Here is a 55,723-nt window from a genome sequence, read left to right as displayed (position 1 = left end):
CTCCGCGTCGGCCGGTAACTCCGGCCCCGCGGCGTCCACCGTCAACCATGCCTCGCCCTGGCTCACCACCGTGGCTGCCTCGACCTTCCCCAGCGACCTGCTCGGAACGGTCAAGGTCTCCGACGGTTCGCTGTACCGCGGCGCCTCCATCATGAAGACCGAAGTGGCTGGCAAACCCACTGTCATTGCCGCGGCAGCTGCCGCCGCCGGAGCCACCAACGCCAACCTGTGCGCACCGGGATCACTGGATCCGGCGAAGGTGGCCGGCAAGGTGGTGGTCTGCGACCGCGGGGTGGTGGACCGGACCGCCAAGAGCCAGGAAGTCCTGGACAAGGGCGGGGTGGGCATGATCCTGGTGAACCTCACCAGCAGCTCGGAGGATGCCGACAACCACGCGGTGCCCACGGTGCACGTCAACGCCCCCAAGAGCCTGGAGCTGAAATCCAAGCTGGAGTCCAACCCCGCCCTGACCGTCAGCCTGGTCAAGGGCGACCTGACCGGGCTGCCTCCGGCCCCGGCACCCCAGATCGCGGGATTCTCGTCCCGCGGGCCCACCCTCGCTTCAGGCGGTGACCTGCTCAAGCCGGACATCGCGGCACCGGGCGTCAACGTCCTCGCCGGTGTTTCCACCATCGGCAACGACGGCGACCAGTTCGGATTCATGTCCGGCACGTCCATGGCGGCACCCCACATCGCCGGCTTCGGCGCCCTGGTGCTGGCGAAGCAGACGTCGTGGACCCCCGCCATGGTGAAGTCCGCGATGATGACCACCGCCTACCCGCTGGTGAACGCGGACGGCTCCGCCAACACCGATCCCTTCCAGGGCGGCGCGGGCCACATCGATTCCAGCCGCGTGCTCGATCCAGGACTGGTGTACAACTCCGGCAGCCAGGACTGGTTCGCCTTCCTCAACGGCCAGGGTGCGGAAACCGGTGCTCCACAGGCGGGATCCATCGCCGCCCGCGACCTCAACCTGCCCTCGATCGCGCTGGGCAGCCTGGTGGGAGAAATCCAAGTGAAGCGGAAACTCACCGCGTTGGTGCCGGGCACCTACCGCTCAGAGGTGAACATGCCGGGCTTCAACGTGCAGGTGGAACCAAAGGTCCTGAGCTTCGGCAGCGCAGGCCAGACCCGCGACGTGACCCTCACCATCCGGAACGCCAGTGCCCCGATGGGCAAGTTCAGCACCGGAACACTGACCTGGAAGGGGCCGAGGACGGTGTCCTCGCCCATCGCCGTCCGGCCCGTTGATGCCCAGATCGCCCCGGCGTTCTCCTTCAGTTCACCGGGCGGGACCGGCAGCGGTTCCATGGAGCTCGTATCAGGCTCGGACAGCCCCATCGCCGTCGGCGTGGAGGGCCTGGCCCCGCTGAGCCAGACGGCCGTCACCAAGACACCGGGCGCCTACGCCGCCACCAACGACGAGCACAACGCACTGCTCCAGGTACAGGTGCCGGCCGGCGCCTCCTTTGCCCGGCTGGGCATCCAGGCCCAAACGGACGACGTCGACTGGGACATGGTGGTCTACGCGCCGGACGGCTCGGGCGGGCTGACGGCCACCCAGGTGGCGACGGCCTCTGCCAGCGAGTTCCTGGACATCGACTCGCCACGGCCCGGGACATATTACGTGGTGGCCAACCTGTACTCCACGCCGGACAATGGGCCGGCCACTGCCTCCGTCCAGGCGGTAACGTTCGCCGGGGATGCCGGAAACCTCACGGTGGATCCAAACCCCATCGTGGCTCCGAACGGAACTGCCACGTCGGCAACCCTGTCCTGGACAGGCCTTTCTGAAGGGTCGTACCTCTCGCGGCTGAGCCTGGGCGGCAACGGCATCAGGACCTGGGTGAACGTACAGGTGGGATCCGGTTCCGCCGCGGCCCCGGCGGGCGCCCCGCAGGTTGGACTGGCGCAGGCGGTCCCCGGCAGCTGACATCAAATGAGCTGGGGGGAAGGTCCCGGGAGGCCATCGGCCGCCCGGGACCTTTTTCGTCCCTGCTTCGTGCCTGGAACCGGTGACTATGGCCACCTGTGGGCCGCCGTACTGCTGCGTGCACAGCTTCGGAGGACCCGGCACCGGGAAAAAGATGGCTTCGCCGAACTGTTCCACGGCAGCGAGGGCCGCTTCCGGATCCGGCACGGTGGTGCCGTCAGCGGGGTGGCCATCCCTGGCCACCAAGCGGAAGACGTATTCGGGCGAGTCAGCATCCGCCCGGATGCTGACGGTCAGGTCGATCACGAGCGCTGCCCGGCCGTGGCCGCCTCGAGTTCCAGCGCCAGCCTCTCCCGGAGCGCCGCCGCCTCCGCAGCAAACGTCCGCTGGTGCTCCACGTAGGCAGCCTTGCCCTGCGGGGTCTCGATCGGAATCGCGGGATATCCCCATTCCGCGAGGTCGTAGGGCGAGGCCTGCATGTCCATGGCCCGGATGCGCCAGGACAGCTCGAAACAGTCCATCACCAGCTCGCTGGGCAGGGCCGGCAGGAGCTTGTACGCCCACTTGTAGAGGTCCATGTTGGCGTGCAGGCAGCCCGGCTGCTCCAGGTGGCGCTGGGTTTCCCGGGTGGGCGTGTACTCATTCAGGGGGAGGGCGTCCGGGGTGTAGAAACGGAAGGCGTCAAAGTGGGTGCAGCGGATCCTGTTGTCCTCCACCACCTTGTCGGTGCCGGCCGGCCCCAGCCGGAGCTGCAGGTATTCATGGCGGAGATCGAACTTGTCCTGGCGGTACACCATCGCCCATTCGTGCAGGCCGAAACAGCCGAACTGCGCCGGCCGGGCGGCGGTACCGCGGAGGATGACGCCCGCGAAGGCCACCGCGTCCTGGCGGTCGGCGAGGAAGGCGGCCCGGTCAAAGGTGACCGCAATGGTTCCCGCCGGCAGCCGCAGCAAAGCGAGCTCGCCGTCGTCGAGCGTCCTGTAGTGCTTCCAGCCGCGGCGCAGCGCCGCCTGCGCTCCGGTCAGGACCGCCCCGGCGCCGGGGTGCCAGCGCTTCAGCTGGCCGGGCTTTTGGGTGTAGTAGGTGAAGAGGAAGTCTTCCACGGGGTGCTTTTGCCCCGCGGACCGGCGGGCCAGGTAGGGATCGGCGTAACGGCTGACACGCTGCAGGTGGGTTTCCTCCCTGCTCCGTCCGGTGTCCGCCGCCAGGAGGCTAAGACGCACCACCGGCGGTGCCCAATACGTCCTTGGCGGCCTCCCAGGCGCTGATTTCGCACCCGTTGGTCCGGGCAAAGGCGGCATCCACTGCCACTGCGTCCACCACGCCGGTCACCGTCGCCTTTTGCGGGCCGCCGTATTGCTGGGTACAGGCCTGGGCGGTTCCCTGCGTGGACGGGGCGAGGATGGCGGGGTTCGCCTTTAAGGCCGCGCAGGCTGCGGCGGCGCTGGGGTGGCTGCTTTCCGCGGCAGGCGTTCCGGACGTGCAGACCAGTGTGTAGTCGAGCTCAGCTGCGCCCTCCGACGGCACAACGGTAATGGCCAGTTCGGCGTTTCCCTGGCCGGGTCCGGGCGACGGGCGGGATGTCGCGGGGGCGGGGGCCGGCACCGAGGTTTCCGCGTCGGCGGACGGGGTGCCTGACGCCGAGGGCGTGCCGGCGGGGGAAGGGCTGGCCGGTGCGGGGTCCGACGGCGAGCCTTGCGGGGTGCCGGAACAGCCGGCAAGCAGGGAGGCACCAACTGCCAGGACTGCTGCGAACAGCCGCACCTTGCGCATCAGGCCACCTCTCCTTGGTCCAACAATTCTAGCCATTTGCAGGTTCGGGGCCACACCCGGGCGGGTTCAGCCGGCGGCAGGCTGCTGGGAAGAGCGGGTTTCGGAGGTGGCAGCGATCAGCCCCACCATGGACGCGTGCAGTTCGGCGACCTGCTCGCGGGTGAGCCCAAGCCGCTCCATCATGGTCCCGGGCACCTGGAGGGCCTGCTGCCTGAGCGCGGCGCCTTCGGCGGTCAGTTCGACGGCGAGGGCACGCTCGTTCCCGTCCATGCGGCGCCGGGTAATCAGCCCGGAGGCTTCCAGCCGGCGGAGGAGGGGAGAGATGGTGGCAGGTTCCTGGGCGAGCGCGTCGCTGATGTTCCGCACTGTTCGGGGGCTTCTTTCCCAGAGGCAGAGCATCACGAGGTACTGCGGATGGGTCAGGTTGAGTTTCTCCAGTACAGGCTTGTAGGCCCCGACGACGCTGCGTGCAGCCACCGTCAGGGCGAAGCAGAGCTGGTGCTCGAGCAGCAGGTCCTCATCCTGGGCCAGGTCCGCGCTGGTGGTCATTGATCCTCCAATCGTTAGGGCACTAATAGTTAGTGTACATTTTTGAGCAGGAATACAGTGAGTGGAAGGAACCGCTTCATGGACAGGGCCAGGTCACGGGAAAAGGGCAACGCCTCCCAGCGCTTCATGCGTGCCACGGGGAAGCTGAGGGCAGTCTTCGGTCCCGCAAACCGATCCTCCCTGGCGCATGACATGACGGAGGAGAACCGCAGGCTGCTGGCCCAGCGCCAGGCCGAAACCCAGCAATGGGAGACCGTCACCCGGCCGGATGGCAGCACGTATGTCGTGCCGAAGAACCCGGACGACCGGTCCCTGCGCTGACATCCGGGCGCGGCCCGCGACGCCGCGCCGCTGCCCAGGCCCTGTCTTCGCGGCACCCTGCCGGCGCCTTTTTCGCGTGGCGGGTTTAAACTAGGGGCACTGGCTCCCCGCCGGAGGCAGCGGCGCTTTCACCCGAGGATCGGGAAGGGGGTGGAAAACAGTGGCACATGTCCTCAGTGGTTTCATGAGCCTGACTGACAGGCTCCGTTTCTTCTTCGGTCCGGCTACCCGGCTGGACGCCGACACGCCCGTCGTGCACAAACACGACGAATTTGAGCAGGCCTCCGAAGAGGATCTCGCGCACTTCGTGGTGGAAACCGACTCAACCGGCCACCACTACGCGGTGCGCCGCGAAGACTTGGAGAACGAAGGCTGACTGCACCATTCATCCGGGCCGCTTAGACACACAAAAGCCGGGCCGTCCTCTTCGAAAGGACGGCCCGGCTTTTTGCTGGCTTGGCTAGCGGCCGGTGCCGCCGTAAACGGTGGCTTCGCTCTCGCTGTCCAGCCCGAACGCCTTGTGGATCACCCGGACCGCCTCGTCGAGCAGATCGGCGTGGGTGACCACCGAGATGCGGATCTCCGAGGTGGAGATCATGTTGATGTTGATGCCGGCGTCCGACAGGGCCTTGAAGAACGTGGCGGACACGCCGGGGTGGGAGCGCATGCCGGCGCCGATCAGGGACAGCTTGCCGATCTGCTCGTTGTACTCGATGGTCTCGAAGCCGATCTGGTCCTGGGCGGCGTGGAGCGCAGCCAGGGCATCGGCACCCTCGACGATCGGCAGGGTGAAGGAGATGTCGGTCTTGCCCGTGCCGTGCGTGGATACGTTCTGGACGATCATGTCGATGTTGGAGTGCGCGTCGGCAATGACCTGGAAAATCGCGGCGGCCTTGCCGGGAATGTCGGGGACGCCGACCACGGTGACCTTGGCTTCTGAACGGTCGTGGGCAACGCCGGAGATGATTGGCTGCTCCAAGGCAACTCCCTCTTGAGTGGTGATCTTGTCTTCGGCGCTGGGGATGACCCAGGTGCCTTCGTGCTGGCTGAATGAGGAACGGACGTGCAGCGGGACACCGAACCGGCGGGCGTATTCCACGCAGCGCAGGTGCAGGATCTTGGCGCCGGACGCTGCGAGCTCCAGCATCTCCTCGCTGGAGATGGTGTCGATTTTCTGGGCCGACGGCACGACGCGGGGATCGGCGGTGAAGATGCCGTCAACGTCCGTGTAGATTTCGCAGACGTCGGCTTCCAGGGCTGCTGCCAACGCCACCGCCGTAGTGTCGGAGCCGCCGCGGCCCAGGGTGGTGATTTCGTTGGTGGCACGGGTCATGCCCTGGAAACCCGCGACGATGGCAATGTTGCCCTTGTCCAGTGCGGTACGGATACGGTGCGGGTCGACGTCGATGATCCGGGCCTTGCCGTGGATTCCATCGGTGATCATGCCGGCCTGGGATCCGGTGAAGGACTGGGCGGACGCGCCGAGCTTGTTGATGGCCATGGCCAGCAAAGCCATGGAGATGCGCTCGCCGGCGGACAGCAGCATGTCCATTTCACGGGCGGGGGCGGAGTCGGTGACCTGCGCGGCGAGGTCCAGCAGCTCATCAGTTGTGTCGCCCATGGCCGAGACCACCACCACGACCTCGTTGCCGGCCTGCTGGGCATCCACGACGCGCTTGGCAACCCGCTTGATCCCGTCCGCGTCTGCCACGGACGAGCCACCGAATTTCTGCACGATGAGCTGTTTGGTCACGGCTTTGCCAGCGGGCGGCACCTGCGGCTGTGTTGCGTTGTGCACTTCGGTGGTGGGCGTACTCATGCGCGTACCTTCATTGGATCAATTGGAGTTCTGGAGGCTTGGCAGCCTGACGCCGGGCCGGCGCGACTTCCTCCCGACAGTTTATCGCCGCACAAAGAGCGGCGATAAATTGTGACCGCATGCCGGTCCCCACAGCCGGTCCGCGGCGCACCGGGACAGGACACTGACGGACCTCCCGCTGCCGGGGGCCACCTGGACACCGGCTGTTGTGATGGTCTGGACATGCTTCCGCCGCTGATCCACCATGGGACTGGCCTGGCATTACGCAGCCGCGGCGCGTAATGCCAGGCGGAGATTCTCCCGGGAAGGCGGTGCAGCGCGTGGCTGATGACCAGCAGCTGCCAACTGACCCGGTGCCGGGTCCCGCCGTCGAAAGGATCGGATCCTGGCTGGACGGTCAGCCTTCCGGCCAGGATGACGACGACGGGGCCCGCCAGGAGGGTCCCGGGACTCCGGCGGTACTGCGGACAGTCGCAGCGGACTTGTGGGCGAATGTCCGGTCGCTGCGCTTTTGGCTGGTGACGGTGGGTCCCGCCTGTGCCTTGTGGGTAATCGCGCTGATCCTCGTGTGGCTGCCTGGAAGCGGGAGTGATCCGTCCGGGTGGCTGCCCGCGCCCCTGCTCACCTTCATGGTGGCGCTCGTGCTGCTGCCGCCTGCGGCGGCGCTTGTGGCGGTGCACTGGGGCATGGACTGCTACAGGGCGCGCCTGCGCCCGGACCTTCCACCCGGAAACCAGGAGTCCGGGCCTGGTGTTGCGGTTCCGGTTTTGGCCGCAATCATGCGGAGCCTGGTGTTTGTGGTCCTCGTCCTGCTGGGGCTGCTGGCGCAGGCGGCGGCTGCCGGACAGCCTGCCGTTCTGGCGGCGGTGTCGGCTGCTGTAGCCGCGGCGGAAGCCGTCGTCTTTGGCGCAATGGGGGCGGCGGCCGCCGCGCTCGTGCGGAACGCCGGCGCCGCCAAGGTCCTTGGCTGGATTCTGGCGCTGTTCCTGGTGGTCGGCAACGTCGCAATGGCTGCGCTGGTGGCCCCGGCCCTCCGCTCGGAAGAGTCCGTAACCGTGGCCATCAACGTGCAGCGTGCACCTGACGGCACGCTCGTGGCCTATGAGTGCTCACCCGTCCCGGCAGGCGTGCAGGAGGTGCACCGGACCGAGCAGCTGTGGTGGCTGGTTGGCTCGAACCCCGCCGTGGTTTTCATCATGCTGGCCGGCGCGGAAGACGGCGGGAAGGAGGCCTTCGGCTGGGTGTCTGCCCAACTGCAGGAAGCAGCCGACGGCAGCCAGGTCCCGTGTGTCAACGGTGAGCCGCGGAGCAGGGACGCGGTGCGCATGCCGGTGGCCGCCGCAGGGCTTTTAGTCCAGGCGTGCGTGGCAGTGGCCCTGGTGGCCGGGGCGGCGGTGGTGTCCCGCCGCAGGAACTCCCGCCTGGTGCAGTCGGGGCAGTCCGGATAACCGGGACAGCCCGGGACGGGCGGTGGGGAGTGGTCCGAGGGTCAGCCCAAGGCGTTCCGGCGCCCCTCGAAGGCGCGGCCCAGCGTGACCTCGTCCGCGTACTCGAGGTCCCCGCCTACCGGCAGGCCGGACGCCAGGCGGGTCACGGTGATCCCGATCGTCTTCAGCATGCGGGCCAGGTAGGTGGCGGTTGCTTCGCCTTCCAGGTTGGGGTCGGTGGCGATGATGACTTCCTGGATTTCGCCGTCGTTGAGCCTGGTGAGAAGTTCGCGGATCCGCAACTGCTCAGGGCCCACGCCGGCGATGGGATTGATGGCACCGCCGAGCACATGGTAGCGGCCGCGGAACGAGCGGGTGCGTTCCACGGCGAGGACGTCCTTGGACTCCTCCACCACGCAGATGACAGACGGGTCGCGGCGGGGATCCCGGCAGATGTTGCACTTTTCCTGTTCGGTGACGTTGCCGCAAACGGTGCAGAACTTGACCCGTTCCTTCACCGTGGTGATCGCATCCACCAGCCGCTTCATGTCCTGGGGGTCCGCTTCAAGGATGTGGAATGCCAGCCGCTGCGCGGACTTTGGGCCCACCCCTGGAAGGCGTCCGAGCTCATCGATCAGCTCCTGGACCGCACCTTCGTACACGTTTCCCTCTTAACTTGGTATGGATTGCGGGCAAAACCGGTTGTTCAGCGGTGGGCACGCGGGTGCTGGCCCGGGCCGGGTCAGTAGCGTGGCGGGACCGGGCTTCCGTCCAGGGACCGTTCCTCGATCAGTTTTCCGCCGAGGATGCGTTCCACCGCGGCCCGCCCGAATACCCCTGATTCCTCAATAGTTTCGTCGTCGGCGCTCGGTATGTCCTGGACGTACGCCGTTGCTGTGGCAGCAACATTCGAGGGTGCCTTGGCGCGGCCGGCTGCCGCCTCGGGACTGTTGGACAAGCGCTGGTACAGGCTCTGGCGCGTCTCGGTCCGCGCGGCTGCCGGCGCGCCGCCGGAAGCCTGCGGGCGGACGGGTGCAGGGGCGGGTGCAGCGGCCGGGGCGGAGCCGGCGGAGGCCATGGCAAATTCGGGCGCCGGCGCGTTTTGGACGGACGACGCCACCGGCGTGTTGACTGGAATGGACGGTGGCACCTGCGCGGTGGCCGGCTCGTACCGGGGAACCGGCACGGGTGCGTCCTCGGACGGTGGGGCCGCGGGAGTTGAAGCGGCCGCCACATTGCTTTTGTCACCGACCACCCACACCCCGGGGGCCTGCTCGACGGCCTTGGTCCAGGGATCGTGCGCCGTGGCGGCGGACGGCGTAGGACCCCCGGCAGCAGGTGATTGTGGGGCAGCCTCCCGGCCGCCCGGACGGGCCGAAGGTTCCCAGTCCATGGGAGGTTCCTCGTCCATCGGGGGAGCGTCCTCGTCCCGTGGCGGTCCCCAGTCGTCGTCCGAGTAGGAGTAGTCTCCGCCGGCGTCGGGGTACGACGCGGCGGCCGGTTGCGGCTGGCGGCCATCCCGGGCGGGTGCCGCATTGCTGGACACCGCATTGCCGGACACCGTATTGCCGGGCACCGCTTTGTTGGACCCCGTGGGGGTGGAGGCCGCGGTGGTGGGGGCCGCGCCGGATTGCTGCGGCGCCAGGGTTTCGCCGCTGGGAGCGGTGCCTCCGGCCTGCTGACCGAAGCCCTGGGCGCCAACGGCGGGGCCTGCCTCGCGGGAGGGCGTGCTGGCGGCGGTCCGCGCCTCGGGGACCGTGGCCTCAGGGGCCGTGGTCCGGGCCGGGGCGGCCGGACTGTCCGTAATGGAGGGAGCAGGTGCCAGTCCCCACGCAATATCAGCTGAAGTGGCGGGAGCCACCGGGCTGGCGGGGACTTTTGGGTTTGGCTCAGAGCTCGATTGGCTGGGGCCTGTCGACTGGCCAGAGCTGTTCGGTTGGCCAGCGCCGCCCGCCACCGCGTTGATCTGGCAGTCAATGCCCACCGTCTTGTGGATCGCCTGCCGCAGGTTCTCGGAGTGGTCCGCGCGGCCGAAGGCGCCGGCAAGCCCCTGCGTGGTGAAGGACAGCGTCAGGACGCTGCCGTCGTACGAGTTGACCTGGGCATTGGGCTCAACCAGGGCCCACGTGCTGCGCTTGATCTTGGAGAGCGTCTGCAGGACGTCGGGCCACGCCCGGCGCAGTACTTCGACGTCGCCCATGGCCGAAGGTGCGGCCGGAGCGGAGCCCGCAGGTTGCGTCTGCTGTCCGTCCTGCGGCGGCCGGCTGGAAGACACCGGCCCTCCCTGGGTTGGCTGGACCGGGACCGGGGTTCCCCCGGAGGGAGCCTTGCCGGCCTGTGCGCCGTCGGCCTGGGTCCTCGGGGCCTGCTGCTCGCTGGCCTGTGTACCACCGGCCTGTGTCCCACTGTCTTGTGGCCCACTCGCCTGGGGCGCGGCCGGTGTGACAGGCTGCGCGGCAGGGGCAGCCGGCCGCTCCGGTGCCGCGGTGGTTCGTGCCGCGGCAGCTTCATCAACCGGCCAGTCCGTGGTGCTGACGCGGGGCGGGGTGAGCGGGACCCGTGGACCACCGGCGGCAGCGCCCTGGGCGTTCTGGGCCTCCCGGGGAACCGCGGATGCTTCCGGGCGGGGCGTTGCGGCGGGTGTTTCAATGGCGGGTGTTTCTGCGGCGGCAGCTGCGGGCTGGCCGGCCCGTGCCGATTCCTGCCCAGGCTGGGGTGCCGGGGCCTGCACTGCCGGAGCGGGAGCGCCGACGTCGTTGCCGGCATAGTTGAGCCGCCGCTCAACGCGGTCGATCCGCGCAGCCATGCCGCGCTCGTTCTGTTCCGAGCTGGGGAGCAGGATCCGGGCGCACAGCAGTTCGAGGTGCAGCCGGGGCGAGGTGGCACCCGTCATTTCGGTGAGGGCCGTGTTGGTGACGTCCGCCGCCCGGGAAAGCTCCGCTGCCCCCAAGTTGTGGGCCTGGTTCTGCAGGCGCGCGATCTGGTCCGCGGGCATTCCGCGCAGGATGGCGTGGGCGCTTTCAGGCATGGCCTGGACGATGATCAGGTCGCGGAACCGCTCCAGCAGGTCCTCAACGAACCGGCGGGGATCATGGCCCGTCTGGATGACACGGTCCACGGCCCGAAAGACCGTGGCGGCATCGGAAGCGGCAATGGCTTCCACCACGTCATCCAGCAGTGAAGCGTGGGTGTAGCCGAGCAGCGCGACGGCGAGTTCGTAGTCCAGCCCATTAGGGCCGGCACCGGCCATGAGCTGGTCCAGCACTGACAGCGAGTCGCGGACGGAACCGCCGCCGGCCCGGATGACCAGCGACAGCACTCCGGGGGCCACGGGCACGTTTTCCTGCTGGCACAGCAGTTCGAGGTACGCCATCAGCGGCTCCGGCGGCACCAGCCGGAACGGGTAGTGGTGCGTGCGCGAACGGATGGTCCCGATGACCTTGTCCGGCTCGGTGGTGGCGAAGATGAACTTGATGTGCTCCGGCGGTTCCTCCACGATCTTCAGCAGGGCGTTGAACCCGGCTGAGGTGACCATGTGGGCCTCGTCAATGATGAAGATCTTGTAGCGGTCCCGGACGGGGGCGAAGGTGGCGCGTTCGCGAAGATCCCGTGCGTCGTCGACACCGCCGTGGCTGGCGGCGTCGATCTCGATAACGTCCAGTGAACCTGAACCGCCGCGGGCCAACTCCACGCAGCTGGGGCAGGTGCCGCAAGGGGTATCGGTGGGACCCTGGGCGCAGTTGAGGCAGCGTGCCAGGATGCGGGCGGACGTGGTCTTCCCGCAGCCCCTGGGGCCGGAGAAGAGGTAGGCGTGGTTAACGCGGTTCTTCCGCAAAGCCGTCATCAGCGGCTCAGTGACGTGCTCCTGTCCGATAACGTCGGCGAACGAGTCGGGACGGTATCTGCGGTACAGGGCGGTAGTAACTGTCACAGAGAAAACCCTACCAATCCGGGCTGACATCATGCCGCCCTGTGGGGGAATAGTAAAGACCCCCCATGCACCCGCCAGAGCCCGTCTACCCTTGCTACCTTCCGGTCCTGGGGGAGTTCAACAGGATGACGCCACATGAGGGGCCGTCAGATACTTTACCCGAACATGTGGCGCGACTCGAATCGGGCGCCCTCACCGCCACCCGTCCACGCGCCACGTCATGAACGCAGGTTCTTCATAGGGGTGCGCGGCCCGCAGCGCGGCGACGACGGCGGCCAGCACCTGTCCTTCAACCACGCACTCGATGCGGTCTTCGGCAACCGCTTCGGGCGTCCCTGGCCGCCCGAGGTAGGGGCGGGAGCCCTGCTGCGGGGTGAACCTGCCCGTCCCGGCTACGACAAAGGAGCAGTGCGAGTAGTTGCCCAGGCGGCCGGCGCCGGCGTCGCCGATGGCATCCAAAACCTTCCCCGTATGGGACGCGGGGACATAAACCACCAGTGCGTGGAGCTCAGCCATGGACCTATCGTGCACGATGAGGACGACGGGCGCGCCGGTTTCCATTGCTTATCCCGGCTGTACGCACGATCATGGGAACGTACACCGATTGGGGCAATCTCAAGATTGTGAGCTGTGTGGCCTGGCTTCGCGGTGCCGGACCGGGCAGTTCAACGGCGTATCCGTGGGGAATGGGCGCGTTGGGGGCGTCCATTTCCGCTTTAATGCAGCCCACCTGCGCATGGCATGGCGGGCGCATTCCGGCGTTGGGATGGCCCGCAGTCCGGCCAATTGGGCGTTGCGGAAAAGTTCAGGTAGTCTAGTACCTGCTTTTGATTCAGAAGCAGTTGGAGAATTCGCCTAGCGGCCTATGGCGCACGCCTGGAACGCGTGTTGGGTTAACGCCCTCGGGGGTTCAAATCCCCCATTCTCCGCCGGTCAGGAACCCGGCTCCGGTACGTCCGGAGCCGGGTTCTTTTCGTTGGGCAATACCGCCGATGCAGTGGGCGGGCGAGGCCCGCCCAACCGCCGCAACCGTTCCCTCGCCGCTTGCTCGCTGGGACTCCTGCTGCCCAGTGCAACGCGGACGACGCCGAGCACCGCCTTGGTTGCCAGCCTCACCGGGAGCGGGAACGGGCCGAGCCGTGTAACGGCGAGTCCGAGCATGGCGCGGTACCTCGGCTCCAGGCTGTAGACCGCGCCGGCGAACAGCACCTTGTAGCCCGGCCGCAGCAGGGGATGCAAGGGCGGATCGCGGATGAACCGTACCGTCTCCGCCACTCTTTCGTCGGCCCGAAGCTCGCCGAGCCCATACCAGCGGTCCAGCTCAGTGCGCATTTCCGCTTCCGTTTGGGGCGGATCCTCCACCCCCATCAGCTTGCCCGCCTGTGCCCACTCGCGGACGTAGGCGTCGGGGCCGCCGGGAATGGGGCCGCCCCAGATCTTGTGGGCAGTGAGGAAAGCATCCGTGAAGGCGATGTGGATCCAGCGGGCCAGTCCGGGATCGTTGGCGCTGTAGGGGCGCAGGGCGCCGGTGTTGTCCCGGTAACTTCCCTGGACGTGCACATGCAGGTGGCGGACGCGCTCCGAGGCATCCTCGGCGGCGGTCCTGGAGCCGTAAGTGACGGTGAAGATCCAACGGATGGTGTTGGCCAGGCGGCGGAGGGGGTCTTCACGAAAATTGGAATGCTCGTGCACCCCGGCCAGGGCCCCCGGGTGCAGCGACTGCATCAGCAAGGTGCGGATGCCGGCCACGATGGGCGACATGGAACCATGGACCGCCCACACCGCGGACCCGGGCAGGTGATACCCGGCGTCATTGCCATCGGCCAACCGCAGGGACCATTCCGGAGGCGCGTCTGCTTTGCCTGAAAAGGTCTTCTTCAGTTCGTCCTGCCAGATGCGAAGGACATTGCGCATGACCCATTGTGTCCCATTTTTCCGGGGCTGGCAGCGGTCGCTGCCAAGTCCAGCCGGCCTCGACCCCCTAACGCCCGATAAAAAACCCGCATTGTGCGGCAGCAGGGTTCCCAGCGTTTGTGCGCCTGTGGTCCCATGGGACGTACCGTCGAGACAACGTGCGGTCAGCCACCTGGTGGAGTCATCAATTGGGCAAGCATTGGAGGCCCGGCAGCGGCAAGCCGGCGCACGGTTCCTTGCCGCTTGCTGCGCGGGCAGTGGCCGCGGCAGGCGTCGTGGCAGCCTCGGTCGCCGCGGTCAACCTCGCAACCAGCGTCCCAGAACCGGGCCAGCCGGCAGGCTCCCTTGCCCAGGCCGGGGCCGGCGAAGCCCGGGGCGGCGCCGCAACAACCCAACCGTCCGCCCCGCCCGCCGGGAGCGGAGGGCGCCCCACGGACGCTGCTCCGACGGGGGTGGACCAGGTGGGCGCAGGAACGCTGGCGCCGCCTGTCCTGTCCGACTCACACGCGATCGTTTCATTTCCCCACCCGGCCGTCGGCAGCTTCGGGGATGGCGGATCCGGTGGACTGACCATTGGACCGGCAGGGGTTGGCAGGCCTCCCGCCGGGTTCCTCATGGCGCCGTTGCAGGTCCTCTTCCCGAGTTCGCCGTTCGGTTTCCGGATCAGCCCGCTGAGCGGGATTGCGGGGGACTTCCACCTCGGCCAGGATTATGCGGCGCCCTGCGGGACCACCGTTTACGCCGCTGATTCCGGCGTCGTGAGGGCGGCAGGCTGGCATCCGTGGGGCGGCGGCAACCGGGTGGAGATTGATCACGGCGATGGCCTTGTCACTACCTACAACCACCTGGAATCGATCGGCGTCCGCACCGGTGACAGGGTGCAGGTTGGGCAGGCCATCGCCCGCGTGGGAACCACCGGCTGGTCCACCGGCTGCCACCTGCATTTCGAAACCATCGTCAAAGGCCGCTACGTGAACCCGCTGGGCTGGCATTTCCTGACACTGCGGGCCCTGGGACAGTTGCTCCCGGCCCAGCTCGTGGCTTACGGGCCTGGCGGGACGCCCTTCCCGGACGGCAGGGTCAGCTGGACCATTCCGTTGCCGATGCTGCCGGATGTTGGATCCATGGCAGCGGGAGCCCGGGTCGGAGGCTCGACGTCGGAGGGAATCGGGGCTGTAGGCGCCGCGTCGCCGTCGCCGTCCCCGGGCGCCGCGTCGCCTTCGCCGTCGCCGACCACAAGCGACCCGACGCCGTCGCCAGCCACAAGCGACCCGACGCCCTCGCCAGCCACAAGCGACCCGACGCCCTCGCCCACTGAGCCCTCGCCGTCGCCCACGCCGACGACGGAGGAGCCTGCCCCGGTAACGACCGAGCCGGTACCCACTACGGACCCGTCGCCGTTGCCGACTGAGGAGCCTGCCCCGGTAACGACGGAGCCGGAACCGACGGCCGACCCCCTGCCGACGGAGCAGCCCGCACCTATCGAATCCGCGACACCCATTGAAACGGTGGCCCCCGTCGAAACCGCTACCCCCATCGAGGCGGCGCCCAGCCCGGAATCATCCAGCCCAGAAACTTCCACCCTGGACCCGTACGGTGAGCCCACGGCGACGAACTCTCCATATGAAGAACCTTCCGGAGACGCGACGCTCACCCCTCTACCCGATCCCACTACTGCTCAATGACGGCACGGATACGGAATTCGGCCGGTTCGAGGGAAAGGTGGTCCTGGTGGTCAACGTGGCTTCCAACTGCGGGTTCACACCGCAGTATGCGGCGCTGGAGTCCCTTTACGGCAGGTTCCGTGACCGTGGCTTCGAGGTCCTGGGCATGCCTTGCAACCAGTTTGCGGGGCAGGAGCCGGGCACGGACCGCGACATCGCCGAGTTCTGCGAACGCAACTACGGCGTCACGTTCCCGCTGACCGCCAAGGCGGATGTACGGGGCAGGAACCAGCACCCGCTGTACGCCGAGCTCACGAAATACCGGACCGGCCTGCTGCCCGGCCTCGTGAAGTGGAACTTCGAGAAGTTCCTGGTGAACCGCGACGGCGATGTGGTGGGACGGTTTGCCCCGGGCGTTGAGCCCGACTCGCCCCGGATCCTGGCCGCGATCAACGAATGGCTGGGGTGATAAGAGCGGAATATCCGAATGCAATATGAAAATGCGCAGTTTTACGAAGTTTTTCCACATCAGCTACGGCGATTTACCCCGTGTTTGCCAAATGTCTGATTGGATAAAGATTACTGAAGGGTAGAAGGGAAGAACGGCTTCCCACCGACCACAGAGGCAGCAATGGAGCACATCGAGGCCGAACATCCCCGGCCACGCCATTTCCTACTCCACCTGAGCGACCCCCACCTGTTGGGAGGTCCAGAACCCCTTTACGGAAGCGTCGATAGCGAAGCGCGGCTCATCCAGCTCTTTGATGAAGTGAAGGCGTCCGGCGCGCGTCCGGAAGCTGTGATCTTCACCGGAGACCTCGCGGACAAGGGCGACGCCGAAGCCTACGTGAAGCTGCGGGCCATCGTGGAGCCCGCGTGCCGGGACATGGGTGCAGAGGTCATCTGGGCCATGGGCAACCACGACGACCGCGCCAACTTCCGGATGGGACTGCTCGACCAGCCGGGGACCGCCGAGCCCGTGGACCACAGCTACTTCATCAACGGGCTGCGGGTTATCACGCTGGACACCACTGTTCCCGGTTTCCACCACGGCGAGCTGAGCCCGGCACAGCTGGACTGGCTGGCCCGGCAGCTGGAAACGCCCGCCCCGGACGGGACCATCCTGGCTCTCCACCACCCGCCGGTCCCCTCCGTGCTGGACCTTTCGGTGCTGGTTGAACTGCGCGACCAGGCGTCGCTGGCGGCCGTGGTGCGCAACTCGGACGTACGCACCATCCTGGCCGGCCACCTGCACTACTCCACCACCGCAATGTTTGCCGGTGTCCCCGTCTCGGTCGCCTCGGCTTCCTGCTACACCCAGGACCTGAACGTTCCGGTGGGCGGCACCCGCGGGCAGGACGGCGGCCAGGCGTTCAACCTGGTGCACGTGTACGAGCACACGATTGTGCACTCCGTGGTTCCGCTCGGCAGCTCACCCACGGTTGGCGAATACGTGTCACCGGAGGAGACTGCGGCGCGCCTGGAAGCGGCCGGGGTCCGGATTCCCGAGACCACCCAGCAGCGCGTGGGCGCCCGGCTCGGCGTGCCCACCAGGCGCTAAGCGCCCGGAAACCGCCGCTGCCCGGAAACCGCCGCTGCCCCGGAAACCGCCGCACCCCGCGGACACACCCCACCCGGGGCGTGTCCGCTACTTTTCCCAGGGCGCCTTGATGGGGAAGTACTTCTCCAGGAAGTTGGTCACCACTTCGGCGCGCTCGTCTGCGCTGACTTCCGGGAAGCTGCCGTCGTTGAGGCAGAAGAAGTCCATGTTGCGCTTGGCCAGCAGCTTGGGGAGGTACTTCAGACCGGCCCGCATGGTGGTGTCCACGTAGCGGACTTTCGCGGCTGTCTGCGTGACGGCCCGCCCGGTGAGCAGCGCGTAGTAGTGGTAGAACGAGTTGGTGACGGAGATGTTGTCCGCCGCCCGGAACCGGCTGGCGGCCGTCTTGCGGAATTCCTCCGGAAACTCCTCTTCCATCTGGGTTACCAGGCTGCGCCGCAGGGGAGCGGCCGTGTGCTCCAGGTGGCGGGTGGTGATCCGGCCGAACCGGTTCCACAGGAGCTTGCGGTTCACCCGGGCAGCGTTTTCGAAACCGCTGCGTTCGGCGTCGTTCTCGCCCAGGCCGATCCTGGTCTCCGCCTCGATGAACTTGGTGATGCCGCCGGGAGTGAAGAACATGTCCGGGCCGACGGGCCGGCCGAAGAACATGTCGTCGTTGGAGTACAGGAAATGCTCGGACAGGCCCTCGATGTGGTGCAGCTGGCATTCCACGGCCTGGGAGTTGTGCGTAGGCAGCACCGACGGGTCGGAGAAGAATTCCCCGCTGCGGACGATGGTGACGGACGGGTGCTCCGCCAGCCACGCCGGCGCGGGGGAGTCCGTGGCGATGAAGATGCGGCGGATCCACGGGGCGAACATGTACACGGACCGGAGCGCGTACTTGAGTTCGTTGATCTGCCGGAACCGGGCTTCGTGGTCGTCGCCCTCGCCCAGGACATGCCCTTGTTGCTGGGCGCGGCGGGCGGCAATGTATTCGGGGGAGCTTCCGTCCACCCAGGAAAACACCAGGTCAATGTCGAAGCTGATGTCGCTGGCGTGGTCGGCGAACATGTTCTCGATGGTGGGCCACGTGTGGCCGTAGCGTTCCACGGTGCCGCGGACCGCATCCTGGCGCAGCAGGGTCCGGCGGGTCAGGGAATTTTCGATCGGCAGGATCAGCTGTTCGCCTTCGAAGGACCACAGCTCGATCTGGACGCCGGCTGAGGCGCCGAACTCAAAGCCACCCACGGGTTCCACGCGGGGCCGGTACAGGCGGAAGATGCGTGCCTGCCGGTTGGGGGAAAGTTCGCCGTCGGCCACCAGGACGGACGTCTTCTTCTTGGCGTCCACCGTCATGGAGTAGAAGGGCTCGTCCCGGCAGGCGTCCACCAGGGCGGCACGGAGCTTCTTGCGGTCCTTCCAGTCCAGGGCGATGACCGGCCGGTCGTTGTTGCCGCGCACCAGCAGGTAGGCCAGTTCCGCATTCACCAGTACGTTGCGCACGAACAACAGGTCTTCCACCATGGCCTGGTAGGGGGTCCTGGTGTCATTGATCAGGGCGTAGCGGCCTTTATGCCGCACCACATCGGGGCGGTGCTTGAGGCGCTGCTCAGCCGCCGCCGAGGTGATCTCGGAATGGAATTGTTCCTCTACGGACGCTTGGCCGCCGTAGTAGACCTCGTCCTGGACCGGTGCTTCTGTAATGGGATTCTCCGTGCTGGTGGAAGTGGGCGTTCTTACCTGCATGATAGTCCTGCCCGGATAACGGAAGGTTTCGGGCGGTGGTCAAGCCGCCTCCACGTGGCGGCGCCACAGGAAGCGCACGACGGCGGGCTGCCGGGCTTAGATGCCCAGCGCCTCCCGCCAGCCGCGCAGGAAGGCCCCTCCGGCGTCGTCATGGATGACCGTGGCGTCCAGCCCCAGGTCCGCTGCCGTCAGCACCTGGTACGGCTTGGTGGGCACGCCGTCCGCGGGGCGGACGTCCACGTGCTTCACCGGGTGGTCGTTGTGGTGCAGCCAGTCGGCCATCGCGTAGTCGGTGCGGGAATCGCCCACGGTCCGCCACGCCTGCGGCGTGATGCCTTGGGCTGCCAGCAGCTCCACCGCCCGGCTGGCGCCGAGGTCCTTGCCTAGCCGCACCGACTCGATGTCCGTGGAAATGATGGTGGGGTCCACGCGGTAGTCCACCTCGTCGTCGGAATTCGGTGCATGGTGGTCCAGCCGGACGACGCCCAGTCCGTGGCGGCCCATCAGTGCCATGGCGTCGGCGTCGAACAGCTTCTGCTCGGCCAGGTACTCCGCGCTGGGCACGTCGATGTGCTGCTCCACGGACACCATGGCCCGCTTGGTCTCGTCGAAGAACATGTGCGCCGCGTAGTCCTCCGCCACCAGGCGGCGGACGTCGTCGCCGTACGCGGCCGGCACGGCCAGCTCCCGGTCCACGTGGACATGGCCGGGGCCGGCAGCGGTGTAGCTGAACCACACGGCGCCCTTTTCGCAAACGGCGTGGATGACCGTCCCTGACGGGATTCCCGCCGCGATCATCGGCTCCATGACCTGTTCCCGGATGAAGGCATCCGAGCGGCCGGTGTTGAAGACGACGGGAATGCCGGCCGCGGCGAGGGCCACCAGGTCCGCGATGATGTCCGGTTTCACGTCCCGGGTCACGGGGCTTGCCACCGGCCCGTCCACATCCAGCAGGAGCGCCAGCGGCGGCGTCGACGGCAGGCGGGTTCCGGGCGCGGGCACGGCGGGGGACTCGGAGGCTGTCATGGGTCCATTCTGTCAGCAGTGCCCGCATTGGCAGGCTCCGGCACAGCGAAAGCCGCCCAGATGACGCATGGTCACTGTTTGGCTACAACCTCCGGCCGGTCCGCGCTGATACTTTCCCTGCGGCGCCCCGGTGCCTACTGTGGCAGGGTGATATTCAAAGCTGTGGGCGAGGGCCGCCCTTACCCCGACCATGGTTACAACACCCCGAAGCAGTGGGCGTCGCTTCCGCCGCGCCCGGTCCGGCTGGATGAACTGGTCACCACCAAGCGGACCCTGGACCTGGAGGCATTGCTGGCCGAGGACTCCACGTTCTTCGGGGACCTGTTCCCGCACGTGGTGCAGTACCGGGGCACGATGTACCTGGAGGACGGGCTGCACCGTGCGGTCCGCACCGCACTGCACCAGCGCACTGCCATCCACGCGCGCGTCCTGGTGCTCGATGGCTAGGCGGAGGCCGGTGGATCCGGGCATCCTGCACGGCCACCACGTGGTCAGCGGGCCGGAGCTGCGGGCAGCCATGGAGGCCGCCCGGGATGCCGATGAGACAGGCCGGGTGCGCCGGCGCGTGCTGCACGGCGTGGTCCTGGTGCTCCTGATCGGCCTGATCGCCGCAGCCATCATCCTCGCGCTCGCCATCATCAACGGGCGGTTGAAGATCCCGGCCGCGGAACCGGCTCCCGCGCCGGTCTCTTCCTGCCCCGCGTCAATGTTCGACTACACACCGAACGACAAGATCAACCTCAACGTCTACAACTCCACCAACCGGCCGGGCCTGGCCCGGACCGTGGCGGACGAGCTGCTGGCGAGGAAGTTCGCGGTGGGAGCGGTATCCAACATCAATGCCGGCTACCGGGGCGCTGCGGCAGTGGTGTCCGGGGCCGCCGGGCAGGCAGCCGCCTTCAGCGTGCAGCGGAACATCCCCGGCTCGGACTACTTCCAGGACGGCCGGACGGACGCCAGCGTGGACCTCATCCTCGCCCACGATTACAGGACGCTTGTCCCGCCGGAGCTGGTGGACCAGACACCCGGCAAGCTCAGTTGCCCCCGGGAAAGCCGGCGGACCGCGGACGGCGACAAGTGGCCGGTCATGCCGTCGGCAGCCCCCACGCCCTGACGGCTCAGCCGGCCGCCGGGGAAAGGGGACCCACCCGGACGGGCCGCCCCCCGCCGTCGAACCTGGCGCCCGCGCCAAGCTGGATGAACCGCACCGTGCGCGCCACGCGGGCTTCAAGCTCGGCGGGTTCGTCGCTGCCCCGGGCGGCGCTTGAGGACAGCGTGCCGAGGATCAGCTGCGACTGCTGCCCGACGTCCGCAACGGGCAGGTAGCCCTGCTCCATGCCGTCGCGCAGGATGTCCTGCAGCAGGACGCTGAGTTCGCCCACATGGTCGGACAGTTTGGCAAAGGACGACGGCGACAGCACCGCCCCCATGGCAGGGCCCGGGGGGAGGTGGCGGCGGCTGAGGTCCACCACCTGGGCGCGGACGTACAGTGCCAGGCGGTCCACCGGATTCTCCAGCCGGCCGAGCGCCTCGCGCAGGTCTGAGAGGAACTTCTCGGTCTCGTCGAGCGCGTAGGAGATCAGCAGCTCTTCGATGTCCGCGTAGTAGTTGTAGACGGCGGTCCGGCCGACGCCCGCGTGCCGGGCCACGTCCGTCATGGTCAGCCCGGGAAGGCCGTGCGAAAACAGCAGCTCACCGAAAGCGGTCAGGATCCGGCGCTGGGTGCCCGCGCGCTGCTCGGCGTTGCTGGCGGCTGTAATCCTCGGCATACAGACACTTTACAGCGATGTGTCAGTAAACCGGGATGGTTAGGGGGAACACCCGTCCGGGCCGCACGCTTCGGCCTCGCCGGAGTTGACCAGGACCAGCGGGTTGGCATCCTGCCAGGCCTGGTTCAGGGCGGCGGTGAAGGTCTGCACGGGCTGCGCGCCGGACAGGCCGAACTTGCGGTCGATGACGAAGAACGGCACGCCGCTGATGCCCAGGGCTCGGGCCTCGCTGAAATCGTGGCGCACGTCAGCGGCATACTTGTCGGTGCTGAAGAGCTCTTCGACTTCGTCCCCGGGGAGGCCCAGGTCGCGGCCCAGGGCGGACAGGTAGTCCCTGCTGCCGATGTCCCTGCCGTGCTCGAAGTGGTCGCTGAGCAGGCGCTCCTTGGCCGCGTCCTGCCGCCCGTGCGCGGCGGCGAGGTGGATCAGGCGGTGCGCCGTGAAGCTGTTGGCCACCACCACCTTGTCGAAGCGGTAGTCCAGGCCTTCGCCCTTGGCCTGCTGCGCCACGTGGCCGAACATCTGCGCCACCTGCTGCGGCGCCAGGCCCTTGCGGGTGCTCAGGTATTCCAGTTCGGTTCCGTCGTAGTGGTCGGGCAGCGTGGGGTCCAGCTGGTAGCTGCGCCACACCACGTCCACAGAGTCCCGGTGCGGGAAGTCCGCCAGGGCCGACTCGAAGCGGCGTTTTCCAATGAAGCACCACGGGCAGGCAACGTCAGACCAGATCTCAATCCTCATGGTTTCCATAACCGGCCCTTCCCGGAAGCCATTCCGCGCAGGTCTATGACATCAGCCACATTGGGTCTTGTGGCGGGAGCGATCCTGGGCAATAGTCGGATCAGAGCTCAAGCAGCGGGCCCTTTCGAAGTGAAAGCATTGCAGCGGGTAAATCCGTGCAATGGGATTCTTGCCCGGCCAGCTGGGGAGCCCGGCCTGTCATCTGGGAGCAGGAATGCGGATAGGACTGGTTGCAGGACCTTGGATTCCAGTACCGCCGGCAACATATGGTGGAACTGAACGTGTGGTGGACACCCTTGCCCGCGGCTTCGCCGCCGCCGGTCATGAGGTCCTCCTGGCGGCGCCGACTGAGAGCACCTGCCCGGTGCGGCTGGTCCCGAAGATGCGGCCGGCCGACTATGACGGGCTCGGCACCACGATCTCGGAGCTCAGCCACGTCACCCGGGCCTACGAGGGGCTGCAGGACGTGGACATCATCCATGACCACACCCTGACAGGCCCGCTCTACCTGCACCGGCCCCCGGAGGTGCCGGTGGTCACCACCATCCACGGCCCCATCCATGAGCAGGCGGCGGACATCTACCGAGCCGTGGCACGCCGTGGTGCGGTCATTGCCATCTCCCGGGACCAGGCGTCGCACGCCCCGGACGTTCCCGTCACGCGGGTAATCCACCACGGCATGGACCTCTCCCGCGTCCCGGTCGGGACCGGCGGCGGCGGGTACCTGTGCTTCGTGGGCCGCTCCTGCCCGGACAAGGGGCTGGTGGAGGCCATCACCATTGCCCGGGAGGCGGGGGTGCACCTCAAGATCGCCGTCAAGATGCGTGAACCGGACGAGGTGCGCTACTTCCGCGACGTCGTCGAGCCGATGCTGGGCTCCAACGAGGACTTCGTGGGGGAAGTGGACGATGCCGGCAAGTACCAGCTCATGGGGGAGGCCCTGGCGTTCCTGAACCCCATCCAGTGGTCCGAGCCGTTCGGCCTGGTCATGATCGAGGCCATGGCCACCGGGACGCCGGTCATTGGCACCCTGATAGGTTCCGCGCCGGAGATCGTGAAGCATGGACGGACGGGTTTCCTGGGTCAGACCGGCGAGCTGGCGGGGTACGTTCCGGCCGCTGCAGGGCTGGACCGGGCTGCCTGCCGCAAAGTGGTGGAGGACCGGTTCAGTGCATCCCGGATGGTGGCCGAGCATCTGCAGCTCTACCGGGACCTCATCGAAGGGAAGACGCCTGCAGGGGTTCCGCAGGCTCCGCGAGTGCACCAAAATCTATAGGGGCAATGCTTTCCCGATCCCCCGGGCAGCACCCCGCCTGAGAAGGGAGTCCCCCCATGACCGCCTGGAACGCAGACAACGAAGCCTCCGTGTCCGACTCCGGTTCGGTCACGGTCCTGGAGGGCTCGTCGTTCTGTATCTCCTCCGGCAGCGGCGACATCAGTCCCGACGCCGGAACGAACGGCGCGTTCTTCCAGGACACCCGCATCGTCTCCCGCTGGGTCCTGCGCATCAACGGCTCACTCCGGGAGCCGCTCTCCGCGCAGCGGCCGAACCCGTTCGACGCCACCTTCGTGGGCCGTGCCAAATGGCCGGGCGGCAGGTTCGACAGCCCTCTTGTGGTGCGGCAGGTCCGCCATATCGGGCCGGGCATGCAGGATGACATCACGCTGGAAAACTACGCGGCAGAGCCGGTGGAATGCGACATCGAGCTGCTCGTGGACGCGGACCAGGCGGACCTCTTCGACGTCAAGGGCGGACGCACCACGGGGCCCGACGACACGACGCGCCGGCTGGAGGAAGGCCGGCTGGTCATCGAGGCCTTCCGGCACGGCCAGCAGCGGGGATCAGCCGTCGGTGCCCGGGACGCCGAGGCCAGCACGGACGGGTTGCGCTTCCACGTCACGGTCCCGGCACGGGGAAAGTGGGCCACCAGCGTCATCGTGGTCCCCCTGGTCAACGGGGAGGCGCCGGAGAAGCCGTTCCGTGAGGGGCAGCTGCCGCACCACCGCGAGGGAGTGCGCCGGCACCTGGACTGGGAAGAGGGGGTACCGCGGATCAGCGTCGAGGACGCCGGCCTGCAGGACCTGCTCAACCGCAGCCAGAGCGACCTCGGTGCCCTGCGCATTTTCGACGCGCACCACCCCGAACGTGCCGCGGTGGCTGCCGGTGCGCCCTGGTTCATGGCACTGTTCGGCCGGGACTCGCTGCTGACCTCGTACATGAGCTTGATGGTGAACCCCAACCTGGCACTGGGTACGCTGCAGACCCTGGCCGGACTCCAGGGCAGGAAGGTGGACCCGGACTCCGAGGAAGAACCCGGCCGTATCCCGCACGAGGTCCGGCTCGGAGTCACGGCCGGCCTGTCCCTGGGCGGCACGGCGTACTACGGCACCGTCGACGCCACGCCGCTCTTTGTGGCAACCCTGGGTGAACTGAGCCGGTGGGGACTGTCCCGGAACGCCATCCAGGCGTTGCTGCCGCATGCCGACCGGGCCTTGGAATGGATCGGGAAATACGGTGACAAAGACGGCGACGGGTTCGTGGAGTACCTGCGCCCCAATGACCACGGCCTGGTCAACCAGGGCTGGAAGGACTCCTGGGACGGCATCAACTTTGCGGACGGGACCATCGCAGAGGCGCCCATTGCCCTCTGCGAGGTCCAGGCCTACGTGTATGCCGCCTACCTGGGCAGGTCTTTGCTGGCCCACTGGACCGGCGACTCGGCCTTGGAACAGAAGTGGGCCGCCAAGGCGGCGGCCTTCAAAGAGGAGTTCAACAAAAAATTCTGGCTGCCGGACAGGGGTTACTTCGCGGTGGCGCTGGACAAGGACAAGCGGCCCGTCGATGCACTCACCTCGAATATCGGGCATTGCCTGTGGACGGGCATCGTTGACGAGGACAAGGCCGAGTCCGTGATGGAGCACCTGATGTCCCCGCAGATGTTCACAGGCTGGGGGATCCGCACGCTGGCTTCGGACATGGGTGCCTACAACCCGGTGAGCTACCACAACGGATCCGTCTGGCCCCACGACACGGCGATGGTGGCGACGGGCTTGATGCGCTACGGCTTCGTGGACGAGGCAAAACGGGTTGCCATGGGTATCTTCGACGCCGCAGGGCACTTCGACAACCGGCTGCCGGAACTGTTCTGCGGTTTTGACCGTGGGGAGTTCCCGGGCCCGGTGCCGTATCCGACGGCGTGTTCCCCGCAGGCCTGGGCCGCTGCCGCGCCTGTCCAGCTGGCGCGGATCCTGCTCCGGTTCGACCCCGTCTTCACCCGGGGTGTGGTGCACCTGGCGCCGATCCTCCCGGAAATCGTGGGCAGGTTCCGGGCGGAAAACGTGCTGCTGGACACCAGTCGGGTTACCATCGACGCCGCCGGGACGACCGGAAGCATCGAGGGCCTTCCGCCCGGGCTGAGGCTGCTGGCCGAACCGCGTCCCCCGCTCGCCTACCCGGTCGAAGACGCAGTGGCTGGCCCGGGCATCCGGAGGCTGCACCAAGCGGAAACGTGAGCGGTCAGGGCAGCGGGCGCTCCAGCACGAAGTCATGTTCCACGGTGCTGCCCAACTGGAAGGATTTGGTTCCCACCTTGCGGAATCCCGACTTTTCGTAGAACCGGATGGCGCGTGCGTTCTGGCTGTTGACCCCCAGCCACGCGCCCGCGCCGCCGGCGGCCGCGGCCGCCTGCAGGCTGGCGTGCATGAGTTCGGCGGCCGCGCCGAGCCCGTGATAGTCAGGGTGGACGTAGCACTTGCTGATTTCCACGGACGGCAGCAGGGTCAGGGCGGACGCCACGCCGGGATCCGCGGCGGGCCGGTTCACCAGCAGGCTGTAGCCGTTGAGCCGGCCGCCGGCGTCGATCACCAGGATGGTGGTCTCCGGGTCGGCGAGGTAGCGCTGGAAGTGCCCTTCGCTGAGGGTGTTGGCCAGGTGCGCGGCAATGTCCGCAGGTGACGACGACGGCGGGCAGGCCAGCGGGAAGGTGACGGCCGCCAGCCCAGCCAGCGGGCCGGCGTCGTCCGCTGTTGCCTTGCGGATAATGTGGCTCATGCGGTTCCTCCCGGTCAGGCGGTGATGGTGCGGATGGGGGACCCGGCGAGCCAGGCGGTGACGTCCTCCAGCGCCCCGCCGTAGAACTGGCGGTAGCTTTCCTGCGTGACGTAGCCAAGGTGGGGCGAGAGCACGGTGTTCGGCGCCGCCAGGAGCGGGTGTCCTGCCTGCATCGGCTCCTGGTCGAACACATCCAGGGCGGCGCCGCGGATCCAGCCCTCGTTCAGCGCCCTGACCAGTGCCTCCTGGTCCACCAGCGGCCCCCGCGCAGTGTTCACCAGGATGCCTTCGGGCCCCAGCAGCCGGAGCTCGGCCTCGCCGACGGTGTTTTCGGAACGTCCGGACAAGCGCAGGTGCAGGGTGGCGACGTCGGCGACGGCGAAGAGTTCCTCCTTGGACACCAGCTTCGCCCCGGCCTCTGCTGCAGCTTCCGCCGTCAGGTTGCGGCTCCACGCCACCACGTCCATCCCGAACGCCTGCCCGTAGGCCGCCACCCGGCGCCCGATCTTGCCCAGCCCCACGATGCCCAGCGTCTTGCCGGCCAGCTCCATGCCCACGGTGGACTGCCAGGTCCCGGCCCGCAGCGAGTTTTCCTCCGCAGGCAGGTGCCGGGCGGCGGCCAGCAGCAGGGCCCAGGTCAATTCAGGGGCGGCGGCGGGTGAGCCGGGGGTGCCGCAGACCGTCACCCCGTGCTCGGCTGCCGCGGCGACATCGATGGAGGCGTTCGCCATTCCCGTGGTCACCAGGAGCTGAAGCGCCGGCAGCTTCTCGAACACCCCGCGCGGAAAGGCGGTCCGCTCCCGCATGGCGACCACGATCGTGGTGTCCGCCAGCGCGGACACGAGCGCGTCCTGGGTGGCGAAGGGTTCACGGTAGGTGGTGACGGCCACGCCCCCGGCTTCCAGCGAAGTCCAGTCGGCGAAGCCGTGGGCCACATCCTGGTAGTCGTCAAGGATGGCAAGGCGGTGCGGCATGGCGGTGTCCTTCGCAGTGTCCTTCGGCCAGGGTCACGTTCATCGTATGGCAGGGCCGGCGGCGGGGGTGCCTGAAACTCCCGCAACCTGCGGCGTGATAGCAATGGGAGTGATGAAACTGCGCCCATTCCTGATTCTGCCCCTGTGAGCGGCCGGCTCCTCTCCCGCGTCCCGGACAGCTGGATCCTGCTGGCGTGCATCGGCCTGCTCGCACTGAACCTTCGCGGCCAGTTTGTCGCCGTCGCCCCGCTGGTGGATCTGATGCAGGCGGAGCTGCACTTTTCCCCCGTCCTGCTGGGGCTGCTGACCAGCATCCCGGTTCTCTGCTTCTCGCTGGCCGCGCCGCTGGCCTCCCTGGCGGCCAGGAAATTCGGGGCCGAGTTGGCAGTGACGCTGACCATCCTGGGTGTGCTGGCCGGCGTCCTGGTGCGCTCCGCCGCCGGACCGGTGCTGGTGGTGGCCGGAACGGTGCTGATCGGGGTGGCCATCACGGTGGGCAACATCGCGGTGCCGCTGATCATCAGGCGTGACTTCGCGCCGCGGCGGCAGGGGACCGCGATGGGGATCTACACCGCGGCCCTGAACATCGGATCGTTCCTGACGTCGGTCGCGATGGCGCCCCTGGCAGCCGCCGCAGGATGGCGGCTTGCCCTGGGGTCCGTGGCCGTCCTGGCCGTTGCCGCAGTGGCGGTGTGGGTCCTGGCGGTGGGCCCGCGCACCGCGTTCCTGACGGCGGGGGAGGACGACGGTGCTACCAGGCCACTGGCCCCGGTAGTCGGCGCGGGGTGGATCACCGCCGGTCTAACGGCGGGCTTCGGCGGCCAGGCGTTCTCCTACTACGGGGTCACTGCGTGGCTCCCCAGCTACCTGCACGACGAACTGGCCATGTCCGCTTCGGAGGCGGGTGCCGCATCCTCGATCTTCCAGATCCTGGCCATCGTGGGCGGCCTCGGCGTGCCCTTCGCCGCCAAATACATGAGTACGACGGCGGTGGCGGTCACCTTGGGTGCCCTGTGGCTCCCCGTTCCGGTGGGGCTGCTCCTCGCGCCGCAGCTGTGGTGGTTGTGGAGCACTTCCGGTGGTATCGCCCAAGGTGGTGGCATCACCTTGATCTTCATCGCCATCATCAAGCTGGCCCGCGACCAGGCTTCCGCCGGCCGGATGTCCGCTACGGTCCAAGGCCTGGGCTACAGCGTCGGGGCCGTGGCGCCCCCGCTGGTGGGCTTCGTCCACGACTCTTCGGGATCGTGGACCCCGGCCCTGCTCGTCATCCTGGCATCGGTGCTGACCTTCCTGGGCAGCACCACCCTCTCCGTGCGGAAGGTGCCCAAAGGCCGCTAAGGCGCGTGGGGATCCGGGTGCTCCGCTGCCGGGCCGGCGCCCCGGATTTCGGGGGGCCTGTTGCGAAGGGCGTGCCGGCCCGGCGAACGGAAGTTCTGTCCTTGAATCCCCGGCTACGCCGCGGCGAGCTCCTCGACCGTGGCCTTTTCGCGGGCCTCGGTGAGGTAGCGGGCGTAGGCGGGCAGGGTAAGGAAGGACGGGAAGTCGGTGCCCAGGGTGACCTCTTCGAAGATGTCGCGGGCGTCCTCGAAGCGGTCGCCGTCGAAGCGTTCCAGGCGGGCGAATTCCTCGTCCAGGAGTTCCTCCACCCATTCGTGCGTCACGATCTCGCCGTGGTCCGTGATGGCCCGGGCGTAGATCCACTGCCAGAGCTGGGACCGGGAGATCTCTGCGGTGGCGGCGTCTTCCATGAGGTTGTGGATGGCCACCGCGCCGTTGCCGCGCAGCCAGGACTCGATGTAGCGGATGCCTACTTCGATGTTGTTGCGGATGCCCTGTTCGGTGATGGTGCCCTGGGTGGCGGCGACGTTGATGAGGGCGCGGTCGTCCGGGGTCACGTCCTCGCGGAGCCGGTCGAGCTGGTTCGGCTTGGCGCCCAGGACGCCGTCGAACACTTCGCGGCAGATGGGCACCAGGTCCGGGTGGGCCACCCAGGAGCCGTCGAAGCCGTCGTTGGCCTCGCGGGTCTTGTCGGCGCGGACCTTTTCGAGGGCGTTGGCGTTTGCTTCGGGGTCCTTGCGGTTGGGCACGGCTGCGGCCATGCCGCCGATGGCCATGGCGCCGCGTTTGTGGCAGGCCCGGACCAGCTGTTCGGTGTAGGAGCGCATGAAGGGCGCGGTCATGGTCACCTGGCCGCGGTCCGGCAGGACGAAGCGGGGGCCGCGGGTGCGGAAGTTCTTGATGATGGAGAAGATGTAGTCCCAGCGGCCGGCGTTCAGCCCGGCGGCGTGGTCGCGCAGTTCGTAGAGGATTTCCTCCATCTCGAAGGCCGCCGTGATGGTCTCGATCAGCACGGTGGCGCGGATGGTGCCCTGCGGGATGCCGAGCAGGTCCTGGGCGAGGATGAAGATGTCGTTCCACAGCCGGGCTTCGAGGTGGTTCTCGATCTTGGGCAGGTAGAAGTACGGGCCTTTGCCCTGGGCGAGGAGGCGGCGGGCGTTGTGAAAGAAGTACAGGCCGAAGTCCACGATGCCGCCGGCGATGGGCTGGCCGTCGATGAGCATGTGCTTCTCGGGCAGGTGCCAGCCGCGGGGGCGAACCACGATGGTGGGCAGGTCGCCAGCCTTGAGCTTGTATTCCTTGCCTTCGTCGGTGGTGAAGTCGATCCGGCGTTCCAGGGCGTCGGTGAGGTTCAGCTGGCCCTTGATGACGTTGCGCCAGGTGGGGGTGGAGGAGTCTTCCATGTCCGCGAGCCAGACCTTGGCGCCGGAGTTCAGGGCGTTGATGGTCATCTTCTTGTCCACCGGGCCGGTGATTTCCACGCGCCGGTCCTCCAGGCCGGGGGCCGGGGGAGCGACGCGCCAGGATGGATCGTTGCGGATGTGCTCGGTGTCCCGCAGGAACCGGGGGTCGGCGCCGGCGGCGATGTCGGCGCGGCGGGTCCGGCGTGCCTGCAGCAGCTCCTGCCGGCGCTCGGCGGTGGCCCGGTGGAGCCTGGCGATGAAGGACAGCGCGTCCGGCGTGAGGACCTCGTCCTGCCGGCAAATGGGCTGCGCAGTCATGGTGATGCCGTTGATCGTGAAGCTGTCGGTGAAGCTGTTCATGGGAATCTCCTGGTAACCCCGGTTGCTCTATCACTTTTGGTTGCCAAGGGGGCCTGATAGGGGCCAAAAGTGATAGAGCAACGAGCGGGAAAGGCTGGGTTTTAGTGGAACTGGCCTTCTTCGGTCGATCCGACCAAGGCGAGGGTGGAGGCGTTCGGGTTGAGCGCCGTGGAGATGCTGTCGAAGTAGCCGGTGCCGACTTCGCGCTGGTGCTTGGTTGCGGTGTAGCCGCGGGACTCGGAGGCGAATTCCTTTTCCTGGAGTTCGACGTAGGCGCTCATGCCTTCACGGGCGTAGCCGTGGGCGAGATCGAACATCGAGTAGTTCAGGGCGTGGAAGCCGGCCAGGGTGATGAACTGGAACGTGAAGCCCATGGCGCCGAGTTCACGCTGGAACTTGGCGATGGTGGCGTCGTCCAGGTGCTTGCGCCAGTTGAACGACGGCGAGCAGTTGTAGGAGAGCATCTGGTCCGGGAACTCGGCCTTGACGGATTCGGCGAACTTGCGGGCCAGCTCCAGGTCCGGGGTCCCGGTCTCCATCCAGATGAGGTCGGAATACGGGGCGTAGGCCTTGGCGCGGGCGATGCAGGGTTCGATGCCGTTGCGGACCTTGTAGAAGCCCTCCGCGGTCCGCTCGCCGGTGATGAATTCCTGGTCCCGCTCGTCGACGTCGGAAGTGATCAGGGTGGCTGCCTCGGCGTCGGTGCGGGCGATGACGACCGTGGGGGTGCCGGCGACGTCTGCCGCGAGGCGGGCGGCGTTCAGGGTGCGGACGTGCTGCTGGGTGGGGATCAGCACCTTGCCGCCGAGGTGGCCACACTTCTTCTCCGAAGCGAGCTGGTCCTCCCAGTGAACGCCGGAAGCGCCGGCCTGGATCATGGACTTCATCAGCTCGTAGGCATTCAGCGGGCCGCCGAAGCCAGCCTCGGCGTCAGCAACGATCGGGACCAGCCAGTCCTCAACGGTCTGGATGCCTTCGGAGAACTCGATCTGGTCCGCCCGGAGCAGGGCGTTGTTGATCCGGCGGACCACCGTGGGGACCGAGTTGGCCGGGTAGAGGGACTGGTCCGGGTAGGTGTGGCCGGAGTTGTTCGCGTCCGCGGCCACCTGCCAGCCGGAGAGGTAGATGGCCCGCAGCCCGGCCTTGACCTGCTGCACGGCCTGGTTGCCGGTCAGGGCGCCAAGGGCGTTGGTGTAGCCGCCGGTCTTGTGCTCCTCGGTGAGCTGCTTCCACAGCTTCTCGGAGCCACGGCGGGCCAGGGTGTGCTCTTCGGAGACACGGCCGCGGAGACGGACGACGTCGGAAGCTGAGTAGTCCCGGGTCACACCTTCCCAGCGGGGGTTGGCGGCCCACTCGAGCTCCAGGGCGGCTGCCTGCTGTTCGGGCGTCTGCGGGGTGGGCTCAAATGCTGCAGTCATCGTTGATCTCCTTGATTGAGCTCCGGATGGAGTAGGTGGGAACCGCGCCGTTGAGGCTCCCACCGGCTTATCCGGTGCGGTGTTTCTTTCCGTGACACCTACTTTTCAGCACTTCCAAGCCCCTTTCCAGAGAAAACTATGGAAAGAAATGCGTTTCTTCACGTATTCTTCAGAAATGTCGCCTTCAAGCTGGAACAGGGACGTTTCCCAGCAACCGTCCACCGCTGCCGCCCCCGAACTGGACGTCTTCGCGCTGGGCCGGCGCGTCCGTCACCTTCGCAAGCAGGCAGGGCTCACGCTCGATGACTTGAGTGCCGCCGTCGGGACCGCTCCCAGCCAGCTCAGCCTGATCGAGAACGGCAAGCGCGAGCCCAAACTGACGCTGCTGCAGCATCTGGCTGGTGCTCTCAATGTCAGCATCGACCAGTTGCTCGGGGCAGAGCCGCCCAGCCGCCGGGCCGCCCTCGAGATTGAGCTGGAACGGTACCAGCGCGGGCCGCTGTACGAGTCCTTGAACCTGCCGAAAATCCGCATCAGTTCGCGGCTTCCACTGGATGTCCTCGAGGCCCAGGTGGGGCTGCTGCATGAGCTTGAGAAGAAGATGAACGAGCACGTGGCTACCCCCGAGGAAGCGCGCCGCGCCAACGGTGAACTGCGGGCCATGATGCGGGAACGGGGAAACTATTTTCCTGAGTACGAGGCCGAGGCACAGAAGGTCCTCAAGGAGGTGGGCTACACCACCGGCCCGCTGAGCCAGCACGTCATCGCGGACATCGCCGCCCACCTCGGTTTCACCCTGCACCACGTGGGGGACTTGCCGCATTCCACCCGCTCCGTGACGGATTTGAAGAACCGCAAAATTTACCTCACGCAGAGCCAGCGCCAGGACCACGACCCCCGTTCGGTGCTGCTGCAGGCCCTGGGCCACTACGTCCTGGGCCACGAAACACCCAAGAACTACGGCGACTTCCTGGCCCAGCGCGTGGCGACCAACTATTTCGCCGCAGCGCTCCTCCTGCCCGAGCAGGCCACCGTGGAATTTCTGCAAAAAGCCAAAGCGGCCAAGGAAATTGCGGTTGAGGACATCCGGGATGCGTTCGCCGTCTCCTACGAGACTGCCGCGCACCGCTTCACCAACCTGGCCACCAAGCACCTGGGCATCACCACCCACTTCCAGAAGACCCACCAGAGCGGCATCATCTACAAGGCGTACGAGAACGACGGCGTGAATTTCCCCCAGGACCATACCGGCGCCATCGAGGGCCAGCCGTCGTGCAAAGCCTGGACCTCCCGCGCGGTGTTCGATGTGCCGGACAAGTTCAGTGCCTATAGCCAGTACACGGACACGCCGTCCGGCACCTACTGGTGCACGGCCCGGACTGAACGGTCGGCGAGCGGCGAGTTCTCGCTGAGCATCGGGGTGCCGTACCAGCATGTGAAGTGGTTCCGCGGCCGGGAAACCACTGCCCGGGCCACCTCCAATTGCCCGGATCCCACCTGCTGCAAACGTCCGCCTGCTGAGCTGGCCCATGCCTGGGCCGGCAACGCCTGGCCCTCGGCGCGTGCACACTCACACCTGCTGGCTGCGATGCCGCCCGGCGCCTTCCCTGGCGTGGACGAAACCGAGGTGTACAGCTTCCTGCAGGCGCACTCGGGGAGCTAGTCAGGGTGCAGCCGCAATGTCGGCCCCCATCTGCATGCGGTGGCGAGTTGCGCCCATGTCCAGGCTGATGATGTCAAACAAGATTCCTTGCACTGCTCGGTAAGACTCGGGATTGCCGGACCAGCGACCTGAATCGTGAAGGAAACGTAGGAATTGCATCAATGAATAGGTGGCCACGAGGCCTGGCTGGACGGTATTGATTATCAAAGTCGCCAGTCTTGCTGCCACCTCACCCGGTTTGAGGGCAGTGATGGAACGGCGTTCACCAATATCAGGGTAAAAACGGAAGAAGAGCTCCAAGCTCGCCAGCACCTCTTTCACATCTGTGCTGAATGGGCGCTGGACATACCAGCAGATGAAGGCGGGAGCCAGGGCCTCCAACTCGCGGAGGCTGCCAGATGAAGGAACTGCCACGGTTCGGTTGGCGGCTTTGAACGGGTCTCCCGGCTGGTTCCGCACCTGGTCCGTTCGTGCCGCCCGTCGGCGCTGGTTCCTGCCCACACTGATCCTCGCTTTGCTCGCTGTTCGGCGTAATCCCAAACACTAGGGAGGAAGCTGCCAAGCCTGCGACAGCCCCAAGCGCGTATGTGGATAAGAGGCCCGAACCCGATGCAAAGCACGCCCCCCTTCTCACGCAGAAGGTGAGCGCGCGTTTGCGTTTGTGCCGCCAAAGGTGAGCGGGCTTTTGGTTTGTGCCGCCAAAGGTGAGCGGGCGTCTGGGTTTGTGCCGCCAAAGGTGAGCGGGCGTTGGGTCAGCCGTGGAGCGTACGGTATGCAGCCGCCGCGGCGGGGTGCAGGGGAACGCCGGCGGTGTTGATCAGGGTTTCCGCGCTGAGGAACTGCACGCCAAGGGTGGACTGCGGAATCAGCTCGCCGGCGTTGTGCACCAGCAGCTGCACCGTCCGCTCCACCGTGGCGTTGTCCAGGTCCCGGCGGCACAGGAGCAGGTTGGGGGCCCCGATCGTCCAGACCGCAGGCACGCCGGGGTAGCTGCCCTCGGGAATCAGGACGCGGTCGTAGACCCCGCCGTACCGCCGCCGCAGCTCCGGCAGCAGCGGCGACAGGTCCAGCAGCCCCAGCGCCACCTCCTGCGCGGCGGCGGCGATCGCTGACGTGGGAACCCCGCCGGACCAGAACAGGGCGTCCACGGTCCCGGCCTTCAGCGCGGCGATACCGTCGTTCAGGCCAAGGTTTTCGACGGCGGCAGTGCCGGCCGGAGGCGCGCCCGCATCGGCGGAGGTGCCCAGCCCGGCCGCCTCGAGGAGTCTCGGGGTGGTGATGGAGGTCCCCGAGCCGGGCTGGCCCACGGCGACCCTGCGCCCCGCGAGGCCGGAGATGTCCCGCACCCCGCTGTCCCTGCGGACCACGCAATGGACATAGTTTTCGTAGACTTTTCCGACCGCGGCAATCTCCGCCCCGTCAGCCAAACCCTGCTGGCTGGCAGCGTCGGCCAGGGCCACGGCGAACGCGGCCCTCCCGGCCCGCAGTTCCGCGAGGTTGTCCAGGCTGCCGCCGGTGGGCACCGCCCTGGCCTGGCGCGCCACCCCGTGGCGCTCCAGCGCCGCGGCCAGCAGAGTGGAGAATTCCAGGTAGAAACCGCCCGGTTCGCCGCCGGCCACCGTCAGCAGGTCCGGCCGGTCCCCGGCAGTGCAGGAACTGAGCACGGGCGGCAGCCAGGCAGCAAATCCGACGGCGAGGGCTGACTTGAGCACTGAGCGGCGCGAAGGCGCCGGTGCTGGCGCGTGAACGTCACGCATTCTTCTCACCGCTGTGGGGACCTGGCGGGGGCTGTGCTGTGTGCATGGGGAATTCGATCCTGGCTGCCAGGCCGTGCGGTACCGCCGCATCCAGGACCAGCCGGCCGCCGTTGGCCGCCGCAAGCTCACCCACGATCGTCATCCCCAGCCCGGTTCCGGGAACCGACGCATGCCGGGGCGAGCGCCAGAACCTGGTGGCAGCCGCGGCACGCTCGGCGTCGGACAGCCCCGGGCCGTCGTCGGAAACTCCAACAATTACCCGGCCGGGGATGGACCGGACCTCCGCGGTCACGGTGGCACCCGGGGCGTACTTGAAGGCATTGCCCAGCAGTTCGCCGACCATCTGGGCCAGTTCCGCCGGCTTGCAGGCCACCAGCACTGACGGCCGGGGCGCCGGTGCCAGGACCAGCCGGCACCCGGACTGCCGGGCCAGCGGCGCCGCCCGCTCCACTTCGCCCTGGAGGACGGCGTAGGGGTCCAGCGGCTCAAGGCCGGGTCCGTCGGGGTCGCTGCCCACCGCCCGGAGGGAACCTTCGGACGCCCGGTGCTCGGCAGCGGCGAGCTTCAGCACGCCGTCCAGGATCTCCTCCACCCGTTCCAGTTCCGCCATGGCCCGCTCGGCGGCGTCGTGTTCGCGGGCGTTCTTCAATTCGAGCTGGAGCAGGTCCAGCCGCAGCCGCAGCGCCCCGATCGGGTTGCGCAGCTGGTGCGACGTGTCCGCGATCAGCTGGCGCTGGGACTCCATGCTGGCACTCACGGTCCGGGCCATCGCCGTGAAGGACCGGCTCAGTTCCCGCAGTTCCGGTGGCCCGGCCTCCGGCAGGAGCCCGGCGCGGCCCGTCCTGCCCAGCTCGTTCACCGCGGAGTTCAGGCGCATGACCGGCCGCAGGACCCAACCAGTCACCCGGGCCGCGCCAAGCAGCAGGATGGCGGCAAGGGCGAGAGCCGCGACCCCCACCCCGAGCCACCGTTCCTGCAGCTTCCGCTGCGCCGTTGCCGCGTCGACTTCCAGGACCACGGCACCCAGGACCTGGCTGGCATTACCGAAGGGCCGGAAGATGACCCGGGTGCCGGTCCCGAAAAGCTCCAGGGGCGACAAAGCGGTGTTGCTGACGTTCAGCCGGGCCAGGGACAGGGCATCCTGCACGTCGGCGCGTCCGGCATCCAGGCCGCCCGACACCAGTGTTGCCTGCTGGAAGCGCACCACGATGCCTTCGCCGTACAGCCCGGAATACGTGTCCATTTCCCGCTGCAACCGGGCGGTGTCGCCGTCGCCGGATGCGTCAAACGCCACCTGTGCCAGCCGGTTCAGCGACGCCGCCCGGTTGATTTGCAGCTCCTGGGTCAGCTCGCGGGACGCGGAGGTCAGGATGGTGCCCGAAATCAGGAAGACCACCACCAGGCACAGCACGCTGAGGACGCCCAGGACCCGCAGCCTCATGGGGCCGCCGCCTCCACCCGGTACCCGACACCGCGGACGTTGATGATGAAGCCGGGCTTCTGGAGTTTGGCCCGCAGCCCGGTCAGGTGCACATCCAGGGAGCGCGAGGAGGCCAGGAAGGCATCGCCCCAGAGGGCGTCCAGGATCTGTTCCCGCGTGACCACCGAGCCGGCATGGCGCGCCAGCAGGGCCAGCAATTCGAACTCGGTGGCGGTCAGCGGGAGCGGCGCGGACGCCTTGGCCGCCGTGCGCCGGTCCAGGTCGATCTCAAGGTCGTCCAGGACGATGATGTGCTGCGGCACCGCGGTGCTTCGCCCCGCCCGCCGCGTCACCGCCTCGATCCTGGCCAGCAGCTCCACGAGTTTGACGGGTTTGACCAGGTAGTCGTCCGCACCGGACCGCAGCCCGAGCACCACGCTGCGTTCGTCGTCGCGCGCCGTCAAAACCAGGATGGGAACATCCGTGACCTGGCGGAGCTTGCGCAGCACGTCCAGTCCGTCCATGTCGGGAAGCCCAAGGTCCAGCAGGATCACCTGGAAGTTGCGGTGCGAGAGGAGTGCGTCTGCGCCGCGGGACACACGGGACGCCGTATGCCCCGCGCTGGCGACACCGGCCGCCAGCGCGCCGGCCATGGCGTCGTCGTCCTCGACGATCAGCACGTCCATGGCCATCTTCCTTGCTGCGTTGGTTCGTGTACCCGGTTCATCCCCGCCCCGTGAGATTACCGCGTGGCGGCAGAATATGCCCGACGGCGGCCGGCAGGCAGGCAGGCAGGAAGGGCACCAGTGCGGCAAAACCTAAGGAAGTGTTAGGAAATGCCCTTCCGCGTTGGCTGTGCCGTGCATCACCCATAGCTTGGATAAGGCCACTCCGGCGCTGGAGGCCGCATCCACTACAAGGAGGAACTCACCGATGAGCACCGAACAAGCCATCCCTGCCACCGAGGCAGCCCAGACCCGGCGGGCGGTGGGCAACATCCTGAAGGGATCGGCCGGCAACCTCGTGGAGTGGTACGACCTCTACGTCTACACCGTCTTCGCCGCCTACTTCCAGGCGCACTTCTTCAACTCCAAGGACGACCTCCAAGCCGGCCTTGAAGCGATGGCCGTCTTCTCGACGTCGTTCCTCATGCGCCCCATCGGTGCCTGGTTCTTCGGCCGGTACGCGGACCGCAAGGGCCGCAAGGCCGCGCTGACGCTGAGCGTGACCCTGATGTCCGCCGGTTCCTTCGCCATCGCCGTGCTGCCCACCCAGGACGTCATCGGGTTGTGGGCCATGATCCTGCTGGTGGTCGTCCGCGTGATCCAGGGCTTCTCCGTCGGCGGCGAGTACGGCACCAGCGCCACGTACATGTCAGAGGCGGCCACCTCCAAGCGCCGCGGCTTCTTCTCCAGCTTCCAGTACGTCACCCTGGTGGGCGGCCAGATGCTCGCCCTGCTGGTCCTGGTGATCCTGCAGAACATCATGCCCAAGGGCGACCTCAGCGAGTGGGGCTGGCGCATCCCGTTTGCCATCGGCGGCGTAGCCGCCCTCGTGGTGCTGTGGCTGCGGCGCTCCATGGAGGAGACCGTCTCGGATGACCAGCTCAACGCCGCAAAGACACCGGCCAAGTCCGGCCAGGCCCAGCCCGGCACCATGAAGCTCCTGTTTACGGGCTACTGGAAGCCGCTGCTGGTCTGCATCGGCATCACCCTGGGCGGTACCGTGGCGTTCTACACCTACACCAACTTCATCCTGAAGTTCATGAACGATACGTCCGGTATCGCCAAGACCGACACCTCAGTGATCAACTTCTGGGCGCTGTTCATCTTCATGCTCCTGCAGCCCGTCTACGGCATCATCTCGGACAAGGTGGGCCGCAAGCCCCTGCTGCTCTGGTTCGGCATCACCGGCGTCCTCTTCACCTGGCCGCTGCTGTCCACGCTTGCCGGGACCAAGGACCCGTTCACCGCCTTCCTGCTCATGATGGGCGGCCTGCTGATCGTCGGCGGCTACACCTCGATCAACGCCCTGGTGAAGGCCGAGCTTTTCCCGGCCTCCATCCGCGCCCTGGGCGTGGGCCTGGGCTACGCGATCGCCAACTCCCTCTTCGGCGGCACCGTCCCGCTGATCGGCGCGGCCTTCCAGAAGGCCGGCCAGGAGGAGCTGTTCTTCACCTATGTCACCATCGCGATCGGCATCTCGCTGCTGGTCTACATCTTCGCGCTGAAGAACAAGAAGGCCACTCACCTGGACGACGAGCAGGGCCACGCCTGGGAGGTCCAGGGCGCTGCCGACGGCGGAGAACGGTTGGGTGCCGGACGGTAACCGTCAGCGGCGGGTGCTCCGCCGGCCCACCAGGAAGCCGTGCGCGGCAAAGAGCCGGGGGAGCACCACATAGACCGCCGTGGGCACCACCACCATGGTCAGGGCCATGGCACGGAAGATGGGGTGCCAGCTTTCCATCAGCGGAGCGGCGGCCATCATTCCCACGGCCACCAGGGGGAAGATCGCCAGCCAGGTGATCACTGCCCGGACATGGATGGACGGCGGGGCGGGCACCGCCGCGGGTTCCGCGGGCTGCAGGGCGGCAAGGTCGGCCGGTTCGGCGGTGGCGGGGGCTGTTGGCTGGGTCGCAGCGTCCACGGAAAACTCCAACTGATTAGTTGCTATTTGCTTGCACAGACACTAAAGGGCCGCGATTGCAATTGCAACTACCTGGTTGGAATTGCGTAGACTTGTGTCATGGCATGGAATACGGGGCGGACCAAAGAGCTTCTGCTGGCCGCTGCCACCGAGGAGTTCAGTGCCAGGGGGCTGGCGGGCGCCCGCGTGGACAGGATTGCCGCTGCCGCCGGGGTCAACAAGGAACGGATCTACCAGTACTTCGGCAAGAAGGACGAGCTGTTCGACGCCGTCCTTGCCGCCGAGATGGTCCGCGTCATGACCGAGGTGCCCATCCAGGGGAACGGTCCGGCAGCGTTCGGCGAGTACGCCGGGCGCCTCTTCGACCGCCACACCAGCGACGGCGTCCTGCCCAGGCTGCTGTTCTGGGAAGGCCTGGAACGCGGCCGCGAAACCGCCAGCCGTGCCACGCGAACGGACCACTGCGCCATCAAGGTGGGGCAGGTGCTGGACGTCCTGCCCGGAATCGACCGCACGGACGCCGCGGACCTGCTGATCACGGTTGTCACGCTTTGCGACGGATGGCCCGTCCTGCCCCAGATCGACACCCTCCTGGCCGGCACCAGCCCCGACCGCACCACCCGCCGTCGTGCGTTCATTGTCCGCACTGCCACCCTGCTGGCCGAGGCCCTGCTGGCCGACGTGGAGACGGCGCGTGAGGAAGCGCGCGCGTAGCTGCCCGCCGCCGTCGTACCACTCCTGCCGCGGGTGCCGGTCCAGGCAGCGGGGCTATATTGGGCCATGTCAGTCCACCACCTCAACCGCGGGAGCCTGAACCATGGCCAAGGAACTTGCCACCCAGCTCATCGAACAACTGCAGGCAGCCGGCGTGCAGCGGATCTACGGGATCGTGGGTGACAGCCTCAACCCGATCGTGGACGCCGTCCGGCAGACGGGCGGCTCGGCCAAGGGCGGCATCGACTGGATCCACGTGCGCCATGAGGAGGCCGCAGCCTTTGCCGCGGCCGCGGAAGCCCAGCTCACCGGAAAGCTGGCGGTCTGCGCCGGCTCCTGCGGCCCCGGCAACCTGCACCTGATTAACGGGCTGTACGACGCCAACCGGTCCGGCGCGCCCGTGCTGGCCATTGCCTCGCACATCCCGAGCAAGCAGATCGGCAGCAGCTTCTTCCAGGAAACCCATCCGGACCGGCTGTTCAACGAGTGCTCGGTGTATTCGGAACTGTTCAGCACCGCTGAACAGGCGCCGCGCGTCATGCACAGCGCCATCCAGCATGCACTGGGACTCGGGGGAGTCGCCGTCGTGACCCTGCCGGGTGACATCGCGGGGCTGGAGGCCACCGCGCCCACCCCGCTGCCCGCCACGTTCCGGCCCGCGGCACTGGTTCCCGATCACGCCAGCGTCCGGGCGCTGGCGGACGCCATCAACAGCGCCGGCAAGGTGGCAATCTTCGCCGGCGCCGGCGTGGAGGGTGCCCACCGCGAACTGATGGCGCTCGCCGAGCTGGCCAAGGCGCCGGTGGGGCACTCGCTCCGCGGCAAGGACTTCGTCCAGTACGATAACCCGTTCGATATCGGCATGACCGGACTGCTGGGCTATGGCGCCGCGGCGGAGGGGATCGAGGACGCGGACCTGCTGGTCCTGCTGGGCACCGACTTCCCGTACGACCAGTTCCTGCCGGACACCCGCACCGCGCAGGTGGACCGGGCCGCGCCCCGGCTGGGGCGGCGCACCGACGTCGACATCGCCGTCCACGGCGACATACTCCCCACCCTGCGCGCACTCCTGCCACTGGTGAAGGCGAAGAAGAGCCGCCGCTTCCTGGACCAGATGCTGAAGAAGCATGACCGCCTGATGAACAAGTCCGTGGGCGCCTACACGCGCAAGGTGGAGACGAAGCAGCCCATTCACCCCGAATATGCGGCCTCGCTGCTGGACCAGGTGGCCGCGGAGGACGCCATCTTCACCGCGGACACGGGCATGTGCAATGTCTGGACCGCACGCTACATCAATCCGCTGGGCACCCGCCGGCTGATCGGGTCCTTCCTGCACGGCTCCATGGCCAACGCCCTCCCGCACGCCATCGGCGCCCAGCTGGCGAACCCCGGGCGGCAGGTGGTGTCCGTGTCCGGCGACGGCGGCCTCTCCATGCTGCTGGGCGAGCTCATCACGCTGGCGGCGTACAAACTGCCGGTCAACGTGGTGGTGTTCAACAACTCCACCCTGGGCATGGTCAAGCTGGAAATGCTGGTGGACGGCCTGCCCGACTTTGGCGTGGACGTGCCGGACGCCAACTACGCCGCCGTGGCCCAGGCCCTGGGCATCCATACGGTCCGGGTCAACGATCCCGCGCAGATCGAGGCGGCGTACCGGGAAGCGTTCGCCCATCCGGGCCCGTCACTGGTGGAACTGATCACCGACCCCAAGGCCCTGTCCATCCCGCCGAAGGTCTCCGGCTCCCAGGTACTCGGATTCGCCACCGCCATGTCCAAGGTGGTCCTGAACCGGGGCGCGGGCGAGGCCGTGAGCATGGCCCGCAGCAACCTGCGGAACATCCCCCGGCGCTAGCCCCTCCCAACCCGGCCCCAAAAGTGATGGGGCGTTTGGGCTCGGCTAGCGCTGGCCGCCCTGCCACAGGGCATCGAACGGGGCGCCGGAGGCGACCCGGTTGCGGATGCCGGCGGTGACGAAGTCCTTGGCGGTCCGGGCCGCCTCCAGCGGGGTGGCGCCCTTGGCGAGTTCCGCCGTCACGGCCGCTGCGAGGGAGCAGCCGGCACCGGACACGGCCACCTCGCCCACCTTCGGGGCGCTCAGGACTTCGAGGGTTCCGCCATCGTAGAAGACGTCGACGGCGTCCGGGCCTTCCAGCCGCACCCCGCCCTTGGCCAGGACTGCCGCGCCGCTGAGTTCATGGATTCGGACGGCGGCGGCCTTCAGGGACTCGACGTCGGTGATTTCCAGGCCGGACAGCGACTCCGCCTCAAAGTGGTTCGGCGTGACGAACGTGGCCAGCGGCAGGATCTGCGCCTTCAGGGCCTGGTCCGTGTCCAGCGCGTGGCCCGGCTCCTGGCCCTTGCAGATCAGCACCGGATCCAGCACCACGTTGGCGAAGCCGTTCTCCTTGAGGGCTCCGGCCACCGTGCTGATGGTGGCCGGGCTGCCCAGCATGCCGATCTTCACCGTGTCCAGTGCAGAGGGTGCGCCGGACGCCGGGCCGTACGCCGCCGTCGTCGCCTCCAGCTGGTGGGCGATCACCTGCTGGTCCACCGGCACGAAGCGGTGGTTCCAGCTGTCCTTCGGGTCAAAGGAGACGATGCACGTCAGGTTCGCGATGCCGAAGACGCCGAGTTCCTGGAAGGTCTTCAGGTCTGCCTGAGCGCCGGCGCCCCTCAGCTCCCGGGACGCCGGAAGAATGCCAGGACGCCGGATAGAACCGGCGATCTGGTGGCTTTCCGGCGTTTCTGTGCTCCCGCCGAGGTATGGCTACAGCCGGAGCGCGTCGAGGACACGGGCTTTGAATTCGTGTTCGCGGAAAAGGTCGGCCCATGTCACGCGAAGAAAAGTCCAACCGTTCTCGGTGAGGGCCTTCTCCCGCTGCCGTTCCTGAAACAGCACCTCACCCGTTGGTTTGTAGTCGAAGTACTTGGTCTTCCCATCGAATTCGAGTGCGACCTTCTTTTCCTTCCACGCGAAATCCAGGCGGTACTGGCCTGCACGCGTAGCTACCGCGACTTGCGGCTCCGGAAGGGGAAGCTTCAACCGGATCAGGAGTTCGCGGGTAAGCGTCTCACCGGCCGACTCTGACCGTGGATCTGCATGGGCGAGTGCGAGCCGGAGGGTCCGGACCCCGCGGCGTCCCTGCAGGCCGTCAGCCATCCTTTCGATGAGCGGCTTGTCCGCACCGAGCCGGAGGGCATGGTCCATCAGCACCAGCGACTGCCGGTAGCCCAGCATCATGGCGCAATCCACTACCGTCCGCTCAAGCGATGTCACCCGGAGGCCGTCAAGAGTCACCACCTCCCGCTCGGTCCAAGCCCGGGTATGGCCGCGGACATCCTTGCCAAGCCGCTCGCTGGAAGGGTTCCCCGGCAGCAGAAGGTGGACCAGGTCATCGACATCCCACAGAGACAAACCGTGCAGCCGCGCCGCTGAGGTGTGGCTGTACACATAGCCACCTGCTGAGGTGGTCAGCGTCCCATGCGCATGGGCGCGAATCAGTTGCCTGCTGCGAAGGGGAGCTGTCTGCTTCTCCCACAGCTCAGCGCGGATGTAGCAGCCGTGGCGAAGGCGGACAAGCTTCCCATCGAGCACCAGGGCCCTGATGGCCTTGGAGTTGAGGCCCATCTCGTGCAATTGCCCCGTTCGCCACAGGTTGCCGGTGCAGGGAAGAGCAGGGACGCGGACTGGCTGCGGTGTCATCCCGACAGGATCCTGCCGCCGCGGCAGCTAAGGAAGGCGCCGCCGTCGTCATGTGGAAAACGTCCTGCGGCCCCCGGATCGCCGGAAACCTTCCCCATCGCCGGAACGTTCCGGCGAGCTGGCACCGTTCCGGCGGGTTCGACGGCGCAAGCCGGCTCAGGCCTTCAGCGCACCGTCCAGCAACGCCTGCAGCTCCCTGAAGTGCCGCTCGGTGGCTTCCGGGTGGAAGGCGGAGGTGTCCGCCATCGTGTAGCCGTGCGGCGCCCCTTTGTAGATCTCGTTGAGGGCCTCAAGATCCGCGTCCTTGAGCGCTTCGCCGAGCCGGGCCACGGCGTCGGGCCCCATGCTGTGGTCATGGTCGGCGTGTCCGAACACGAAGCGGGCCCGCGCGTTGCCGAGGCCCAGGTGCGGGCTGTCCGGCTCGTCCGTGGCGAGGCCGCCGCCGTGGAAGCCGCCGCACGCCGCCACGTCGTCCGGGTGGGAGGTGGCGGTGCGGACGGCGAGGCGGGCGCCCATGCAGTAGCCGGTGGTTCCGATGGGGCCCGGTGCAACGCCGTCGAGCGCCCTCAACGCGGAAACCCACGCATCGATGTCCGGCAGCGCCTTGGCCGGGCTCAGGCGGCCCACCCGCGGGAAGGCGGCCTTGCCTGCGGCCTGCCTGCCTTCCGGGGTGGTCATGTCGGCTGCGGGTGAGAGCCCGGCCACGGTCCCTTCCCGGTAGAAGACGTTCGGTGCCAGCACCACGTAGCCCCAGTCCGCGATGCGCTGGGCCATGTCCTGGATGCGGGGGCGCAGGCCGAACGCGTCCATGTAGAGGATGACGCCCGGAAAGGGGCCGGTCCCGGTGGACGGGCGGGCGACAAAAGCTTCGGCGGGGCCTTCCGCGGCCTGGATCTCAAAGAGCATTGGGTCAGGATAGCGGAGGCAACCGGGAGCAACGCTCAGGAGTAGTACCGGCCCAGGGTCTCGGCCTTGAAGTCGAAGAACGTGCCGGACTCGATGGCCAGCCGGGCGTCGTCCACCATCTTCACCACGAACCGCTCGTTGTGGATGGAGATCAGCGTGGCGGACACCATCTCCTTCGCCTTGTACAAATGGTGGACATAGGCCCGCGAGTAGTTCTGGCAGGCGTAGCAGTCGCAGCCTTCCTGCAGCGGCCCGAAATCGCGTTTGTACTTGGCGCCGGAAAGGTTGAACCGGCCGTACGGGGTGTAAAAGGCCGAGTTGCGGGCCACCCGGGTGGGGGAGACGCAGTCGAAGGTGTCCGCACCGTTTTCGATGGCCGTGAAGATGTCGTCCGGCTCGGAGATGCCGAGCAGGTGGCGCGGCTTGTCCTCGGGCAGCTCCTCGTTGCACCAGCGCACGATGGTGCCCAGGTTTTCCTTTTCCAGCGCCCCGCCGATGCCGTAGCCGTCGAACGGCATGGCGCCGAGGTCGCGGCAGGCTTTCCGGCGCAGGTCCTCGTACTGGGCGCCCTGGATGACGCCGAACAGGGCCTGGTACGGCTTCCCGGCCCGCTCATCGGTCAGCCGGAAGTGCTCCTCGAGGCACCGCTCGGCCCACAGCCGGGTGCGTTCGAGCGATTCCTCCTGGTACCGGCGGGAGTTCTGCAGCGTGGTCAGCTCATCGAACGCGAACATGATGTCCGCGCCGATTTGGTGCTGGACCTGCATGGAGATCTCGGGGGAGAAACGGTGCCGGTCCCCGTTCAGGTGGGACTTGAACCAGACGCCGTCATCGTCGATGTGCGCCAGCCGCTCCTTGCCGGGGGCCACGGCGTCGTCCGGCCCGGAGGTGTCAACGGACTTCATGTCGATGACCTTCTTGAACCCGGAACCCAGGCTCATCACCTGGAACCCGCCGGAGTCCGTGAACGTGGGTCCAGGCCAGTTCATGAAGGCGCCCAGGCCGCCGGCCTCGTCCAGGATGTCCGGGCCCGGCTGCAGGTACAGGTGGTACGCGTTGGCCAGCAGTGCCTGGGCGCCCAGGTCCGCCATGGATTCCGGGAGCACGGCCTTGACCGTGGCCTTGGTCCCGACGGCGATGAACGCCGGCGTCCGGATCTCACCGTGCGGGGTGGCCATGGTGCCGGTGCGGCCCAGGAACTCGCCGCCGTTCCCGTCGCGTTGCGCGGCGGACGGCGGGCAGGACTCCACCAGGCGGGCGCCTACCGTAAACGAGAACTGGGACTGGGCCGCGGCAGGAGCAGGAGGGGACGCCGCGGGCGGCGGGGTGGGGTTGGCTGGCACCGTACCAGTCTGCCAGCAAACGGGGCGGCGCCCGGAAACAGGCTGCCGGCGTCAGCTCACGGGGTCCGAGTCGGGATAGTTTTCGTCCCGCCACGAATCCCAGGACTTCCGGACCGCCTCGAGCTTGCCAGCCCCGAGGTCGTACGTGGACGCGATGACCAGGGAACCGTCCCCTTCCTCGCGCACGTTCTTGATGGCGGGATGGTCGGCCACCACCAGCAGGCCCTCACCGTGCTCGGCGTAGTCGTGCACCGTGAGCCCCACCTGGTGGCTGGTCCGGTACCAGACCTTCCCGCTGATCTGCTCGCCGGTCCCCAGTTTCAGCTCGTACGGCTCGCCGGCTGCCGGGAGGTCCGTGAGCCCCAGCTTGTCGATGGCCGAGCCCTTCCCGTCCGTCAGGTGCAGGAAGAGCGTGTGCCGTTTGCCGTGCGGGTGCCGTTCCAGGGCGAAGCGGAGTTGCTGCAGGAACGTCAGCCACCCCTGCGTGATGTCCTCGTCCCAGGCGGCCCATTCCGAGTCGTGGTCAAGGGCTCCGCGGGTGACGCTGACCCGGGTCCCCTCGGGCACCGGATGCAGCTCGAAGGTGTCCCCGCCGTGGACGGTGAGGCTGGTGTGGTCCGCGGCTTCCTGGACGTCGCCGGAGAAATAGATTTCCTTGATCTCGGACTCCAGGTCCTCGGCCTGCCAGCCGTGCCACTGGGCCACCCGGGACGGCTCACGCAGCATGGTCCAGACCTGCGGAGCGTCGGCGTTGATCACTACGCTGAGATTGTTCGTCATAGCCCCGAATGTACGCCCCGGACCCAGCCCCGGGTAGGGGTAATTTCCCCTGCCCGGGAGGTGCTCCAAGGATCAGGAGCGGACGGCCTCGAGCTCGTTGCTGATGCGCCGCTCCAGTTCGGACATTCCGATGGTCTCCGACCCGCCGTGGGCGCGCAGGAACAGCAGGGATTCCAGGCGCAGCAGCCGCCATTCACGCTCGGCGTCGTGGTTGGAGTTGTCGATGGAGCGGAAGATTTCCTTGTCGTACAGGTTCGGCTCATTGAGCGAGCGCTGCCGCACCTTGGCCGCCATCCGGGCCTTGAAAGCGTCGGTCTCCTGGTTTTCCGGCGTCCGGATCAGTTTCTCGTAGACCTCTGCCCGTTCGTCCTGGCCGTCCTGCCGGCAGATGTAGCTGGCCAGCGCCAGGGCCGCCTTCACCGATGTCCACCGGCCCGGGTTGCCGTCATAGGGCAGCACGGTGATCAGGTCGGCGACCGCAAGTGCGCCCTCGGCGTCCTTGAGCGTGATGAACAGTTCGTGCGCGAGGTCGCTGAGGTCCTTCAGGCAGCTGCCGGACTTGAAGTTCACGCCCTTGGAAAGCCGGTCGGCCAGGAGCAGCACGCCCATCGCGTCCGGGTGGGCTTCGGCGGCGGCCTCCACCACGGACTCGGGGGTGCCGGAAGGAGCCGGGATGAGGGCGAGTTCCTCCTCGCCGGGCCCGGTCACCGCCGGAGGCACCGGCGGCAGGGGAGGAACGACGACGGCGGGCGCCACTGCGAGCGGGCCGGTCCCCGCGCCGGGCTGCTCCTGCGGGCCGTTGTTGGGTGCCGGGGTTTCCGCCGGCGGCGTGGCCTCGGAAAAGTTCTCCGGCAGCGGAAGCTGCGTGACGGCGTCGTGCGTTCCCTCCACGACCGTCACCGTGGTGCCTACGGCGACCCGCAGCGTGCCGCCGCCGGATAGGCTGGCCAGCACCAGGGCGGGGGAGCCGAAGTCATCCCGCTCAAGCTCCACCTGGTCGATTTCGGCGGTGCGTTCGCCGTCGGGAAGGAGGATGTGGCTGCCGGTGGTCAGAGATCCAGCCTGCTGTTCACGGTGGTGCCTGGCGGCTGGTGTTTCGGTCATGGGAGTCCTTAAGTTCTCTTGCGGTCCGCCCTACAGTCTACAAAGGCGGGCACCAAAAACCGGGGACCCCCACGTCCCGGCGGGGATGTCAGAAGCCCACGCCTGCGAAGGCCAGGGCCTGCCGGATGAGCCCGCCGCGGCCGCCGGTGAACTCCATCTGCACGCCGGGGCTGAGGACTTCCTCGGGGGTCATCCAGGTCAGTTCCAGGGCGTCCTGGCGGGGCTCGCATTCCCCCGTGACCGGGATGATGTAGGCCAGCGATACGGCGTGTTGCCGCTCATCGGTGAACCCGGTCTGCGACGGCGCGGGGAAGTATTCGGCCACCGTGAACGGCACCGGGCTCAACGGCAGCTGCGGGAACGCGAGGGGGCCGAGGTCCTTTTCCATGTGCCGCAGCAGGGCGGCGCGGATCGTTTCGCGGTAGATGACGCGGCCGGACACGAGGGACCGGACCATGGTGCCGTCGGCGTCCGCCTGCAGCAGCGTGCCCACTTCGTTCACGTACCCCAGCGGGTCCAGCCGCACGGGCACTGCCTCCACGTACACCATGGGCAGCCGGCCCCGCGCCTCAAAAAGGTCTTCTTCGGAAAGCCAGCCGGGATTCGGATCAGGTGTGCGCACGTTCATGCTTAAGTTCTACCCCATGGGGCGCCGCTGGGAGATCCAGACCGTGGCTGGCGCGTTGGGGCCGGGCGCATCCGGATTGGCCACGTGCAGGGTGCTGCCAAAGGCCTCTTCCGTCACGGTGGCGGTGAACCCGGCGGCGGCGAGGCGCTCCCGCAACGGCTCCAGGGTGCCCCCGTACTCGAAGCCGAGCCCCGAACGGGACGGGCCGGACGCCGGGCGCACCAGGAGGACGCCGCCGTTCTTGGCCGTGAAGTCGGCGGTTTCGTCATTGTCCGGAACCGGCCGCGGGCGCGCACCCACGTGCAGCAGGGTCCGGGCCGCGCCTTCGGGATCGGCTGTGTACCAGACGCCGACGACGGCCAAGGAAGGATCGGCGTCGGCGCACTGGGCGAAATGGTCTGCCTTGCCTGCCATGAAGCTGAACCCGTCCGGTGCGCTGATCAGGCAGGCATCGGGCTGCCCGCCGGTGACCGGGCCTGCCGGTTCCGTCCCGTCCTCCTGTGCCGACAGGTTGGTGCGGCGGGCGAACTCGGCGACGTCGCCCACCTCCACGGCCAGGACGGTGCGGCCGTCCTGCCCGGATCCGGCCTGCTCGGGGTGCAGCACCAGGCGGCCGGACGCGGAATCGAACACCTCCCGCCCGCCGTCGTCCTCCGTCTGAACCATGCCGAGGGCGGTGAGGAGCTGTTTCCACTGCTCGGTGCGGGAGGTGTAGTGGATGGGACGGACTCGGAGCATGGTGTTGTCCTTGGTGCTCGGTGGTGTGCTGCCGTATGGCCATGATGCCACTTGATGCCGCGGTGCACACCAGGGCTTGTGGCACGGGTTTTCACGGGCAGAATTAGGCCATGGCTGACGACCTGGAGGAACTGCTGCTGCCCGATGCCGCCGCCTGGCGCGCCTGGCTGGAGGCAAACCACGCAACCAGCCCGGGGGTGTGGCTGGTCCTGCACAAGAAGGGCGGCACGGTCACCGGCCTCGACTACCCGGCGGCGCTGGACGAGGCACTGTGCTTTGGCTGGATCGACGGGCAGCTGCGCCGCCGGGATGAGGAAAGCTCCTTCCAGCGGATGACGCCGCGGCGGCCGCGGAGCATCTGGTCGGCACGGAACGTGGGGCATGTCGCGCGGCTGGAGGAAACCGGGAAGATGACCGATGCGGGCCGGGCCGCAGTGGAGGCAGCCAAGGCGGACGGCCGCTGGGACGCGGCCTACGGCGGGCAGGCCGATGTTCAAGTACCGCCGGACCTGGCAGCCGCCATCGCCGCCAACCCGGCGGCCCAGGACATGTTCGACGTCCTCACCAAGAGCAACCTGTTCGCCCTGGTGTACCGGACGAATTCGGCGAAGCAGGCAGCCACCCGGGAGCGCCGGATCGCCGGAATCGTGGAGATGCTGGCCCGGGGGGAAGCGTTCTACCCGCAAAAGAAGCGCCCGGCGGCGAGGGGCGGGCCCGCCCCGGATGACGCTCCGGATTCGGCTGCGGGCGGCTGAACCGGTAAAATTGATGGTTCACTTGCGCTGGTGCCGTTCCCCGACCCCCGGGGGACGGCACTTGTGCGTTCAGCGACGGATCGGCCCATGCTCCCCACATTCCCCGGAACAGTCCTTGCCGCCCTTCGGCGCCGCCCGCTCTTGTGGGCCGTGGTGGCCGCGGTGGCAGCACTGGCCGTGGCCGCTGCGCTGGTCCTGGCCGGAAACACCCGCCAGGACAACAGCCAGCCCGGGACCGGGGATTCCGCCGCGGCGCCGACCGCGGCCGCTCCCTCGCAGGATCCCGGCTACCGGCCGGCCTACCACCTCACCCCGGACCAGCGCTGGATGAACGATCCCCAGCGGCCGTTCCTCCTGGACGGCGTGTGGCATTACTACTACCTCTACAACGCCGACTACCCCGAGGGGAACGGCACCGAATGGTTCCACGCGACCAGCACCGACCTGGTGCACTGGAAGAACGAGGGCGTGGCCATCCAGAAATTCCGCAACGGCCTGGGCGACATCGAAACCGGCTCCGCCATGGTGGACGCGGACGGCACGGCCGGGTTCGGCAAGGGCGCGGTGATCGCCGTGCTCACCCAGCAGCTCGACGGCGTCCAGCGCCAGTCCCTGTTCTACTCCACCGACAAGGGCTTCAGCTTCCAAAGCTACGGGCAGAACCCGGTGATGGAAAACCCCGGCGCCGAGCACTGGCGGGACCCGCGGATCGTGCGCGACGAGGCCAACAACCAGTGGCTGATGCTCCTGGCAGAAGGGCACAAGATCGGCTTCTACACGTCCAAGGACCTGAAGCAGTGGTCCTACGTTTCAGGGTTTGAACAGGAGGGGCTGGGGGTGCTGGAATGCCCCGACTTCTTCCAAATGGACGTCGACGGCGACCCCGCCAAACGCACGTGGGTCCTCGCCGCCAGCGCCAACGGCTCGGCGGAGGGCCGCACCACCGGGCTGGCGTACTGGACCGGGAGCTTCGACGGCAAGGACTTCACCCCGGAAGGCGGCTACCAGTGGCTCGACGGCGGGGCGGACTTCTACGCCGCGGTCACCTGGGATGACCCGCGGCTTGCCGACGGGCAGCGCAAGGCGTCCCGGCACGCCATCGGCTGGATGAACAACTGGGCCTACGCCCGGCAGTTGCCCACCACGGACTGGCACGGGGCCGCGTCGGTGGTGCGGGATATCCGCCTGGAGTCCGACGGCGGCAGGCCGGCTTTGGTCTCGGCGCCAACCCCGGCGCTGCAGTCGCTGGAAGGGGAACCCGCGCAGATTCCCGGCGGCGTGCTGGGCGGGGGACGGACGTTGCCGGTACCTGACAGCGGCGCGTTCAAGGCCGACGTCGAACTGGAACGGCCTGCCGGCAGCGGCGAGGCCAGGATCCTCCTGCAAAGTGGGGGTACCACGTACGCCACCATCGGCTACGACTTCAAAGCCGGGAAGGCGTCTGTGGCCCGCGAAGGGGATGCGGTGGCCGGTGCCAGGGACCGGCCGGCCCAGGGGCAACCGGGCGGGCAGGGCGTGGATGGCGCGTACCGCCAGATCAGTTCCGTGGAGGCCCGGGCTGCGGGGGACACGGTGCGCCTCACGGTTTATGTGGACCGGTCGTCCGTGGAGGTCTTCGTGGGCGGGCAGACGCTCACGTCCCTGGTCTTCCCGCCCGCCGGCCACCGGGAGGCCCGGCTGGAGGCCGACGGTCCGGTGCAGCTCAAAAGCGGTGCCGTGACGCCGCTCGCCGCCATCCGCTAGGGGGACGCCGGAGGGTTCGCGGAAACCCCGGCTGCCACCACGGCGGCGGCCTCCAGCGTCATCCACGCCTGGAGCTGGGTGGCGAGTTCGACGGCGGCACCCGGCGGATACGTTTCGGCCGCCGGTTGGCCGGCCTCAAGGGAGAAGACGCTTGCCCCTGCCGGCGCGGTCCGGGCCTCCCCGGCACCCACCTCCCGCCGCCCGGACCAGAAGCCCCCGGCCGTGTCGGTGACCAGCCGCGCCGCCGCGGCGCGCGTGGGCCCCGGGAGCCGGCCATCCACTGCCGCCAGTGCAAGGTAACGGCAGAGAATCCCGGTGAACAGGCCGCCGTCGCCCGTTCCCTCGCAGCGGAGCACGGAGCTGCCCGGAACGGTCAGCCTTGCCTCCACCGCGTCCACCAGCGCCGCGGCCCGTGCGAGGTTCGCGGCTCCGCCCAGCTCGAGGAGGGCGCCCAGGACGGGGCCCTGGTTGTAGGTGTACACGGCGCGCTCCACCAGGACTCCGCCGGCCGGATCCAGCCGGACGCCGTCGAGATACAGGCCCTGGCCGACGTCGAAGAGGGTGGCATCCAGCCAGTCCAGCAGCGCCTGGGCCTTGGCCCGCTGGCCTGTGCGGGCGTAGAACAATGCCACCGGAGCCGTGGCCGGGGTGTTCTTGAAGTCCCGCTTCTTGCTCCAGAACGTGCCGCCGCCCAGGTCGCCGGTGCACGCGGCGTCGAACTGCAGGGTCAGCGCGGCGCGGAGCGCGGCGTTGCGGCGCCGGCCGGCCCTGCGGGTGTCCTCGGCGAGCCGGTCCAGCCGCAGGGTGGCCAGGGCAAGCCAGGCCATGTCGTCGTAATAGTTGTTGACGAACGTCAGCGCGTTGCGGAGCCGGATGCCGGTCACCAGCCGCGACGCGAGACGCCCCGCGCTCGGGTGGTGCGGACCGTTGAACCGGGCCGCCGGGGTTGCGCCGTTGCCGAGCTCGCGCCGCCCGGTGTCCACCAGGCAGTCCACGTAGTGCGCCTGCCACCAGTAGTGCCACGGCGCGGTGAGGCCGGCCCGCCGGCGTCCCCGCCACTGAACTGCGCCCAGATGCGTTCCGGGCAGAAACAGCACTTTTCGGCCGAACAGGGCGGTCACAGACCGGGCGGCCAGGTTGGCGCGGCCGTGCCAGTCGGTGAAGGCGGAGTCGCTGGGGCTCATGGTTCCACCCTAACCACGCGCCGCCGCCCGCCGCCCGCCGCCCGCCGCTGGAGCGTGCGGCACGGCGGATGGGTGCGGGATCAGCGAATTTCAGTTAACATTCACTAACTGATCCCGCTTGTCCGGCGCGGGCGGGGGCACTCATCAAGGAGGATGGATGGACAGCAAAGGCAGCGTGGCACTGGTGACGGGGGGTGCCTCCGGACTCGGTGCCGCCACGGCCCGGCGGTTGTTCGACGACGGCGCCTCAGTGGTGCTGCTGGACCTCCCTTCCTCGGGTGGCCAGGCAGCGGCGGACCACCTCAATGAACGTGCCGCCGCCGGGCAGTCAGCCGTCTTTGCCCCCGCCGACGTAACCAGCGAGGCCGAGGTGCGGGCCGCCGTCGCCACCGCCACGGGGCTGGGACCGCTGCGGATCGTGGTGAACTGCGCCGGCATCGCCACGCCGGGCAAGGTCCTGGGCCGCGACGGCGTGCTGCCGCTGGAGGCCTTCACCCGGGTCATCCAGGTCAACCTGGTGGGAACCTTCAACGTGCTGCGGCTGGCGGCCGAGGCGATGGTTGCCACCGAGCCGGTGGCCACCGAAACCGGCGGGCCGGAACGCGGCGTCATCGTCAACACCGCCTCGGTGGCGGCGTTCGAGGGGCAGATCGGCCAGCCCGCGTACGCAGCATCCAAGGGGGCCGTGGCGGCCATGACGCTGCCCATCGCCCGTGAGCTGGCGCGCTCGCTGGTGCGGGTGGTGACCATCGCCCCGGGCATCTTCGAGACGCCGATGATGGCTGGCCTGCCCAAGGAGGCGCAGGAATCGCTCGGTGCGCAGGTGCCCCATCCGTCCAGGCTGGGGAAACCGGCCGAGTACGCCAGCCTGGTGGCACACATCGTGGACAACGCCATGCTGAACGGCGAGACCATCCGGCTGGACGGCGCCATCCGGATGGGGCCCAGATGACGGGCAGCGACATGGCGGGCGCCAACACGGCGGGCGCGGACATCAGCCAGCTGCCGTCGGCGGACTTCTTCGCCGTCGAGTCGCTGCTCAACGGGACGGAACGGAAGAAGCTCGCGCAGCTGCGGGAGTTCCTGGCCGCCGAGATCGCCCCGTACGCCGGGGACTGGTGGAACAAGGCGGAATTCCCCGCGCATCTGCTGCCCAAACTCGCCGCCTTGGAACTGAGCACGCCGGCCGAGCGTGGCTACAGCAACCTTTTCGCCGGGCTGGTCATCGCGGAAATGACCCGGGTGGACACTTCCATTGCCACGTTTTTCCTGGTCCACCACGACCTGTTCGTGCAGTCCCTGTACCACTTCGGCACGCCGGACCAGAAGCGGCGGCTGCTGGCGGATGCCTCGGACCTGCGGATCACCGGCGCGTTCGCGCTGACCGAACCCCTGCACGGGTCCGACGTCGCCGGCGGCATGGAAACCCGGGCCCGGCGGGTCTCGTCCCGGACAGGGGAAGCGGACAGCAGCGGTGACGCCTGGGTGCTGAACGGCGCCAAGCGGTGGATCGGCAACGGCACATTCTGCGACTACATGCTGGTGTGGGCGCGTGACGAAGCGGACGGCGCGGTCCGGGGCTTCATCGTGGACGCCACGCTGCCCGGCGTCAGCCGCAGCCGGATCGAGAACAAGATCGCGCTGCGCACGGTCCAGAACGCGGACATCGTGTTCGAGGACGTCCGGGTGGCCGAGGCGGACCGCTTCGGCGGCATCAGCAGCTTCGAAGACACCAAGGAACTGCTCCGCAGCTCCCGCATCATGGTGGCCTGGCAGGGCGTGGGGCAGCAGCTGGCCGCGTTCGACGTGGCCCGGCAGTACGCCGTCGAACGCCACCAGTTCGGCCAGCCGCTGGCGGCGTTCCAGCTGATCCAGCAGCAGCTGGTGACCATGCTGGGGAACGCGGTGGCCAGCATGGCCATGATGGCCGGCCTGGCCAGGCTGCAGGACGAGGGCGGCGCTGACATGCCCAGGGTGGCGCTGGCCAAGTCCTACATCAGCGCGCGGATGCGCGAAACCGTGGCCATGGGCCGTTCCATCCTGGGCGGGAACGGCATCATCACCGACTACCGGATGGCCAAGATCTTCGCCGACGCCGAGGCCATCTACACCTACGAAGGGTCCTTTGAGGTCAACACCCTGATCGTGGGCCGCGCCATCACGGGCATCTCGGCAATTGCCTAAGGCACGGCGGCGGAAAGAACCTACGACGGCGGATGGCTGCCTTTGGAGTCTTGGCGCCTTCCTACCAATCACCGCAGTTTTCCACATAGGGGTTTAGGGCGGGGTCATTGTCAGACCGGAGTGGAAGACTCTGGTTATGGAAGCGGTGTGGGGACTGGTGCAGGCGGATGGGTCGGTGCTGCCTGCGTCTCCCACCGTTGCTGATGTCGTGGCCTTGTTGGCTCGTGTACCGCTGGCCGCCGATGCTCCGGGGATGGTCGACCAGATCCGCGGGCTGGAGGATCTGAAGTGCCTGGCCGGGGCGCAGCAGGCTGAGGCCGCTGTTGCTTTTGACCTGTGCCAGCGGCGGGAGCAGGCCGTGGCCGGGGTCCCGGCCGAGGAGCAGGGCGCCGGGGTCGCGGCACAGGTCGCGCTGGCGCGGCGGGAGTCGCCGGCCAAGGGTTCGCGGCTGCTGGGCCTGGCCAAGGCCCTGACCGGGATGCCGCACACGTTCGCCGCGTTCCGGGCCGGATCGTTGAATGAGTGGCGGGCCACCCTGGTGGTGCGGGAAACCATCTGCCTGCCTGCCGAGGACCGTGCCGCGGTGGACGAGGAACTCGCCGCCGACACCGGCATCCTCACCGGCAGCCTCGACGGCGCAGGCGACCGGGCCCTTGTGGCTGCGGTCCGCGCCGCCGCGTACCGGCGGGACCCCGCCTCCGTCGCCAGGCGGGCCTCCCGGGCCGTGGGCGGGCGGTGCGTGAGCCTGCGCCCGGCCC

50 protein-coding genes, 1 tRNA gene, 1 other RNA gene and 1 pseudogene (1 of these 53 cut by a window edge) are annotated in these 55,723 nt (G+C 68.0%); 22 read left to right on the top strand and 31 right to left on the bottom strand.

Translation table 11 applies throughout. From position 1 onward, the window contains the following. On the top strand, positions 1-1,933 hold the 3' portion of the coding sequence (locus ACYSM9_RS16665; protein ID WP_461858071.1) for a S8 family serine peptidase. Its footprint begins 1,175 nt before the window's first position; 1,933 of the gene's 3,108 nt are visible here — the last part of the coding sequence; its start codon lies beyond the left edge, outside the window; it ends in the stop codon at positions 1,931-1,933. A gap of 302 nt (positions 1,934-2,235) precedes the next feature. On the opposite strand, the gene ACYSM9_RS16660 is transcribed toward ACYSM9_RS16665, so the two are convergent. The 3 genes from ACYSM9_RS16660 to ACYSM9_RS16650 form a co-directional block, all read right to left on the bottom strand. Then, positions 2,236-3,159, bottom strand: coding sequence for a 3-methyladenine DNA glycosylase (locus ACYSM9_RS16660; protein WP_461858069.1), 924 nt, complete (start codon positions 3,157-3,159; stop codon positions 2,236-2,238). Further along, positions 3,146-3,706, bottom strand: coding sequence for an SSI family serine proteinase inhibitor (locus tag ACYSM9_RS16655; RefSeq protein ID WP_461858068.1), 561 nt, complete (start codon positions 3,704-3,706; stop codon positions 3,146-3,148). The genes ACYSM9_RS16660 and ACYSM9_RS16655 overlap by 14 nt, the downstream gene beginning before the upstream one ends. Positions 3,707-3,772: 66 nt before the next feature. Further along, entirely contained in the window at positions 3,773-4,255 is a 483-nt protein-coding gene (locus tag ACYSM9_RS16650; protein ID WP_461858067.1) for a MarR family winged helix-turn-helix transcriptional regulator, read from the bottom strand. 78 nt (positions 4,256-4,333) lie between these two features. On the opposite strand from ACYSM9_RS16650, the gene ACYSM9_RS16645 reads away from it, so the two are divergent. Both ACYSM9_RS16645 and ACYSM9_RS16640 read left to right on the top strand, forming a co-directional pair. Next, a complete protein-coding gene (locus ACYSM9_RS16645; protein WP_461858066.1) occupies positions 4,334-4,576 on the top strand; it encodes a hypothetical protein in 243 nt (80 codons plus the stop codon). A 160-nt stretch (positions 4,577-4,736) separates the two neighbouring features. Continuing rightward, a complete protein-coding gene (locus tag ACYSM9_RS16640) occupies positions 4,737-4,952 on the top strand; it encodes a hypothetical protein (RefSeq protein WP_461858065.1) in 216 nt (71 codons plus the stop codon). 84 nt (positions 4,953-5,036) lie between these two features. Here the strand turns inward: ACYSM9_RS16640 and ACYSM9_RS16635 are convergent, their stop codons facing one another. Next, positions 5,037-6,395, bottom strand: coding sequence for an aspartate kinase (locus tag ACYSM9_RS16635; protein WP_461858064.1), 1,359 nt, complete (start codon positions 6,393-6,395; stop codon positions 5,037-5,039). A 320-nt stretch (positions 6,396-6,715) separates the two neighbouring features. Here ACYSM9_RS16635 and ACYSM9_RS16630 point away from each other — a divergent pair, with 320 nt between their 5' ends. Beyond that, entirely contained in the window at positions 6,716-7,843 is a 1,128-nt protein-coding gene (locus ACYSM9_RS16630) for a hypothetical protein (RefSeq protein WP_461858063.1), read from the top strand. A gap of 41 nt (positions 7,844-7,884) precedes the next feature. On the opposite strand, the gene recR is transcribed toward ACYSM9_RS16630, so the two are convergent. From recR to ACYSM9_RS16610, 4 genes are all read right to left on the bottom strand, one after another. Next, positions 7,885-8,484 (bottom strand): recombination mediator RecR, encoded by a 600-nt coding sequence (recR, locus tag ACYSM9_RS16625; RefSeq protein ID WP_461858062.1) that lies wholly within the window; start codon positions 8,482-8,484, stop codon positions 7,885-7,887. A gap of 80 nt (positions 8,485-8,564) precedes the next feature. Continuing rightward, a complete protein-coding gene (locus tag ACYSM9_RS16620; protein ID WP_461858061.1) occupies positions 8,565-11,783 on the bottom strand; it encodes a DNA polymerase III subunit gamma and tau in 3,219 nt (1,072 codons plus the stop codon). 21 nt (positions 11,784-11,804) lie between these two features. Next, positions 11,805-11,901: signal recognition particle sRNA small type (ffs, locus tag ACYSM9_RS16615), an RNA gene on the bottom strand. Between the two features lie 44 nt (positions 11,902-11,945). Beyond that, positions 11,946-12,269, bottom strand: coding sequence for a hypothetical protein (locus ACYSM9_RS16610; RefSeq protein WP_461858060.1), 324 nt, complete (start codon positions 12,267-12,269; stop codon positions 11,946-11,948). A gap of 328 nt (positions 12,270-12,597) precedes the next feature. Between ACYSM9_RS16610 and ACYSM9_RS16605 the strand changes: the two genes are divergently transcribed. After that, positions 12,598-12,682: transfer RNA gene (locus tag ACYSM9_RS16605), tRNA-Ser, on the top strand. A gap of 4 nt (positions 12,683-12,686) precedes the next feature. Here ACYSM9_RS16605 and ACYSM9_RS16600 read toward each other — a convergent pair. Then, on the bottom strand, positions 12,687-13,667 hold the full coding sequence (locus ACYSM9_RS16600; RefSeq protein ID WP_461858059.1) for an oxygenase MpaB family protein: 981 nt from the start codon (positions 13,665-13,667) through the stop codon (positions 12,687-12,689). 188 nt (positions 13,668-13,855) lie between these two features. On the opposite strand from ACYSM9_RS16600, the gene ACYSM9_RS16595 reads away from it, so the two are divergent. The 3 genes from ACYSM9_RS16595 to ACYSM9_RS16585 all read left to right on the top strand — a co-directional run bounded on the left by ACYSM9_RS16595 (position 13,856) and on the right by ACYSM9_RS16585 (position 16,892). After that, the gene (locus ACYSM9_RS16595) at positions 13,856-15,352 is read left to right on the top strand and encodes a M23 family metallopeptidase (protein ID WP_461858058.1); all 1,497 of its coding nucleotides are present in this window, start codon (positions 13,856-13,858) and stop codon (positions 15,350-15,352) included. Further along, positions 15,291-15,800: a glutathione peroxidase gene (locus tag ACYSM9_RS16590; protein ID WP_461858057.1), complete on the top strand. Its 510-nt coding sequence runs from the start codon at positions 15,291-15,293 to the stop codon at positions 15,798-15,800. The genes ACYSM9_RS16595 and ACYSM9_RS16590 overlap by 62 nt, the downstream gene beginning before the upstream one ends. A 162-nt stretch (positions 15,801-15,962) precedes the next feature. After that, the gene (locus ACYSM9_RS16585) at positions 15,963-16,892 is read left to right on the top strand and encodes a phosphodiesterase (RefSeq protein WP_461858056.1); all 930 of its coding nucleotides are present in this window, start codon (positions 15,963-15,965) and stop codon (positions 16,890-16,892) included. Positions 16,893-16,979: 87 nt separating this feature from the next. On the opposite strand, the gene ACYSM9_RS16580 is transcribed toward ACYSM9_RS16585, so the two are convergent. Next, positions 16,980-18,617, bottom strand: a complete 1,638-nt coding sequence (locus tag ACYSM9_RS16580) for a stealth family protein (RefSeq protein WP_461858055.1) — start codon at positions 18,615-18,617, stop codon at positions 16,980-16,982. A 96-nt stretch (positions 18,618-18,713) separates the two neighbouring features. After that, positions 18,714-19,643, bottom strand: a complete 930-nt coding sequence (locus ACYSM9_RS16575) for a hypothetical protein (RefSeq protein WP_461858054.1) — start codon at positions 19,641-19,643, stop codon at positions 18,714-18,716. A gap of 147 nt (positions 19,644-19,790) precedes the next feature. On the opposite strand from ACYSM9_RS16575, the gene ACYSM9_RS16570 reads away from it, so the two are divergent. Both ACYSM9_RS16570 and ACYSM9_RS16565 read left to right on the top strand, forming a co-directional pair. Beyond that, positions 19,791-20,090, top strand: coding sequence for a type II toxin-antitoxin system VapB family antitoxin (locus ACYSM9_RS16570; RefSeq protein WP_221385451.1), 300 nt, complete (start codon positions 19,791-19,793; stop codon positions 20,088-20,090). Then, positions 20,083-20,757, top strand: coding sequence for a LytR C-terminal domain-containing protein (locus tag ACYSM9_RS16565; RefSeq protein WP_461858053.1), 675 nt, complete (start codon positions 20,083-20,085; stop codon positions 20,755-20,757). Before ACYSM9_RS16570 ends, ACYSM9_RS16565 begins: the two co-directional genes overlap by 8 nt. A gap of 4 nt (positions 20,758-20,761) precedes the next feature. On the opposite strand, the gene ACYSM9_RS16560 is transcribed toward ACYSM9_RS16565, so the two are convergent. Together ACYSM9_RS16560 and ACYSM9_RS16555 are read right to left on the bottom strand one after the other, a co-directional pair. Then, a complete protein-coding gene (locus tag ACYSM9_RS16560; protein WP_461858052.1) occupies positions 20,762-21,412 on the bottom strand; it encodes a TetR/AcrR family transcriptional regulator in 651 nt (216 codons plus the stop codon). Between the two features lie 39 nt (positions 21,413-21,451). Further along, complete coding sequence (locus ACYSM9_RS16555; protein WP_461858051.1) at positions 21,452-22,150, bottom strand: DsbA family oxidoreductase; 699 nt, start codon at positions 22,148-22,150, stop codon at positions 21,452-21,454. 214 nt (positions 22,151-22,364) lie between these two features. Here ACYSM9_RS16555 and ACYSM9_RS16550 point away from each other — a divergent pair, with 214 nt between their 5' ends. Further along, positions 22,365-23,426, top strand: a complete 1,062-nt coding sequence (locus tag ACYSM9_RS16550) for a glycosyltransferase family 4 protein (protein WP_461858050.1) — start codon at positions 22,365-22,367, stop codon at positions 23,424-23,426. Between the two features lie 56 nt (positions 23,427-23,482). Beyond that, on the top strand, positions 23,483-25,663 hold the full coding sequence (locus tag ACYSM9_RS16545) for an amylo-alpha-1,6-glucosidase (RefSeq protein WP_461858049.1): 2,181 nt from the start codon (positions 23,483-23,485) through the stop codon (positions 25,661-25,663). 4 nt (positions 25,664-25,667) lie between these two features. Here the strand turns inward: ACYSM9_RS16545 and ACYSM9_RS16540 are convergent, their stop codons facing one another. Both ACYSM9_RS16540 and ACYSM9_RS16535 read right to left on the bottom strand, forming a co-directional pair. Beyond that, positions 25,668-26,201 (bottom strand): GNAT family N-acetyltransferase, encoded by a 534-nt coding sequence (locus ACYSM9_RS16540; RefSeq protein WP_461858048.1) that lies wholly within the window; start codon positions 26,199-26,201, stop codon positions 25,668-25,670. A gap of 14 nt (positions 26,202-26,215) precedes the next feature. Continuing rightward, a complete protein-coding gene (locus ACYSM9_RS16535; RefSeq protein WP_461858047.1) occupies positions 26,216-27,175 on the bottom strand; it encodes a D-2-hydroxyacid dehydrogenase family protein in 960 nt (319 codons plus the stop codon). A 144-nt stretch (positions 27,176-27,319) separates the two neighbouring features. On the opposite strand from ACYSM9_RS16535, the gene ACYSM9_RS16530 reads away from it, so the two are divergent. Then, the gene (locus ACYSM9_RS16530; RefSeq protein WP_461858046.1) at positions 27,320-28,516 is read left to right on the top strand and encodes an MFS transporter; all 1,197 of its coding nucleotides are present in this window, start codon (positions 27,320-27,322) and stop codon (positions 28,514-28,516) included. Positions 28,517-28,629: 113 nt separating this feature from the next. On the opposite strand, the gene aceB is transcribed toward ACYSM9_RS16530, so the two are convergent. Both aceB and aceA read right to left on the bottom strand, forming a co-directional pair. After that, positions 28,630-30,279, bottom strand: a complete 1,650-nt coding sequence (gene aceB, locus ACYSM9_RS16525; RefSeq protein WP_461858045.1) for a malate synthase A — start codon at positions 30,277-30,279, stop codon at positions 28,630-28,632. A gap of 101 nt (positions 30,280-30,380) precedes the next feature. Continuing rightward, positions 30,381-31,697, bottom strand: a complete 1,317-nt coding sequence (gene aceA / locus ACYSM9_RS16520) for an isocitrate lyase (protein ID WP_461858044.1) — start codon at positions 31,695-31,697, stop codon at positions 30,381-30,383. A gap of 148 nt (positions 31,698-31,845) precedes the next feature. Here aceA and ACYSM9_RS16515 point away from each other — a divergent pair, with 148 nt between their 5' ends. Beyond that, positions 31,846-33,360 (top strand): helix-turn-helix domain-containing protein, encoded by a 1,515-nt coding sequence (locus ACYSM9_RS16515; RefSeq protein ID WP_461858043.1) that lies wholly within the window; start codon positions 31,846-31,848, stop codon positions 33,358-33,360. Here the strand turns inward: ACYSM9_RS16515 and ACYSM9_RS16510 are convergent, their stop codons facing one another. The 4 genes from ACYSM9_RS16510 to ACYSM9_RS16495 form a co-directional block, all read right to left on the bottom strand. Beyond that, positions 33,361-33,861: a hypothetical protein gene (locus ACYSM9_RS16510; RefSeq protein WP_461858042.1), complete on the bottom strand. Its 501-nt coding sequence runs from the start codon at positions 33,859-33,861 to the stop codon at positions 33,361-33,363. 251 nt (positions 33,862-34,112) lie between these two features. Further along, entirely contained in the window at positions 34,113-35,117 is a 1,005-nt protein-coding gene (locus ACYSM9_RS16505; RefSeq protein ID WP_461858041.1) for a TAXI family TRAP transporter solute-binding subunit, read from the bottom strand. Beyond that, complete coding sequence (locus ACYSM9_RS16500; protein ID WP_461858040.1) at positions 35,110-36,558, bottom strand: sensor histidine kinase; 1,449 nt, start codon at positions 36,556-36,558, stop codon at positions 35,110-35,112. Before ACYSM9_RS16500 ends, ACYSM9_RS16505 begins: the two co-directional genes overlap by 8 nt. Beyond that, positions 36,555-37,223, bottom strand: coding sequence for a response regulator transcription factor (locus ACYSM9_RS16495; RefSeq protein WP_461858039.1), 669 nt, complete (start codon positions 37,221-37,223; stop codon positions 36,555-36,557). Before ACYSM9_RS16495 ends, ACYSM9_RS16500 begins: the two co-directional genes overlap by 4 nt. 247 nt (positions 37,224-37,470) lie before the next feature. On the opposite strand from ACYSM9_RS16495, the gene ACYSM9_RS16490 reads away from it, so the two are divergent. Further along, positions 37,471-38,865, top strand: coding sequence for an MFS transporter (locus ACYSM9_RS16490; RefSeq protein WP_461858038.1), 1,395 nt, complete (start codon positions 37,471-37,473; stop codon positions 38,863-38,865). Between the two features lie 3 nt (positions 38,866-38,868). Here the strand turns inward: ACYSM9_RS16490 and ACYSM9_RS16485 are convergent, their stop codons facing one another. After that, positions 38,869-39,183, bottom strand: coding sequence for a hypothetical protein (locus ACYSM9_RS16485; protein ID WP_461858037.1), 315 nt, complete (start codon positions 39,181-39,183; stop codon positions 38,869-38,871). Between the two features lie 99 nt (positions 39,184-39,282). Between ACYSM9_RS16485 and ACYSM9_RS16480 the strand changes: the two genes are divergently transcribed. Beyond that, complete coding sequence (locus ACYSM9_RS16480; RefSeq protein ID WP_461858036.1) at positions 39,283-39,897, top strand: TetR/AcrR family transcriptional regulator; 615 nt, start codon at positions 39,283-39,285, stop codon at positions 39,895-39,897. Between the two features lie 103 nt (positions 39,898-40,000). Continuing rightward, positions 40,001-41,749: a pyruvate dehydrogenase gene (locus ACYSM9_RS16475; protein ID WP_461858035.1), complete on the top strand. Its 1,749-nt coding sequence runs from the start codon at positions 40,001-40,003 to the stop codon at positions 41,747-41,749. A gap of 45 nt (positions 41,750-41,794) precedes the next feature. On the opposite strand, the gene ACYSM9_RS16470 is transcribed toward ACYSM9_RS16475, so the two are convergent. The 8 genes from ACYSM9_RS16470 to ACYSM9_RS16435 form a co-directional block, all read right to left on the bottom strand. Next, complete coding sequence (locus tag ACYSM9_RS16470; protein ID WP_461858070.1) at positions 41,795-42,622, bottom strand: hydroxymethylpyrimidine/phosphomethylpyrimidine kinase; 828 nt, start codon at positions 42,620-42,622, stop codon at positions 41,795-41,797. A 42-nt stretch (positions 42,623-42,664) separates the two neighbouring features. Continuing rightward, positions 42,665-43,600: a type IV toxin-antitoxin system AbiEi family antitoxin domain-containing protein gene (locus ACYSM9_RS16465; protein ID WP_461858034.1), complete on the bottom strand. Its 936-nt coding sequence runs from the start codon at positions 43,598-43,600 to the stop codon at positions 42,665-42,667. A gap of 156 nt (positions 43,601-43,756) precedes the next feature. Then, positions 43,757-44,506 (bottom strand): dienelactone hydrolase family protein, encoded by a 750-nt coding sequence (locus tag ACYSM9_RS16460; protein ID WP_461858033.1) that lies wholly within the window; start codon positions 44,504-44,506, stop codon positions 43,757-43,759. 35 nt (positions 44,507-44,541) lie between these two features. After that, on the bottom strand, positions 44,542-45,849 hold the full coding sequence (gene tgt / locus ACYSM9_RS16455) for a tRNA guanosine(34) transglycosylase Tgt (protein ID WP_461858032.1): 1,308 nt from the start codon (positions 45,847-45,849) through the stop codon (positions 44,542-44,544). 51 nt (positions 45,850-45,900) lie between these two features. Continuing rightward, positions 45,901-46,629 carry an SRPBCC family protein gene (locus ACYSM9_RS16450; RefSeq protein ID WP_461858031.1) on the bottom strand — a complete coding sequence of 243 codons (729 nt, stop codon included), beginning with the start codon at positions 46,627-46,629 and terminating at the stop codon, positions 45,901-45,903. Between the two features lie 72 nt (positions 46,630-46,701). Then, a complete protein-coding gene (locus tag ACYSM9_RS16445) occupies positions 46,702-47,733 on the bottom strand; it encodes a DUF6707 family protein (RefSeq protein WP_461858030.1) in 1,032 nt (343 codons plus the stop codon). 88 nt (positions 47,734-47,821) lie between these two features. After that, positions 47,822-48,361, bottom strand: a complete 540-nt coding sequence (locus ACYSM9_RS16440; RefSeq protein WP_454483618.1) for an NUDIX hydrolase family protein — start codon at positions 48,359-48,361, stop codon at positions 47,822-47,824. A 9-nt stretch (positions 48,362-48,370) separates the two neighbouring features. Further along, entirely contained in the window at positions 48,371-49,099 is a 729-nt protein-coding gene (locus tag ACYSM9_RS16435) for a VOC family protein (protein ID WP_461858029.1), read from the bottom strand. A gap of 110 nt (positions 49,100-49,209) precedes the next feature. On the opposite strand from ACYSM9_RS16435, the gene ACYSM9_RS16430 reads away from it, so the two are divergent. Together ACYSM9_RS16430 and ACYSM9_RS16425 are read left to right on the top strand one after the other, a co-directional pair. After that, entirely contained in the window at positions 49,210-49,854 is a 645-nt protein-coding gene (locus tag ACYSM9_RS16430) for a YdeI/OmpD-associated family protein (RefSeq protein WP_461858028.1), read from the top strand. Positions 49,855-49,941: 87 nt separating this feature from the next. Beyond that, on the top strand, positions 49,942-51,597 hold the full coding sequence (locus ACYSM9_RS16425; protein ID WP_461858027.1) for a glycoside hydrolase family 32 protein: 1,656 nt from the start codon (positions 49,942-49,944) through the stop codon (positions 51,595-51,597). Here the strand turns inward: ACYSM9_RS16425 and ACYSM9_RS16420 are convergent. Beyond that, positions 51,594-52,781, bottom strand: a complete 1,188-nt coding sequence (locus ACYSM9_RS16420; protein ID WP_461858026.1) for a glycoside hydrolase family 76 protein — start codon at positions 52,779-52,781, stop codon at positions 51,594-51,596. The genes ACYSM9_RS16425 and ACYSM9_RS16420 overlap by 4 nt on opposite strands. Positions 52,782-52,938: 157 nt before the next feature. On the opposite strand from ACYSM9_RS16420, the gene ACYSM9_RS16415 reads away from it, so the two are divergent. From ACYSM9_RS16415 to ACYSM9_RS16405, 3 genes and pseudogenes are all read left to right on the top strand, one after another. Further along, positions 52,939-53,733 (top strand): 3-hydroxyacyl-CoA dehydrogenase, encoded by a 795-nt coding sequence (locus tag ACYSM9_RS16415; protein WP_461858025.1) that lies wholly within the window; start codon positions 52,939-52,941, stop codon positions 53,731-53,733. After that, positions 53,730-54,965 carry an acyl-CoA dehydrogenase family protein gene (locus tag ACYSM9_RS16410; RefSeq protein WP_461858024.1) on the top strand — a complete coding sequence of 412 codons (1,236 nt, stop codon included), beginning with the start codon at positions 53,730-53,732 and terminating at the stop codon, positions 54,963-54,965. The genes ACYSM9_RS16415 and ACYSM9_RS16410 overlap by 4 nt, the downstream gene beginning before the upstream one ends. A gap of 136 nt (positions 54,966-55,101) precedes the next feature. Then, positions 55,102-55,723: pseudogene (locus tag ACYSM9_RS16405) on the top strand (HNH endonuclease); the annotation flags it as partial.

The organism is Arthrobacter sp. C152 (genome assembly GCF_054890965.1).
Note: the sequence above shows the minus strand (reverse complement) of the source record. Positions and strands in the feature narration are given on the sequence as shown.

Coding starts and splice junctions, on each gene's coding strand:
- ACYSM9_RS16655 (WP_461858068.1), bottom strand. CDS start 3,706: ATGCGCAAGGTGCGGCTGTTCGCAGCAGTCCTGGCAGTTGGTGCCTCC.
- ACYSM9_RS16650 (WP_461858067.1), bottom strand. CDS start 4,255: ATGACCACCAGCGCGGACCTGGCCCAGGATGAGGACCTGCTGCTCGAG.
- ACYSM9_RS16645 (WP_461858066.1), top strand. CDS start 4,334: ATGGACAGGGCCAGGTCACGGGAAAAGGGCAACGCCTCCCAGCGCTTC.
- ACYSM9_RS16635 (WP_461858064.1), bottom strand. CDS start 6,395: ATGAGTACGCCCACCACCGAAGTGCACAACGCAACACAGCCGCAGGTG.
- ACYSM9_RS16620 (WP_461858061.1), bottom strand. CDS start 11,783: ATGTCAGCCCGGATTGGTAGGGTTTTCTCTGTGACAGTTACTACCGCC.
- ACYSM9_RS16610 (WP_461858060.1), bottom strand. CDS start 12,269: ATGGCTGAGCTCCACGCACTGGTGGTTTATGTCCCCGCGTCCCATACG.
- ACYSM9_RS16600 (WP_461858059.1), bottom strand. CDS start 13,667: ATGCGCAATGTCCTTCGCATCTGGCAGGACGAACTGAAGAAGACCTTT.
- ACYSM9_RS16590 (WP_461858057.1), top strand. CDS start 15,291: ATGAAGAACCTTCCGGAGACGCGACGCTCACCCCTCTACCCGATCCCA.
- ACYSM9_RS16585 (WP_461858056.1), top strand. CDS start 15,963: ATGGAGCACATCGAGGCCGAACATCCCCGGCCACGCCATTTCCTACTC.
- ACYSM9_RS16580 (WP_461858055.1), bottom strand. CDS start 18,617: ATGCAGGTAAGAACGCCCACTTCCACCAGCACGGAGAATCCCATTACA.
- ACYSM9_RS16575 (WP_461858054.1), bottom strand. CDS start 19,643: ATGACAGCCTCCGAGTCCCCCGCCGTGCCCGCGCCCGGAACCCGCCTG.
- ACYSM9_RS16565 (WP_461858053.1), top strand. CDS start 20,083: ATGGCTAGGCGGAGGCCGGTGGATCCGGGCATCCTGCACGGCCACCAC.
- ACYSM9_RS16560 (WP_461858052.1), bottom strand. CDS start 21,412: ATGCCGAGGATTACAGCCGCCAGCAACGCCGAGCAGCGCGCGGGCACC.
- ACYSM9_RS16555 (WP_461858051.1), bottom strand. CDS start 22,150: ATGAGGATTGAGATCTGGTCTGACGTTGCCTGCCCGTGGTGCTTCATT.
- ACYSM9_RS16550 (WP_461858050.1), top strand. CDS start 22,365: ATGCGGATAGGACTGGTTGCAGGACCTTGGATTCCAGTACCGCCGGCA.
- ACYSM9_RS16545 (WP_461858049.1), top strand. CDS start 23,483: ATGACCGCCTGGAACGCAGACAACGAAGCCTCCGTGTCCGACTCCGGT.
- ACYSM9_RS16540 (WP_461858048.1), bottom strand. CDS start 26,201: ATGAGCCACATTATCCGCAAGGCAACAGCGGACGACGCCGGCCCGCTG.
- ACYSM9_RS16535 (WP_461858047.1), bottom strand. CDS start 27,175: ATGCCGCACCGCCTTGCCATCCTTGACGACTACCAGGATGTGGCCCAC.
- aceB (WP_461858045.1), bottom strand. CDS start 30,279: ATGAACAGCTTCACCGACAGCTTCACGATCAACGGCATCACCATGACT.
- aceA (WP_461858044.1), bottom strand. CDS start 31,697: ATGACTGCAGCATTTGAGCCCACCCCGCAGACGCCCGAACAGCAGGCA.
- ACYSM9_RS16515 (WP_461858043.1), top strand. CDS start 31,846: ATGCGTTTCTTCACGTATTCTTCAGAAATGTCGCCTTCAAGCTGGAAC.
- ACYSM9_RS16505 (WP_461858041.1), bottom strand. CDS start 35,117: ATGCGTGACGTTCACGCGCCAGCACCGGCGCCTTCGCGCCGCTCAGTG.
- ACYSM9_RS16500 (WP_461858040.1), bottom strand. CDS start 36,558: ATGAGGCTGCGGGTCCTGGGCGTCCTCAGCGTGCTGTGCCTGGTGGTG.
- ACYSM9_RS16495 (WP_461858039.1), bottom strand. CDS start 37,223: ATGGACGTGCTGATCGTCGAGGACGACGACGCCATGGCCGGCGCGCTG.
- ACYSM9_RS16490 (WP_461858038.1), top strand. CDS start 37,471: ATGAGCACCGAACAAGCCATCCCTGCCACCGAGGCAGCCCAGACCCGG.
- ACYSM9_RS16480 (WP_461858036.1), top strand. CDS start 39,283: ATGGCATGGAATACGGGGCGGACCAAAGAGCTTCTGCTGGCCGCTGCC.
- ACYSM9_RS16475 (WP_461858035.1), top strand. CDS start 40,001: ATGGCCAAGGAACTTGCCACCCAGCTCATCGAACAACTGCAGGCAGCC.
- ACYSM9_RS16465 (WP_461858034.1), bottom strand. CDS start 43,600: ATGACACCGCAGCCAGTCCGCGTCCCTGCTCTTCCCTGCACCGGCAAC.
- ACYSM9_RS16460 (WP_461858033.1), bottom strand. CDS start 44,506: ATGCTCTTTGAGATCCAGGCCGCGGAAGGCCCCGCCGAAGCTTTTGTC.
- ACYSM9_RS16450 (WP_461858031.1), bottom strand. CDS start 46,629: ATGACGAACAATCTCAGCGTAGTGATCAACGCCGACGCTCCGCAGGTC.
- ACYSM9_RS16445 (WP_461858030.1), bottom strand. CDS start 47,733: ATGACCGAAACACCAGCCGCCAGGCACCACCGTGAACAGCAGGCTGGA.
- ACYSM9_RS16440 (WP_454483618.1), bottom strand. CDS start 48,361: ATGAACGTGCGCACACCTGATCCGAATCCCGGCTGGCTTTCCGAAGAA.
- ACYSM9_RS16435 (WP_461858029.1), bottom strand. CDS start 49,099: ATGCTCCGAGTCCGTCCCATCCACTACACCTCCCGCACCGAGCAGTGG.
- ACYSM9_RS16430 (WP_461858028.1), top strand. CDS start 49,210: ATGGCTGACGACCTGGAGGAACTGCTGCTGCCCGATGCCGCCGCCTGG.
- ACYSM9_RS16425 (WP_461858027.1), top strand. CDS start 49,942: ATGCTCCCCACATTCCCCGGAACAGTCCTTGCCGCCCTTCGGCGCCGC.
- ACYSM9_RS16420 (WP_461858026.1), bottom strand. CDS start 52,781: ATGAGCCCCAGCGACTCCGCCTTCACCGACTGGCACGGCCGCGCCAAC.
- ACYSM9_RS16415 (WP_461858025.1), top strand. CDS start 52,939: ATGGACAGCAAAGGCAGCGTGGCACTGGTGACGGGGGGTGCCTCCGGA.
- ACYSM9_RS16410 (WP_461858024.1), top strand. CDS start 53,730: ATGACGGGCAGCGACATGGCGGGCGCCAACACGGCGGGCGCGGACATC.